58 protein-coding genes (1 of these 58 only partly in view) are annotated in these 54,796 nt (G+C 63.2%); 24 read left to right on the top strand and 34 right to left on the bottom strand.

Features of this window, described 5'->3' with window-relative positions; translation table 11 throughout:
* From AC0L2X_RS08620 to AC0L2X_RS08600, 5 genes are all read right to left on the bottom strand, one after another.
* A protein-coding gene (locus AC0L2X_RS08620; protein WP_473599586.1) for a fimbria/pilus outer membrane usher protein crosses the window boundary here: on the bottom strand, positions 1-379 show its 5' portion. 2,042 nt of this gene lie to the left of the window's left edge; the window shows 379 of its 2,421 coding nt (coding positions 1-379); it begins with the start codon at positions 377-379; the stop codon falls past the left edge of the window.
* Entirely contained in the window at positions 351-1,070 is a 720-nt protein-coding gene (locus AC0L2X_RS08615; protein WP_473599569.1) for a fimbrial biogenesis chaperone, read from the bottom strand. Before AC0L2X_RS08615 ends, AC0L2X_RS08620 begins: the two co-directional genes overlap by 29 nt.
* A 26-nt stretch (positions 1,071-1,096) precedes the next feature.
* A complete protein-coding gene (locus tag AC0L2X_RS08610; RefSeq protein ID WP_473599585.1) occupies positions 1,097-1,543 on the bottom strand; it encodes a Csu type fimbrial protein in 447 nt (148 codons plus the stop codon).
* A 597-nt stretch (positions 1,544-2,140) separates the two neighbouring features.
* A complete protein-coding gene (locus AC0L2X_RS08605) occupies positions 2,141-2,836 on the bottom strand; it encodes a hypothetical protein (RefSeq protein WP_473599568.1) in 696 nt (231 codons plus the stop codon).
* A gap of 846 nt (positions 2,837-3,682) precedes the next feature.
* Complete coding sequence (locus AC0L2X_RS08600; RefSeq protein WP_473556546.1) at positions 3,683-3,964, bottom strand: hypothetical protein; 282 nt, start codon at positions 3,962-3,964, stop codon at positions 3,683-3,685.
* 453 nt (positions 3,965-4,417) lie between these two features.
* On the opposite strand from AC0L2X_RS08600, the gene AC0L2X_RS08595 reads away from it, so the two are divergent.
* Together AC0L2X_RS08595 and AC0L2X_RS08590 are read left to right on the top strand one after the other, a co-directional pair.
* Positions 4,418-4,975 carry an OsmC family protein gene (locus tag AC0L2X_RS08595; RefSeq protein ID WP_292664767.1) on the top strand — a complete coding sequence of 186 codons (558 nt, stop codon included), beginning with the start codon at positions 4,418-4,420 and terminating at the stop codon, positions 4,973-4,975.
* 59 nt (positions 4,976-5,034) lie between these two features.
* The gene (locus AC0L2X_RS08590) at positions 5,035-6,267 is read left to right on the top strand and encodes an NAD(P)-binding domain-containing protein (RefSeq protein ID WP_352490611.1); all 1,233 of its coding nucleotides are present in this window, start codon (positions 5,035-5,037) and stop codon (positions 6,265-6,267) included.
* A 155-nt stretch (positions 6,268-6,422) separates the two neighbouring features.
* Here the strand turns inward: AC0L2X_RS08590 and AC0L2X_RS08585 are convergent, their stop codons facing one another.
* From AC0L2X_RS08585 to AC0L2X_RS08545, 9 genes are all read right to left on the bottom strand, one after another.
* The gene (locus AC0L2X_RS08585; RefSeq protein WP_352490755.1) at positions 6,423-6,872 is read right to left on the bottom strand and encodes a CoA-binding protein; all 450 of its coding nucleotides are present in this window, start codon (positions 6,870-6,872) and stop codon (positions 6,423-6,425) included.
* 5 nt (positions 6,873-6,877) lie between these two features.
* The gene (locus AC0L2X_RS08580; protein ID WP_292406710.1) at positions 6,878-7,249 is read right to left on the bottom strand and encodes a 2Fe-2S iron-sulfur cluster-binding protein; all 372 of its coding nucleotides are present in this window, start codon (positions 7,247-7,249) and stop codon (positions 6,878-6,880) included.
* The gene (locus AC0L2X_RS08575; protein WP_473556551.1) at positions 7,246-8,601 is read right to left on the bottom strand and encodes a selenium-binding family protein; all 1,356 of its coding nucleotides are present in this window, start codon (positions 8,599-8,601) and stop codon (positions 7,246-7,248) included. Before AC0L2X_RS08575 ends, AC0L2X_RS08580 begins: the two co-directional genes overlap by 4 nt.
* 283 nt (positions 8,602-8,884) lie before the next feature.
* Positions 8,885-9,430 carry a hypothetical protein gene (locus AC0L2X_RS08570; RefSeq protein WP_473556554.1) on the bottom strand — a complete coding sequence of 182 codons (546 nt, stop codon included), beginning with the start codon at positions 9,428-9,430 and terminating at the stop codon, positions 8,885-8,887.
* 511 nt (positions 9,431-9,941) lie between these two features.
* Positions 9,942-10,187 (bottom strand): DUF982 domain-containing protein, encoded by a 246-nt coding sequence (locus AC0L2X_RS08565; protein WP_473556555.1) that lies wholly within the window; start codon positions 10,185-10,187, stop codon positions 9,942-9,944.
* A gap of 153 nt (positions 10,188-10,340) precedes the next feature.
* Positions 10,341-10,583: a DUF982 domain-containing protein gene (locus tag AC0L2X_RS08560; RefSeq protein WP_352468750.1), complete on the bottom strand. Its 243-nt coding sequence runs from the start codon at positions 10,581-10,583 to the stop codon at positions 10,341-10,343.
* 4 nt (positions 10,584-10,587) lie between these two features.
* Entirely contained in the window at positions 10,588-10,764 is a 177-nt protein-coding gene (locus AC0L2X_RS08555) for a hypothetical protein (protein WP_352490623.1), read from the bottom strand.
* Positions 10,765-11,029: 265 nt separating this feature from the next.
* On the bottom strand, positions 11,030-11,386 hold the full coding sequence (locus AC0L2X_RS08550; RefSeq protein WP_473556558.1) for a hypothetical protein: 357 nt from the start codon (positions 11,384-11,386) through the stop codon (positions 11,030-11,032).
* A gap of 355 nt (positions 11,387-11,741) precedes the next feature.
* The gene (locus tag AC0L2X_RS08545) at positions 11,742-12,305 is read right to left on the bottom strand and encodes a TetR/AcrR family transcriptional regulator (protein WP_473556560.1); all 564 of its coding nucleotides are present in this window, start codon (positions 12,303-12,305) and stop codon (positions 11,742-11,744) included.
* 110 nt (positions 12,306-12,415) lie between these two features.
* On the opposite strand from AC0L2X_RS08545, the gene AC0L2X_RS08540 reads away from it, so the two are divergent.
* Together AC0L2X_RS08540 and AC0L2X_RS08535 are read left to right on the top strand one after the other, a co-directional pair.
* A complete protein-coding gene (locus tag AC0L2X_RS08540; protein WP_473556561.1) occupies positions 12,416-13,204 on the top strand; it encodes an SDR family NAD(P)-dependent oxidoreductase in 789 nt (262 codons plus the stop codon).
* Positions 13,205-13,264: 60 nt separating this feature from the next.
* Positions 13,265-14,359: an alkene reductase gene (locus AC0L2X_RS08535; RefSeq protein WP_473556564.1), complete on the top strand. Its 1,095-nt coding sequence runs from the start codon at positions 13,265-13,267 to the stop codon at positions 14,357-14,359.
* Positions 14,360-14,775: 416 nt separating this feature from the next.
* On the opposite strand, the gene AC0L2X_RS08530 is transcribed toward AC0L2X_RS08535, so the two are convergent.
* On the bottom strand, positions 14,776-15,249 hold the full coding sequence (locus AC0L2X_RS08530) for an SRPBCC family protein (RefSeq protein WP_473556566.1): 474 nt from the start codon (positions 15,247-15,249) through the stop codon (positions 14,776-14,778).
* A 35-nt stretch (positions 15,250-15,284) separates the two neighbouring features.
* On the bottom strand, positions 15,285-16,148 hold the full coding sequence (locus tag AC0L2X_RS08525) for an SDR family oxidoreductase (RefSeq protein WP_473556569.1): 864 nt from the start codon (positions 16,146-16,148) through the stop codon (positions 15,285-15,287).
* 104 nt (positions 16,149-16,252) lie between these two features.
* Between AC0L2X_RS08525 and AC0L2X_RS08520 the strand changes: the two genes are divergently transcribed.
* From AC0L2X_RS08520 to AC0L2X_RS08505, 4 genes are all read left to right on the top strand, one after another.
* Positions 16,253-17,143: a LysR family transcriptional regulator gene (locus AC0L2X_RS08520; protein ID WP_473556571.1), complete on the top strand. Its 891-nt coding sequence runs from the start codon at positions 16,253-16,255 to the stop codon at positions 17,141-17,143.
* 233 nt (positions 17,144-17,376) lie between these two features.
* Entirely contained in the window at positions 17,377-17,862 is a 486-nt protein-coding gene (locus AC0L2X_RS08515) for a (2Fe-2S)-binding protein (protein WP_473556574.1), read from the top strand.
* The gene (locus AC0L2X_RS08510) at positions 17,859-18,848 is read left to right on the top strand and encodes an FAD binding domain-containing protein (protein ID WP_473556577.1); all 990 of its coding nucleotides are present in this window, start codon (positions 17,859-17,861) and stop codon (positions 18,846-18,848) included. Before AC0L2X_RS08515 ends, AC0L2X_RS08510 begins: the two co-directional genes overlap by 4 nt.
* A complete protein-coding gene (locus AC0L2X_RS08505; RefSeq protein ID WP_473556579.1) occupies positions 18,845-21,067 on the top strand; it encodes a xanthine dehydrogenase family protein molybdopterin-binding subunit in 2,223 nt (740 codons plus the stop codon). The genes AC0L2X_RS08510 and AC0L2X_RS08505 overlap by 4 nt, the downstream gene beginning before the upstream one ends.
* Here the strand turns inward: AC0L2X_RS08505 and AC0L2X_RS08500 are convergent.
* On the bottom strand, positions 21,045-22,244 hold the full coding sequence (locus AC0L2X_RS08500) for an amidohydrolase (protein WP_473556581.1): 1,200 nt from the start codon (positions 22,242-22,244) through the stop codon (positions 21,045-21,047). The two genes, AC0L2X_RS08505 and AC0L2X_RS08500, sit on opposite strands and share 23 nt — an antisense overlap.
* A gap of 90 nt (positions 22,245-22,334) precedes the next feature.
* Here AC0L2X_RS08500 and AC0L2X_RS08495 point away from each other — a divergent pair, with 90 nt between their 5' ends.
* Together AC0L2X_RS08495 and AC0L2X_RS08490 are read left to right on the top strand one after the other, a co-directional pair.
* Complete coding sequence (locus tag AC0L2X_RS08495) at positions 22,335-23,165, top strand: AraC family transcriptional regulator (protein ID WP_473556583.1); 831 nt, start codon at positions 22,335-22,337, stop codon at positions 23,163-23,165.
* A 71-nt stretch (positions 23,166-23,236) separates the two neighbouring features.
* On the top strand, positions 23,237-23,668 hold the full coding sequence (locus AC0L2X_RS08490; RefSeq protein ID WP_352454539.1) for a cupin domain-containing protein: 432 nt from the start codon (positions 23,237-23,239) through the stop codon (positions 23,666-23,668).
* A gap of 55 nt (positions 23,669-23,723) precedes the next feature.
* Here AC0L2X_RS08490 and AC0L2X_RS08485 read toward each other — a convergent pair whose 3' ends face one another.
* From AC0L2X_RS08485 to AC0L2X_RS08470, 4 genes are all read right to left on the bottom strand, one after another.
* On the bottom strand, positions 23,724-24,170 hold the full coding sequence (locus tag AC0L2X_RS08485) for a nuclear transport factor 2 family protein (RefSeq protein ID WP_473556585.1): 447 nt from the start codon (positions 24,168-24,170) through the stop codon (positions 23,724-23,726).
* 130 nt (positions 24,171-24,300) lie between these two features.
* Positions 24,301-24,855, bottom strand: coding sequence for a nuclear transport factor 2 family protein (locus tag AC0L2X_RS08480; protein WP_473556587.1), 555 nt, complete (start codon positions 24,853-24,855; stop codon positions 24,301-24,303).
* The gene (locus AC0L2X_RS08475) at positions 24,852-25,835 is read right to left on the bottom strand and encodes an alpha/beta hydrolase (RefSeq protein ID WP_473556589.1); all 984 of its coding nucleotides are present in this window, start codon (positions 25,833-25,835) and stop codon (positions 24,852-24,854) included. The genes AC0L2X_RS08480 and AC0L2X_RS08475 overlap by 4 nt, the downstream gene beginning before the upstream one ends.
* Before the next feature lie 59 nt (positions 25,836-25,894).
* Positions 25,895-26,398: a nuclear transport factor 2 family protein gene (locus AC0L2X_RS08470; protein ID WP_473556591.1), complete on the bottom strand. Its 504-nt coding sequence runs from the start codon at positions 26,396-26,398 to the stop codon at positions 25,895-25,897.
* A gap of 128 nt (positions 26,399-26,526) precedes the next feature.
* Between AC0L2X_RS08470 and AC0L2X_RS08465 the strand changes: the two genes are divergently transcribed.
* Positions 26,527-27,435: a LysR family transcriptional regulator gene (locus AC0L2X_RS08465; RefSeq protein ID WP_473556593.1), complete on the top strand. Its 909-nt coding sequence runs from the start codon at positions 26,527-26,529 to the stop codon at positions 27,433-27,435.
* A gap of 26 nt (positions 27,436-27,461) precedes the next feature.
* On the opposite strand, the gene AC0L2X_RS08460 is transcribed toward AC0L2X_RS08465, so the two are convergent.
* The gene (locus tag AC0L2X_RS08460) at positions 27,462-27,917 is read right to left on the bottom strand and encodes a carboxymuconolactone decarboxylase family protein (protein ID WP_352490641.1); all 456 of its coding nucleotides are present in this window, start codon (positions 27,915-27,917) and stop codon (positions 27,462-27,464) included.
* A gap of 242 nt (positions 27,918-28,159) precedes the next feature.
* Here AC0L2X_RS08460 and AC0L2X_RS08455 point away from each other — a divergent pair, with 242 nt between their 5' ends.
* Both AC0L2X_RS08455 and AC0L2X_RS08450 read left to right on the top strand, forming a co-directional pair.
* Positions 28,160-28,924 (top strand): copper homeostasis protein CutC, encoded by a 765-nt coding sequence (locus AC0L2X_RS08455; RefSeq protein WP_473556596.1) that lies wholly within the window; start codon positions 28,160-28,162, stop codon positions 28,922-28,924.
* 23 nt (positions 28,925-28,947) lie between these two features.
* The gene (locus tag AC0L2X_RS08450; protein ID WP_473556597.1) at positions 28,948-29,445 is read left to right on the top strand and encodes a GNAT family N-acetyltransferase; all 498 of its coding nucleotides are present in this window, start codon (positions 28,948-28,950) and stop codon (positions 29,443-29,445) included.
* A 19-nt stretch (positions 29,446-29,464) separates the two neighbouring features.
* Here the strand turns inward: AC0L2X_RS08450 and AC0L2X_RS08445 are convergent, their stop codons facing one another.
* Positions 29,465-30,487, bottom strand: coding sequence for an acyltransferase family protein (locus tag AC0L2X_RS08445; protein WP_473556599.1), 1,023 nt, complete (start codon positions 30,485-30,487; stop codon positions 29,465-29,467).
* Positions 30,488-30,857: 370 nt separating this feature from the next.
* On the opposite strand from AC0L2X_RS08445, the gene AC0L2X_RS08440 reads away from it, so the two are divergent.
* Genes AC0L2X_RS08440 through AC0L2X_RS08425 form a run of 4 tightly spaced genes read left to right on the top strand, consistent with a single transcriptional unit; the run spans position 30,858 to position 33,782 of the window.
* On the top strand, positions 30,858-31,568 hold the full coding sequence (locus AC0L2X_RS08440; protein WP_473556601.1) for a fumarylacetoacetate hydrolase family protein: 711 nt from the start codon (positions 30,858-30,860) through the stop codon (positions 31,566-31,568).
* Complete coding sequence (maiA, locus tag AC0L2X_RS08435; protein ID WP_473556604.1) at positions 31,565-32,215, top strand: maleylacetoacetate isomerase; 651 nt, start codon at positions 31,565-31,567, stop codon at positions 32,213-32,215. Before AC0L2X_RS08440 ends, maiA begins: the two co-directional genes overlap by 4 nt.
* Positions 32,205-32,681, top strand: a complete 477-nt coding sequence (locus AC0L2X_RS08430; protein ID WP_352505803.1) for a DUF4262 domain-containing protein — start codon at positions 32,205-32,207, stop codon at positions 32,679-32,681. Before maiA ends, AC0L2X_RS08430 begins: the two co-directional genes overlap by 11 nt.
* Positions 32,682-32,741: 60 nt before the next feature.
* On the top strand, positions 32,742-33,782 hold the full coding sequence (locus AC0L2X_RS08425) for a zinc-dependent alcohol dehydrogenase family protein (RefSeq protein WP_473556606.1): 1,041 nt from the start codon (positions 32,742-32,744) through the stop codon (positions 33,780-33,782).
* Positions 33,783-33,801: 19 nt separating this feature from the next.
* On the opposite strand, the gene AC0L2X_RS08420 is transcribed toward AC0L2X_RS08425, so the two are convergent.
* The gene (locus AC0L2X_RS08420; protein ID WP_473556809.1) at positions 33,802-34,695 is read right to left on the bottom strand and encodes a LysR family transcriptional regulator; all 894 of its coding nucleotides are present in this window, start codon (positions 34,693-34,695) and stop codon (positions 33,802-33,804) included.
* 140 nt (positions 34,696-34,835) lie between these two features.
* Between AC0L2X_RS08420 and AC0L2X_RS08415 the strand changes: the two genes are divergently transcribed.
* Positions 34,836-36,296: an MFS transporter gene (locus AC0L2X_RS08415; RefSeq protein ID WP_473556608.1), complete on the top strand. Its 1,461-nt coding sequence runs from the start codon at positions 34,836-34,838 to the stop codon at positions 36,294-36,296.
* A gap of 42 nt (positions 36,297-36,338) precedes the next feature.
* Here AC0L2X_RS08415 and AC0L2X_RS08410 read toward each other — a convergent pair whose 3' ends face one another.
* Positions 36,339-37,232, bottom strand: a complete 894-nt coding sequence (locus tag AC0L2X_RS08410) for a DMT family transporter (RefSeq protein WP_473556610.1) — start codon at positions 37,230-37,232, stop codon at positions 36,339-36,341.
* Between the two features lie 105 nt (positions 37,233-37,337).
* Between AC0L2X_RS08410 and AC0L2X_RS08405 the strand changes: the two genes are divergently transcribed.
* Positions 37,338-38,741, top strand: a complete 1,404-nt coding sequence (locus AC0L2X_RS08405; RefSeq protein ID WP_473556612.1) for an aminotransferase-like domain-containing protein — start codon at positions 37,338-37,340, stop codon at positions 38,739-38,741.
* Positions 38,742-38,771: 30 nt separating this feature from the next.
* On the opposite strand, the gene AC0L2X_RS08400 is transcribed toward AC0L2X_RS08405, so the two are convergent.
* From AC0L2X_RS08400 to AC0L2X_RS08390, 3 genes are all read right to left on the bottom strand, one after another.
* Positions 38,772-39,269 (bottom strand): MaoC family dehydratase, encoded by a 498-nt coding sequence (locus tag AC0L2X_RS08400; protein ID WP_292664992.1) that lies wholly within the window; start codon positions 39,267-39,269, stop codon positions 38,772-38,774.
* A gap of 138 nt (positions 39,270-39,407) precedes the next feature.
* Positions 39,408-39,836: a phasin family protein gene (locus AC0L2X_RS08395; protein WP_473556615.1), complete on the bottom strand. Its 429-nt coding sequence runs from the start codon at positions 39,834-39,836 to the stop codon at positions 39,408-39,410.
* Between the two features lie 83 nt (positions 39,837-39,919).
* Entirely contained in the window at positions 39,920-41,224 is a 1,305-nt protein-coding gene (locus tag AC0L2X_RS08390; protein WP_473556616.1) for a DUF445 domain-containing protein, read from the bottom strand.
* 191 nt (positions 41,225-41,415) lie between these two features.
* Between AC0L2X_RS08390 and rirA the strand changes: the two genes are divergently transcribed.
* Positions 41,416-41,877 carry an iron-responsive transcriptional regulator RirA gene (rirA, locus tag AC0L2X_RS08385; protein WP_023676431.1) on the top strand — a complete coding sequence of 154 codons (462 nt, stop codon included), beginning with the start codon at positions 41,416-41,418 and terminating at the stop codon, positions 41,875-41,877.
* Positions 41,878-41,890: 13 nt separating this feature from the next.
* Here the strand turns inward: rirA and AC0L2X_RS08380 are convergent, their stop codons facing one another.
* The 5 genes from AC0L2X_RS08380 to hemP all read right to left on the bottom strand — a co-directional run bounded on the left by AC0L2X_RS08380 (position 41,891) and on the right by hemP (position 46,098).
* Positions 41,891-42,679, bottom strand: a complete 789-nt coding sequence (locus AC0L2X_RS08380) for a heme ABC transporter ATP-binding protein (RefSeq protein ID WP_473556619.1) — start codon at positions 42,677-42,679, stop codon at positions 41,891-41,893.
* A gap of 112 nt (positions 42,680-42,791) precedes the next feature.
* The gene (locus tag AC0L2X_RS08375; protein ID WP_473599567.1) at positions 42,792-43,895 is read right to left on the bottom strand and encodes a FecCD family ABC transporter permease; all 1,104 of its coding nucleotides are present in this window, start codon (positions 43,893-43,895) and stop codon (positions 42,792-42,794) included.
* Positions 43,896-43,900: 5 nt separating this feature from the next.
* Positions 43,901-44,809: a heme/hemin ABC transporter substrate-binding protein gene (locus tag AC0L2X_RS08370; RefSeq protein ID WP_473556623.1), complete on the bottom strand. Its 909-nt coding sequence runs from the start codon at positions 44,807-44,809 to the stop codon at positions 43,901-43,903.
* Positions 44,810-44,820: 11 nt separating this feature from the next.
* Entirely contained in the window at positions 44,821-45,882 is a 1,062-nt protein-coding gene (locus tag AC0L2X_RS08365; protein ID WP_473599566.1) for a hemin-degrading factor, read from the bottom strand.
* Between the two features lie 9 nt (positions 45,883-45,891).
* Positions 45,892-46,098: a hemin uptake protein HemP gene (hemP, locus tag AC0L2X_RS08360; RefSeq protein WP_473556626.1), complete on the bottom strand. Its 207-nt coding sequence runs from the start codon at positions 46,096-46,098 to the stop codon at positions 45,892-45,894.
* Between the two features lie 201 nt (positions 46,099-46,299).
* Between hemP and AC0L2X_RS08355 the strand changes: the two genes are divergently transcribed.
* Genes AC0L2X_RS08355 through AC0L2X_RS08345 form a run of 3 tightly spaced genes read left to right on the top strand, consistent with a single transcriptional unit; the run spans position 46,300 to position 50,258 of the window.
* Positions 46,300-48,507, top strand: coding sequence for a TonB-dependent hemoglobin/transferrin/lactoferrin family receptor (locus AC0L2X_RS08355; protein ID WP_473556628.1), 2,208 nt, complete (start codon positions 46,300-46,302; stop codon positions 48,505-48,507).
* A gap of 5 nt (positions 48,508-48,512) precedes the next feature.
* The gene (locus AC0L2X_RS08350; protein ID WP_352490658.1) at positions 48,513-48,944 is read left to right on the top strand and encodes a hypothetical protein; all 432 of its coding nucleotides are present in this window, start codon (positions 48,513-48,515) and stop codon (positions 48,942-48,944) included.
* 36 nt (positions 48,945-48,980) lie between these two features.
* Positions 48,981-50,258, top strand: coding sequence for an energy transducer TonB family protein (locus AC0L2X_RS08345; RefSeq protein ID WP_473556631.1), 1,278 nt, complete (start codon positions 48,981-48,983; stop codon positions 50,256-50,258).
* A 67-nt stretch (positions 50,259-50,325) separates the two neighbouring features.
* On the opposite strand, the gene putA is transcribed toward AC0L2X_RS08345, so the two are convergent.
* Positions 50,326-53,937, bottom strand: coding sequence for a bifunctional proline dehydrogenase/L-glutamate gamma-semialdehyde dehydrogenase PutA (putA, locus tag AC0L2X_RS08340; protein ID WP_473599565.1), 3,612 nt, complete (start codon positions 53,935-53,937; stop codon positions 50,326-50,328).
* 161 nt (positions 53,938-54,098) lie between these two features.
* Between putA and AC0L2X_RS08335 the strand changes: the two genes are divergently transcribed.
* Positions 54,099-54,551, top strand: coding sequence for an Lrp/AsnC family transcriptional regulator (locus AC0L2X_RS08335; protein ID WP_473556634.1), 453 nt, complete (start codon positions 54,099-54,101; stop codon positions 54,549-54,551).
* Positions 54,552-54,796: the final 245 nt, after the last annotated feature.

Below are 54,796 nucleotides of genomic sequence, written 5' to 3'. Positions count from 1 at the left end.
GACCATCGTTGGTGGTCGTGACGTAAAGGCGCTGGGTTGCTTCGTCGATGCGAAAGGCGACGTCCGGCAGTTGATCGAGCCTGACCAGACCGTCGGCATCGATCGCGCTATCCACGGGCTTCAGACCAAGTTGGGTGAGTTCGTCCGGTGTTGTCGTCAGGCTGCCGTCGGGAAATTCCGTGAACGTTCCGATCAGCTCCGTCGAAACGTCGTTGATGAACACCTCAAGATACAAATCGCGGCATTCCGCTCGGGGAGAAGCGGACTCCGTAATCTGCGGTTCGGATTGTAAGTCCTGTGCGTTCGCCGCCAGGAGAGGGAGGGTGATGCCCGCAACGACGACCGCAGCCCTAGCGCCCTTTGATCGCAACTGGGGCATCGAACGGTCCAAGATCGCTTTGCCCTTTGAGCGTAACAGGGCTTGCGGCCAGCGACTTGGCGTTGCCGAGCGGCCATTGCATTGTAGCGCCACCCAAAACATAGCCGACCAGCCCGCTGCGGGCTCCGAGCTTCTTGCTGCCTTGGACCAGATTGAGATTAGAGAGTCTCAGGCGGCTCTCACCATTGTTGCGCGCTGTCAGGACGAGCCTGCCTCCTGCCCGCGATAGGCTGAACGACACGTCGGAGGGTTTCGCATCGGGATTACGAAAGAAGACAGGTACGGAATAGCGAAGCACCAAGGCTACGGTTCCGGCTTTTTTCCGCGACGGATCAGGCAATTCGTCCACAAGAAGGCGATAGCTTTCTTCGGTGCCAACCGGTGCCTTGCTGATACGAACGACGCGAACCACGTAGTCTGCATTTGGTCCGATCTTAGTCGATGGCGGGCTGGCGACGACATCCGAGGTCGGCTCCAGTTGCTCCACTCCGCCTTCCTGTCGCCACCTGAACACGCGAATCTGTACGTTTATCGGCCGCTTGGCGTCGTTGTGCAGGTTCAATACCGCCGCGCTGTCGGGCGCGATCAATTCCAGGCTGGTCGGGGCGACCCTCAGTGAGGCTGCCTCAACGAGACTTGCGCTCAGCATGAAGATCGCAGCGGCACTGATGCGTGTCAGCAGGCGTCGCATACCTTTCCCTCGCGTTTGGGAGGAGGTCAATATTCTATTGTGATCGCGACGGTGTCAGTGTAGTCGCCTGCTGCCGGCGTCGACTGCACGGGCACCCGCCCATAGACCGTCAAGTCTTGCAAACTGCCTGTACCGGTTCCCGGGACCGTGTCCGTATTAATAGTCGTGCCCCACACCGAGGTCCGCCCGGAATCACTGTAGAGGGTGTAGTTTACTGTCGCCGCCGCTGGCGAGGTCATTTTGCGAACCGCGACTGTCGCTCCGCTGCCATTGCCTTTGCCTAGACCGACGTTGTAAGTCTGGCCGGCGGTGCATTGCACGCCAATAGTGCTGGTCTGCTCGAGAGCGGTATCGATGACGCCATGCGAACCAAAATTCAGGTCTCCGGCAGTCTGCACCTTGCATTCGGTGGTGATTGTCAGGCGAACCGTCATGCTGCCGTTCGCGGTGACGGCGAAGGCAGAATCGGTCATCAGGGCTGCGGTCGAAAGAAAGGCAAGGACGGCTGCCAGCTTGGCGCGCATGCGAGTACTCCATTGTCTTCCGGCTACTCGCCCGTCGCGAGAACCATCAACAAAGCCTCTGCCATGCCTCCCCTTAAGATTCAACTAATGGTGAGGCCAAGCTCATCCGCGCGCCCCTCTGCAAATTTCGGCTGAGGGGACGTCCCAAGAGGTCGAGAGGTGCATTTCGCGGCCTGATTTGGTCCTGTAATGTCGATCGCTCCCCCAACCTCGTCATTTTGCGTGCCGATTTGGTGAAAGTTCGGCAGATTTGGTGAAAGTTCGGCACCCGCGGCTTTGCACACTGATTGCAAATTTCTGTGGACAACATGGCAGGTGGTGATGAGACGGGACAAGATCCACCTGATGAACACGAAATAGGCCAGTCTCAAGCTGCCAAGTGGATTGCGGATGCCGCCTGGTCAGTGCTGACTCGACAGCGGCTCAGCGCGGGGGCTCGGGCGCAATGAAGCCCGCCACCTTGCGAGTGACGGGCTCCCGGGCCGCGAAGCCAGGAGAGTGCTGTCTGAGCCTCACGGCCCGATCCGACACTCCCAAACAGTCTCCTTAGCGTCGCGCAATGAGCATGCAAAGCTGACGCAGATCGCTGTCATACGTGCCTTCGCTGCTGAGTACGTCGGCACAGCGCTTCTTCATTCGGATCAATTGGCTGCTCGACAGCTGGGCCACCACCGTGGGCACGCTGGGTGTGCCAGGCCTTCCAGGTGTCCCCGGTGTTCCGGGAGTGCCAGGGGTGCCGGGAACGGTCCCGCCACCAACGCCGACACCTACGCCGACACCGCCCGTACCGCCGACGTTGACACCTGCCCCAGCTGTGACGCCGCCGGTCCCGCCGATGTTTGCGCCTGCGCCAGCGGTAACACCACTCCTGCCGCCAATGTTAGCGCCTGCGCCGGCAGTGACGCCACTCGTGCCACCTATGTTTGCGCCAGCACCAGCGGTAATACCACTTCTGCCGCCGATGTTCGCACCGACTCCGGCCGTAATGCCCCTGCTGCCGCCTATGTTAGCGCCGGCACCGGCATTCACGCCGCTGCGGCCACCGATCGAGGCGCCGGCTCCCGCATTGATGCCGCCACTGCCGCCTATCGAGGCACCGAGACCGGCCTTGATGCCGCCTGGGCCGCCTATCGAGGCACCAGTACCGACGCCAACGCCGGCCGCGCTGGCGGGAAAAGACAGAGATAAAATAAGCGCACCACCGGCTAAAGCTGTGGCGAAATTCTTGACGACATTTGCCATGACACTCTCCTTTGGTTCTTACCTCAGCGCAGCAGTTTCAGTGACTGCTACTTTAGCGATAACGAACTCAGAGAGTTTTTAGTTTACGAACACCGAGCTATGTTCGCCATCGTAACTTACGGGGAGCAAACTATTCTGAATCAATTTTAAAGAAATTGAAAGGCAAGGCAGGCGTGCAGCCTCCCTAATCTCACCCGCGTCCATAGCGCTCGCCGTTCCCTCCGTGCATGAGCATTGCGAGCCTGTGGCTCCATGAGTCGACAGGGCGACCGCGCCACTACCCTCAGTGCGGACAATCGACAGCCACTTTCGCTGAAGAAGAGTTGATGTGCTCAGTCTTTGGCGACCTTTCTCCAGCGAAGTGCCTCGATCTCCGGAGTGGCACGCACAGGCCTCTGACTGCTGCGACGATCCGCAGAGGCTTGACCTATAGATACACCGATGCTACCCCTCGAGATACACCAAGGTGGTAGATGCTTTGTGGAAGCGATCGCACCAAGCGATTGGATTTAAAGATTTTTCTGGCTTTTTCGTACCCGGTTCGATTTGTCAAATTTGTCCGGCCCGGGGAGCCAGCGCCTTTTCCACGCCGGGGCGCTATATTACGGGCCTGCGTGCTTTTTTCCTACGCCTTGATCGCGTTAGTCCTGCTTCCAGAGTGGCAGAGCGTCGAGGACCGACGAATCCACGCGTAGAATATCGGCCTCGCCCGCACATGCCTATTCCTCGCAAGCCGCAATCTCAAGATCGGCGGCAGCCGTGCGGAAATTACCGACGATCGGCGGCTTCGCCGATCATCGGCTTCGCTCCGCGAAGCTGACCCTGCCAAGACCGCTCTGGTCGTGATCAATGCGCCACACCGTCGGATGCGTGCAGGAGTCTCCAGGTCAAGCCGACGCGGCCGTCGAACTGGGATGCGAAATGTTCGGCGGCGACGCATTCCAGGCCATCATCGACAAGAGCCTCGATGCTTCGTCGCATCAGGGCGTGCTGCATCTCGCGGGCGTGGACCAGGTCTGTCTCTGTCATGATTTCCATGACGTGGTAGGCGACAACGGGCTGGCCGAGGCAAGACATGAGCGTGCTCGCTTCTGACGTCACAGCTGTAACTGCGTCTTCGATCTTCATTCAGGCGCTCCTCATCAAACATGATGCTGGCGCCTCCCCATGAGACGACGGTGTTCCGTCGTTTCTTTTTACAATTTCGACTGTCGCGCACGAGTGAAGGGACAATGCGCAAACAGGAGAACTACCCTTTTTGTTCCAGTCTGCTTGAGCAGCCTCGCTACCCAAATCAGTATGCCGCAAAATTGAATTAAAGGCGACCGGATAGTTAATCGATGGTTAATGGCGGCGCTCGCATCCCAGGCGTTCGCGCATGAAACATTGGGCAGGTCCGCCTTGCGCCATATGTCGGCTATAGAGGCGCAACTCGGTACACGAGGGCGACTATATCTCTACGGAAACAACTTGAAGAAACGCTTCGCTACCCATAGCATGCTACCCCCTGGTGAAAATCTGATCAGGAGGTCAGTGGGATCGGTCGGGTTTTTAAGCCAGTGCAAAGTAGGGAGGATAATTATGGCTTCCGAAGTACAGGCAAACAATGGCGTTAACGTCGAGGCGCTGCTCGGCGCACGCGAAGCGCTTACCAACGCCCCAGAGGCCGCGCAGTTCAAGTGGCGCGCGGCCTGCGAATGGAAGGATGGCACCCACAGCCACTCGACGGTCGAGAGCTTCTACGGTCTCGGCCAGGACCAGCATCGCAAGACCACCTTCGCATTCGATGCCGACCATCCGGAGGTCTTCGCATCCCTGGATCAGGGCGCCACGCCTGTCGAATACGTGCTGGTCGGGCTGGCGAGCTGCCTGACAGCCGGCATCGCCGCTGTTGCCCAGAACCGGAACATTCAGTTGAAGTCGGTGAAGGCGACCATTGAAGGCGACATGGATATCGCGGGCATACTCGGCATCGACAGCGACGTCCGCAACGGCTTCAGTGGTATCACGGTGAAGTACAACATCGACGCCGACGCCAAGCGCGAGGACATCGAGGCTCTCGTCGCTCAGTCGCAGAAGCGGTCGGCTGTCTATGACATTGTTACCAATCCGACGAACGTCACGGTCGTGGTGAATTGAAAGGCGCTTCGAGCCGTAGACTCTCCTGATGAGAGGGCGCGATTAGTTCCGTCACCACAGTGATCGTCGGCGCAGGGCACGCGGGGCTCGCGATGAGCCGCTGCCTCGCGGAGCGCTCTATCGACCATGTGCTGCTGGAGCGCGGCGAGATCGCTCATACGTGGCGCACCGAGCGATGGGATTCGCTGCGGCTGCTCACCCCGAACTGGCAGAGCCGGCTGCCGGGCTTCCGCTACGATGGCGACGACCCCGACGGCTACCGGACGATGCCTGAAGTGATCGACTTCCTCGGGAACTATGCCAGGGCGATCTCGGCTCCAGTCAGAACACATACGACCGTTACCTCGGTTCGCAGCGACGGTGCGGGATATCTCGTGCGCACGGACCGCGGCGAGTGGCGCTGCCGAACTGTCGTGCTGGCGTCGGGCGCGTGCAACATCGCACGCCTGCCCGATTTGGCCGTCCGCGTGCCGCCGTCGGTCGCCATGCTGACTGCACAGTCCTACCGCAATCCGGCTCAGGTCGCCGACGGCGGCGTGATGGTGGTGGGCGCCTCGTCGAGCGGCACCCAGATCGCAAAGGAGCTGCAACGTTCGGGGCGTCAAGTGACCCTGTCGGTGGGCGAGCATATCCGGGCGCCCCGCGTCTATCGCGGCAAGGACCTGGAATGGTGGATGGACGCCGCAGGCGTGCTCGACGAGCGTTACGACGAGGTAGACGACATCAGACGGGCGCGACGGGTTCCTTCGCTTCAGCTTGCCGGCACACCCGACCGCACGACTCTCGACCTCAATGCGTTGGTCGACCTCGGTGTCAGGCTCATCGGCCGCCTCGCCGGTATCACCGAAGACGGCAAGGCCCAGTTTGCGGGGTCGTTGCGCAACATGTGCGCGCTTTCCGATCTCAAGATGGCCCGACTGCTCGACCTCATCGACGAGTGGGCGCGCGCCAACGGCCTTGACGCTACGGTCGGGCCGCCGGATCGCCTGCCGCCGACCCGTGTCGAGGACAACCCGCCGCTCGGCCTCGACCTTACCGGAGGCGCGATCAGGACGATCATCTGGGCCACCGGCTACCGGCCGGACTACTCCTGGCTGGAGTTGCCGGTCCTCGATCGCAAAGGCCACGTCCGTCACGACGGCGGCGTTGCAGAACATCCGGGAATGTACCTGATGGGAATGCAGTTTCTGCGCCGCCGCAAGTCTGCTCTGATCGACGGCGCCGGCGATGACGCGCGTGATCTCAGCGACCATCTGGCATCGTACCTCAGGCAAAATTCAATCACCGTCTAGAGCATGATCCCGAAAAGTGGAATCCGGTTTTCGGAAAAGATCATGCTCAAACAAAGACATAGAGCCCCATCCCGATTCAATCGGGATGGAACAGGCTCTAAGGCCAAGGGAACAGGTCGGCTACCGCTACAACGCCGAATTCCGTGACCCTGCAATCATATTCCCAAGTGCAACTTCGGCTTCCAGAAGGGGCGGAACAACTCAATCTTGGGACAGCGGTTCATCACAACTTTCAAGCCCGCTTCCTCCGCCAACAGGGCGGCGGTGTCATCGCGGACCCCAATCTGACTCCACAGAACCCTGGCACCAATTGCGATGGCTTCCTGTGCAACTTCCAACAGGTCTTCGGAGCGGCGAAAAACCTCAACCATATCCACAGGCCGGTCGATGGCCGCCAGTGACGGGTACACCTTGAGCCCTCGAATTTCATCCAGACCGGGAGTGGGATTGACCGGGATCATGTCATAGCCGGTTTCGTGCAGAACCCTGAGAACACCATAGGAAAACTTGGTCTTGTCGGGGCTGGCCCCCACCATCGCGATGGTTTTGACCGACTTGAGAATGTCTTGCAGATAAGCCTCCGAATAGGGCTCATCGTGATTCATATGGGTCATTTCTTTGCTTCCAACGGGGTCGCAATATCGGCTTTCAATTCATGTGCGGCCAAGGGATCCAAGAAGGGGTTGCGATAGAGCTTGTCGTGGCTTTCAACGCCGACCTCCAGCGTGCAGTCGCTCATAGGGCGGGCAACGCAGAGGATTATATAGCCATTGTTGATCTGGCGGTTGTTCAGCGCCCGCTGGGCCTTTTGACTGACTTTGCCGCTGATTATCTTGGCCGCGCAGGTTATGCAGCCGCCATACTTGCACCCGTAGGGCAGGTCCACGCCCTGCTCGCGCAAGCTTTGCAAGAGGGGCTTGCGGTGATCGACGTCAAAGGCCGCACCGCCTTGGTTAGCGAGGGTGATGGTGAAGCTGGTCATACCCAGATGTCACTCGTGCAATCACCGCCGGGATAACGGGTTTCGTGGCAGCGGCTTGGTCCATTAGGTTCCTTGCCAAAATCGACGACAAATCGCGGATCAATTTCCATGCCGCCGTTTTCCGTATCGCAATTGACCATCAGCATGCATCCGCCATTGGTGCGGATTTCCGGATAGAACTGATTGTCCCAGGTCGAGAAGAGCGAGGTCGTCACATAAAGGCGCTTGCCGTCGAGGCTGAGCTGTATCATCTGAGGCCCGCCAGTCACTTTCACGCCATTGACCTCAGGCGCACGGCCGAGAAGTCCGCCCATCCACACTTGTCCGGTGAGCTTGGCGTTGTGCGGGTCCGAGATGTCATATTGGCGGATGTCGCCATGCAACCAGTTGCAGAGATAGAGGTATCTATCGTCCATACTGAGCAGAATGACCGAGATCACGCCCGGTATCGGGATCGGCCATTCGGGATGCGGCTCATTGCCAACATCGACAATTTTTTCCCATTGCCAGTCACCCGCCGCATCCTTCCACCAATGGATGATGTTTGCAGAAAGGGCCGCGCCAACAAAGCCGTGACTGCTGTCTGGATTGTGATGGAATCGCACTTCGAGTGGGAGCAAGCCATCCTCACCGAGATAGAATGTTTGCTTTGGCTTCTTCTTCTCAAAATCCCAGAAATGGATCTCTCGGCCATATTTCAGATGGCCAACCTCCTCCAGGTCAAAACCAGGCATGAAGGTATTGGGCGCCGCCCACTCCGAGCTGACCATCACGTTATGTCGCGGCTGGTACCAGAAATCATAACCAAACTTGATGCTGCCCATGGAGTTTTCCCAACGGCCGACAATCTCGAACTCCTTGTTGAGTTGCAAATAGCCGCCTGGGGCATTGCCTTGAGCGTCGCCAAGCATGGAAACGACGATGTCCGAGCCGAGGCAATGCACTGTGTGCGGCGCCGACAAGTTGGTCCTGGTTTTGATTTCAGCGCCGTCTATGACCTTGAACAGTGTCGGATTGCGGGGATCGGTTGCGCAATCGACAATATGCAGATTGGTCGAGCGCACACCCGGCACAATCAGATACTTGCGCTCCATGCTCGCATCGCCATGGCAAGACGAACAGGCATTCCAGCCCATGTGATGAAGCTCATCGCCAATACCCGGCATTTGCAAACGTGAAATCACTTGGCTGTAGGTCGAACTCTCCGGGTCGACATCAATGGTACACAAATAGTCCGGCTTCTGAATGCCCGTGCCAGTGTAGATGGCAATCGTATAGAGCAGCTTTTCGCGAGGTGCCCTCATCGCCTCTGCTGGAGAAGCATAGCCCGGTCCACAGCAATGATTGGTCATGGGTACTTCCCCAATTTGAACAGATCACTGGCCAGCCCCAACGGGGTCAAGCTGGAATGTTAGTGCATGCTTGGCATTAGCGCTATGGCCGGGGTGGCTGGTCAAGCGCGCGCACTGTGACGTACAACTGGGCGACAGAGCGTCCACGGGACCGTCCAACGCGAGCTGCTTATCCCGACGGAACATTGGTGGGCGATAGAAGGCACGAGAGCGGCCGTAACCCGCGCCCAATCGACGCCCTCCGCGAACGCCAGTGCGCGATGGCGGCCAGCTGGTCTGAGCGTTATCTCTTCACGCACTGCCCGGAGCCGCCGGGATCGCAGACTTCTCCTACACCGCAATCGAAATCGCGTGTGCAGGCGGGCGGCGACAAGGGCGGGGCGAGGACGATATAAGGCGTATGGACCTTGTCGCCGGGCGGCACGAAAGCCGGCGCTCGCTCGCCTGCGTCACCGAGCGTGCGGATATAGAGATAGAGCGACTTCTTGTCCTCATCGCTCATCGCCCGTACATTATACCCTGGCATCGGTGGATAGGTCCCAAGGCCTCGAAGATATGAAACGAAGCCGTCGGCTGTGAGGTCGACCGCCGTCAGCCGTAGGTTTGCCGCATAGCTGGTACCCCACGGTCCCTGAAAGCCGAGTGCATTTCCCTTGAGAGCCTTGGCCGGATCGATCTTGCCGCCACTTTCGCTATATCCTTCGGTGTGGCAATCGTGGCAGCCGCCGATGATGGAGATGTAGAGTCCTCGCTCGACCGAAGGTTCCCCTGCCGCCGGCGCGGCATTGAGAGCAAGCGCGGCAATGCACATCAACCAATATGCACGCATCGCATTCCCCTTCCTTGGTGCCGAACGGCGTCTGCAAGGGACCTATGCCCAGCTTTGTCGCGCTTTGTCATGTCGGCCGAGCTTCCCCGCCTGTCGCGCAACTCGGAGATCAGGGAATGGTTGCAGTAGGGATCAGGAATGTTTGGGAACTGGGCTCGGGTACTGGCACATTCGGCCCTAATCAGACGAGCGTAGCACCAATCCCTCTTCCTTGGCAGCCGCCAAGAATGACTTGCGGCACTCCCCGGCGCGTCGCCAAATCCTGGGCCAGGATCAAGACCTGCCTGTCGGACCAGCTCGAGCCTGAGGATGGTAAGCTGTGGGTCTACGATATCGATGGAATCGCAACCCCTGCCTTTAGCGACTTCGGCATCGAGGCCCTTCGCGAAATTATTCGAGACCAGGCGACAGCTAGTTGTCCCTTCAAATCCGGCACGCCGCGGTCCCTACCGGATGCTTACGGTCTTGACGTTGACCGGAGGGGAGAACCAATGGGTCGCCATGACACCTACTACTCAGGAGAGAGATACATTTTGGCCTCCTTAGCGGCAGCCTCAAAGGCCTTTCGTATCAGATGAGGGTCAATCGGATCGCCCTCCAAAGCTGACAGGCAGAGGGTCACCGCCTTGTGCCAGCGAGGTCCTCTCCGGGTCCACGTCTTTAGCTGCTCAAGGGCTGCCCTCGCATTGTTGCAGCTATGCCTATCACCGGACGCAGTCCTTACGAACACAGGAGGAACGAACCAATGGGTTGCCATCAGGGGAATCTAGAGCGGGACGAGCCTGCCGACCAACCCAGTTGTAGTCCGCAATAATGGAACAACGCAGGCGCTCTGTAGTTTAGAAATCGCAGCGGTCGATTCTTCGTGGATGCAGCCGCCTGCCGTCGCCACGAGCGGCGGGCCTCCACCTTATGGAGGGACTAACGTCCCCTGCTCCTTAGCGGCAGCCAGGAATGCCTTGCGGGCCTCCTCGGGTTCCATCTGGTCGGAAATCACGGCGATGCAAACGCGCACCGCGAGGTCCCACTGAAGGCCATGGTTGGTCCACTTCAGGAGTTCCTCGGCGGCTGCTTCAGCGTTGCTAACCTTCCGCGTCGAACCGCTACCCTCGGTCCTGACAGGGACCGGCGGGGAGAACCAATGGAGCGCCATGCAGTCACTCTTTGTCGGCCCGATCAAGTTCCTGCAGCAAATGCTTTTGCTCGGCCGGCAGCTCCCGTTCTACAGGCAGATTTAGCAGGTTGCGAAGGTAATTGCGGATTACCTCTGAAGTGATCCACCGCCGCACAACTTCGGCAATAACCTTCCGTTTGGCTGCGTCAATTTCGACCACGTTCGGGCCTACATGCTTGATAGGACCGAACCCCACCGCGAGCGGATTTGTTCCTTAGAAGGGGCCGGGAATGTTCGGTAGAAAAATCCGAGCCGGTGATCGGATAACTGGCTCGCGCGAAGACCCCCCGTACCCCCTCCGTTTCCCTTACGGCGCCGGTGGGCACAGCCTTGCTATGTACCCTTGGCAGCGTCTTCGATCAGTTCGGCTATTAAGGTGCGGACCCGTAGGTCGGACCTATCCCCTATGTTTCCCACATCTTTGGTCACCATCCCCGGCGAAGTACGGACACCGCCCCGCTCACCTTAACGTTGACCATAAAGGTTCTTCTAAGCGCCTTCTCCAATTCCCGCTTCCTGTAGATCTGGAAACGAATCGACGGGGTTAAAGCTTTGACCTGCCGGCGTGGCGCGGCGTCTATGTCGACAGCCACCTCGCCTGCCACGTCAGCCTTGGCCGCCTCCAGCGATGCAATCACGACGTCGTTTAGCCAAGCCTTTGCTTGCTCGCTGAAGTCCGCCATGGGGGCATCTCGCTTCCCCATCTCCGCGCCGCCGACGGGCTCCTCCTGCTGACGGCGAGCTTCCTTCCCGCGCTCAAGGGCTTCTTTAAACTTTGCCATCCCTGTTGCTCCGATTTGTCATCAGGCCACCCCCGTCAGATCGGCTATGGCGCCCTCCCATTCACTAGAACGCGCGTAGTCGGGGTACGTTGCGTTGGGGAGCCTTTGGGTTCCCCGCTATTCAGCGTTTACGTTAGACAAGGCTTCGGCTACCACCTTGTCAGGCACAACGCCAAAGCCGTGAAGCAGTACGTCATCTACACCCGCGTTTCGACCGACGAGCATGGCAAGCGCGGTCTCGGGTTAGAGGCAGAACCCGCCGCGGAGCGCTCGGACTGCAATGCTGGCCGGGGAACGAGCGACATCGTCGGGAACAAGTCCCGTTTCATAAATCAGCACAACAGGTCGGCCGGGGCTAACTAGCTGACACTTGGTTGATCCCGGCATCAACCCAGGAACGTGTCTGTTCCAGCACCTCATCGGAAAACGCTGGGTCGTCAATCGCCCGGGCGAGGATCACTGCCCCCACCATCGCCGCAAAGCTTCCGATCGCCGCGCGGCGCCTGTCTGCCGCATCCAGCTCCGGGAGCGCCTTGCCAATACGGTCGATCTGCGATCGAAGACCTTCGGTCATGGCCGAGCGCGCTGCCGGGGTCTGATGGCGGATCGCCGCGGCAAGGCCCGCCGTCGGGCAACCACCGGCGCAGTTGTCGCGATGCCGGGGTGAAAGATAGTCATTCACATAAGCGCGAAAATCGCCGCCTCCGCCTGAGTCCGCGGCGAGGACATGGGCAAGGGTCTGCGCGATCAGGTCGTCCTTCGAGTTGAAGTGACCATAGAAACCGCCATGGGTCAGCCCGGCGGCCTTCATCACCTCCGCCACGCTGACCGCATCGAATCCCTTGTCGCGAAACAGCCGGCTGGCCGCGTCCAGGATCCGGCGACGATTCTCCGCCATCTGCTCTCGACTGACCTTCATTTCAAAATTCTCCGCTGGCCCCGTTGACATTTACATGATGGTCATCATATTTATCTGCAATCATGATGACCGTCATGAATATAAGTTCCTACAGAGAAAAGAGCAATCCCATGACCGCCATTCCGTCAGTCCTCATCACCGGCGCCTCCACCGGCATCGGAGCTTCCTATGCCGATCGCTTTGCGCGCCGCGGCCACGACCTCGTGCTGGTTGCCCGCGACACGGCACGAATGGCGGCGCTGTCGGCGCGCCTGCGTCAGGAGACTGGCGTGGCGATCGACATCGTCCAGGCTGATCTCACGCAGCCCACCGATCTTGCAACGGTGGAGACGAGGCTGCGCGACGATGCCCGCATCGGGATCCTCGTCAACAATGCCGGAACGGCCATCGGCGGAAGCTTCATCGAGCAGAGCACGGATGACGTTACACGGCTAGTAGCGCTCAACACGACCGCACTTCTGCGGCTTGCCAGTGCCATCGCCCCGCGGCTTGCGGCGGCAGGCGAAGGCGCGATCGTCAACATCGGCTCCGTGGTCGGCCTGGCGCCGGAGTTCGGCATGACGGTCTACGGCGCAACCAAGGCCTTCGTGCTGTTTCTGTCGCAGGGACTCAGCCTCGAGCTCGCGCCGAAGGGTGTCTACGTCCAGGCCGTGCTTCCCGCCACGACGCGAACGGAGATCTGGGAACACGTCGGCGCCGACGTCAATACGCTGTCCAACGTGATGGAGGTGGACGATCTGGTTGACGCGGCACTGGTCGGCTTCGACCGCCGCGAACCGGTGACCATCCCGCCGCTTCCCGATGCCGGGCAGTGGGACGCGCTTCAGGCCGCGCGCCAGGCCATGCTTCCAAACTATCGGAACGAACATCCCGCCGAGCGGTACCGCAAGGTCGCCTGAGCACCAACGAAGCCATTTCGATAACGACCCCGCCGCAGCGGGGACAAACAAAGGTGACCTATGACGAGCAAAACGCTGTTTGAGCCCTATACTCTCGGCTCGCTAACCCTCTCCAATCGTATTGTGATGGCGCCCCTGACGCGCAATCGCGCTGGCCCGGGCTTCGTTCCAGGCGATCTCGCCGCGGAGTATTACGGCCAGCGCGCGTCGGCCGGCCTGCTGATTTCCGAGGCCACGCAGATCTCGCAGCAGGGACAAGGTTACCAGGACACGCCAGGCATCTACTCCCAGGCTCAGATCGACGGCTGGCGCAAGGTCACGACCGCCGTGCACGCCAAGGGCGGGCGGATCTTCCTGCAGCTCTGGCATGTCGGCCGCGTCTCGCACGTCGACCTACAGGAGAACGGGGCGGCGCCGGTTGCGCCGTCGGCGATCCGGGCCCAGACCAAGACGTTCGTCAACAATGGCTTCGTCGACGTCTCGGAGCCCCGCGCGCTGGAGTTCGAAGAGGTTTCTGGGATCGTGAACGACTTCCGGCAAGCGGCAGCTAACGCCATTGAGGCCGGTTTCGATGGCGTCGAGATTCACGGTGCCAACGGCTACCTGCTGGACCAGTTCGCCAAAGACAGCGCCAATGTCCGCACCGATGCTTATGGCGGCTCGGTCGAGAACCGCGCCCGTCTGATGCTGGAAGTTGCGACGGCGGTGGTCGAGGAGATCGGCGCCGCGCGCACCGGAATCCGGATCTCGCCCGTATCGCCCGCCAATGGCGTTTCGAGCAGTGATGCTCAGGCACAGTTCAACTATATCGTCGATCAAATCGATGCCTTGGGCATCGTCTACATTCATGTCGTCGAGGGCGCCACGGCCGGGCCGCGCGATGTCGTACCGTTCGACTTCGGATCGCTCCGCCGGCGCTTCAACAACACCTATATCGCCAACAACGGCTATGATCTCGACCTCGCGACGTCGCGGCTGGCCGAGGACAAGGCCGACCTGTTCGCCTTCGGCCGCCCCTTCATCGCCAATCCCGACCTTGTGGAGAGGCTTGAGACCCGCGCACCGCTGGCGGCCGTCGACCCGGCTACGATCTATGGCGGGGGCGCCGCGGGCTATACGGATTATCCCGCCATCGCAGCCGCGAGCGGCCGCTGATCCCTTCGGCGCCGCACTTTGGTGCGGCCCCGACCCTTATGTGCTGTCTGCGATAGTGGCTCTCCAACTCGGGCGTTGGCAAGTACGGCATCTGCTTCAACGTACCCCCGATGAACTTCCATGATCGGCACCTATTGAGGTTGCGGGTGAACGGAGAGGATCACAGGCTTTACGATCTCGATCCCCGCGTCACCCTGCTCGACCTGTGACGCGAGCGGCTTGATCTGATCGGAACGAAAAAGGGCTGCAATTTCAGCACGTGCGGCGCCTGGAATGTGCATCTCGACGGCATGATGTTTGCAGTGTCCGCCGAGGGAGTTGCGGATGTTGTCGGTTTCGGAATTTGCATAGTAGCTACGTCGGAAGGCGGGCCGCCTCCTATTAGGCGGCCCCCAGGTTGATAGTCATGGTGATGGTCAGAGCCGGCCGTCCGCGATCAACTCGCGGGTGCGCTTCAGCGTGGAGAGAAGAGCGGCCTTGTAGCCCATGCTGCTGTCGAACTGCGCCTGCTCGGCCTGCTCCTCCGGCCCGTTCGGCTCCTTGCCGCGCAGGCCGAGATAACAGTAGAACTTGAGCTGAAGTTCGCCCGCCTCGTCCTCGAACAGCTCGTTGATGATCGCGCCTTCGCGCGGACCGGTCGCCTGGAAGAAGGTGACCTTGCTTTCCGGCTCGAGCGTGACGATCTCGCGCAGATCAGCACCGGCGATCGTAGCTTCGCGCACGAAGTGGGTCGCGCTCTCCTCCACGACGTCGCAACGGGTGCAGAGCCCTGCGGGCAGGAACAGGCGGGCATCGCGCGCCTTGAGTTCCAGGCCCTGCCATATCTGCGCACGGGTCAGCCTGGTCTCGTCTCCGGGATTTACCGGAACGGTAGCGGTCGAGTAGATCATGATGTGTCTCCTGGACAAAAGGTCGGTGATCGGGCTCAGCCGGCAATTGCGGTCGCATAGTCGCGATAGGAGCGCAACGGCCGGCCCAGCAGCGCGGTCAGCCGATCGACATCGCCGGCATCGGGGACCATGCCGTCCGTGAGGAAGCGCTCCGCCATCAGGCGCATGTCGAGCGCCATCCAGCTCGGCATGAACTGCCGCAGGTTCTGCTCGAACCCGGCGGTGTCGTCGCCCGGATACGCGATCTTGCGTCCCAGGACGTCCGTCCAGATGGCCGCGACATCCGCGCCGGTCAGCGTGTCGGGGCCGACCAGGTTGATGCGGTCGAACGGCAGCGGCGCGGCGGCCTGCTCGCGGCGGATGAGTTCGATCGCAGCGATCTCGCCGATGTCCCGCGCGTCGATCATGGCGACGCCCTTGGCTCCGATCGGCATCGGATAGATGCCGTAGCCGGTCACCACGTCCTTGATCGTGATGTCGTTGTTCATGAAATACGCGGGCCGCAGGATAGTGGCGTTGAGCCCCATCTGCTCGATCATCCGCTCGACGCCGAACTTGCCCGCAAAATGCGGCACGTTGACATAGAGGTCGCTGTGGATCACCGACAGGTAGACGATCCGCTCGATGCCGGCCTCGCGGGCAGCGGCCAGCGCTACCAGCGCCTGGGTAAATTCGTCGGCCACCACCGCGTTCAGCAGGAAAAGGGTGGAGACGCCCGAGAAGGCCTTGCGCAGGGAATCGACGTCGAGCAGGTCGCCCTGCACGACATCTACGTCAGTGGGGAAATTGGCCTTCGAGGGATCGCGAACCAAAGCGCGCACATTGGCGCCACGCTTCACAAGCTGTTCAACTACGTTGCGGCCGACATTGCCGGTCGCGCCGGTAACGAGAATGGTCATGGGATTACTCCTGAGTTGAGCCGGATGGCATCCCAGAAAATTAGTGATCCACATTTGTGTCGGTAGGCGTTATATCTGGACACGCCGTCTCATTGGTGGAACACATGGATCTACTTGCCCTTGCTGATTTCAATCTGGTCGCTCGCCATGGGGGCTTCGGTAAGGCCGCGCGCGCTGCCGGGCGCCCGAAGGCCACCTTGTCCCGACGCGTGGCGGAGCTGGAGGCGAGTCTCGACTTACGGCTGTTTGAGCGCGGCGCGCGCGCGTTGAAGCTGACGGAAGAAGGACGTGCGCTTTTCGAGCGCGCGGGCCGGCTGCTGTCCGAGCTCGAAGAGACCGCGGCGGCGATCGCCTCGGGCGGCGAAAGGCCGCGAGGCAGGTTGCGGATCAGCGCCCCAGTGCTGTTCTCACAGACCGCGATGGGGAAGATCGCTGCCGGCTTCGCCCTGAAATACCCGGAGGTAAGGCTCGAGGTCACGACGGAAGACCGCGCCGTCGACATGATCGAAGAGGGATTTGATCTGGTGATCCGGGTAAATCCGGATCCGGATGAGAGCCTCGTCGGGCGAGCCTTTCTGCGTGACCGACTGGTGGTCGTGGCAAGTCCTCACCTCGCACGGCCGGCGGAGGGTCTGGCGACCCCGGCCGTCATGCGGTCGACAGCCGATCGAAAGGCTTGGGCGGTGAAGACGCCCGCTGGCCGGTCAACAATCGCGATCGAGCCCGTCCTTGTGCTGTCGTCACTCATCATGGTCCGGGATGCGGTGCGAGCGGGCGTCGGCGCGGCACGCCTGCCGGTGTCGCTGGTGAGCCATGATCTGGCGGACGGAACGCTGGTACATTGGGGGGATCTCGATCGACCCGACATCGCCTTGTGGACACTCTATCCCTCTCGGCGGCTGCTGAGCGCGCGCGTCTCCGCATTCATCGACCATCTGAAGCAGGCCTTTCCGATGGGAACGCCTGACGAGCTGGCCGCCTATATCGGCAAATGACGCCGGGAAGCTGGTTAACCCAGCTGAGGCCTCACTCCAGGGTTGGGGGATCGAGCGGTCATTGGTCGTGCAAGCCTTTGCCACCGCAAATCTCAAACGCGCGTTTTTTGCTTTCGGCGCATGCCAGCGCCTTTTCCTTAAAATCGATCGCCCTATTTCGCCTCGACAGGTGGGCGGCTGCTTGCTGGACGAGTCCTTGGGGCGAGTACGGCACGTGCTTCGAGGTACCCCACATGAACTTCCACGATCGGCACCTACTGCGATTGCGGGTGAACGGAGAGGATCACAGCCTTTCCGATCTCGATCCCCGCGTCACGCTGCTCGACCTGCTGCGCGAGCGGCTTCATCTGACCGGAACGAAAAAGGGATGTAATTTCGGCGAGTGCGGCGCCTGCACGGTGCATCTCGACGGGCGGCGTGTGAATGCCTGCATGATACTTGCCGTCTCCGCCGACGGACGCGAGGTCACGACGATCGAAGGCCTGGCAAACGGCGATGCGCTTCATCCCGTGCAGCAGGCGTTCATCGATCATGATGGTTTCCAGTGCGGATTCTGCACGCCCGGCCAGGTAATGTCGGCGGCGGCGCTGATCGAGGAGGGACATACCGGCTCCGATGCCGAGATCCGCGAATGGATGAGCGGCAATCTGTGCCGCTGCTCGGCCTATCCGCAGATCGTCGAGGCAGTGCGCGCAGCGGCCGGGAGGGCAAGCCAATGACCCCATTCGTCTATGCGCGCGCCGATAGCCTGGGCGACACGATCGCGGCCGGTGCCGCGCCCGACAGCGTCTTTCTCGCCGGCGGCACCGAATTGCTCAACTGGCTGCGCCTTGGAATTGCCGAGCCGACGCGGATCATCGATATCTCCCGCCTCGACGGGCTGGACCGGATCGAGGCACTGCCCGGCGGCGGCTTGACGATCGGCGCGCTGACGCATCTCAACGATGTCGCGCAGCATGCGCTGGTCGTGCGCGATTATCCGGTGCTGAACCAGGCGATCCTCAACGCGGCGTCGCCGCAACTGAGAAACCTCGCAACGATAGGCGGCAATCTGCTGCAGAAGACGCGCTGTGCCTATTTCCGCGCCGAAGAGCAGTTGCCGTGCAACAAACGTCGGCTCGGCTCCGGTTGCTCGGCATTGCATGGCATCAACGACAACCACGCGATATTCGGCTGGACCGAGGATTGCGTCGCCACCCAGCCATCCGACCCGGCGGTGGCGCTGGCTGCACTTGATGCGGTCGTCGTCACCGCGCACCGCAGCGGTGGCCGGCGCATTCCGGCAGCCGAATTCCACCTGCTTCCCGACACGCGGCCCGAGGCGGATAATGTGTTGCAGCAAGGCGAACTGATCACGGCAATCGAGCTGCCGGCACCGGCGCCGCGATCGGCTTACCTCAAGGTGCGCGAGCGCGAATCCTACGAATACGCCATCGTCTCCGCCGCCGCGATGCTGGAGATGGACGGGCAAACCATCGGTCGGGCTGCCGTGGCGCTAGGGTCGGTCGCGCAGCGGCCGTGGCGGCTGAGCGCCGCCGAGGAGCGGCTCGCCGGTGCCGAAATCGGCGATCGCGAGGCGTTGAGTGCCGCCATCGAGCAATCCTTCGCCGAAGCGCATCCCTTGTCGCAGAACGCCTACAAGATCGAACTGGCCAAGACCGCCGCTTTGCGGGCGATCGAAAGAGCAGCGAGGATGCCGTCATGATGATCAGCCAGCCTGTTGCCCGCCCTGACGGCAGCGTCAAGGTTACCGGCCGCGCCCGCTATGCGGCCGACTATTTTGCCGCCGATCTGCTCCATGCAGTGCTGGTGACCGCGCCCGTTCCCGCCGGCCGCGTGACGTCGATCGTCGTCGACGATGCGCTCGCCGAGGAAGGCGTCGTGCGTGTGCTCACGCATGAAGACATGCCCAAATTCGGCCGGTTCGCATCGCCGAGGGCCGAGCCCGATACGCAGATGCAGCAGGCCGAAGGCCCGCCGGCGGGGCAGAGCTTCATGCCAATGCAGGGCAACGAGATACGTCACGAGGGCCAGCCGCTTGCCATTGTGCTGGGCGAGACGCTGGAGGCGGCGGAAGCCGGCGCCCGCCGCGTCGCATTGCGCTACGAGTTCGCCGAACCGGAATTGCCGGCACCGCCGGAGTGGACGGCCATCGACAAGGCTGCGGTCGTGCCGAGGGAGAGCGGCTTCCGGTTCCTGGAGCCGACGTTTACGAAGGGCAACGTCGATCGCGGGCTTAGCAACGCAGCCGCCATGGTCGAAGCCGTCTACCTGCAGCCGTCGCGCCACCACAACGCCATGGAGCCCTCGGCGACGCTCGCCGAGTGGAACGACGGAGAGCTGACGCTGCACGACGCCACGCAGCACGTCTATGGTGTCCGCCAGGTGCTTGCCGCTCGCATGAATGTCCCGGCCGAGAAGGTCCGCGTGATTGCCCGCCATACCGGCGGCGGCTTCGGCGGCAAGGGGTGGATCTGGCCGCATCAGGTGCTGGCCGCCGCCGCGGCGCTCATCATGCAGCGCCCGGTCAGGCTGGCGCTTAGCCGCGCCAACGCCTATTCCTGCCTCGGCTACCAGCCGCGCATGGCACAGAAGATCGTGCTGGCGGCGGACAGGTCGGGCAAGCTGACCGCCGTGCAACAGGACGTGGTCAACCTGACCACCGTGAGCGACGATTTCGTCGAGTTCGCCACCGAAGCCTCGAAGGGTCTCTACGCCACGCCGGCCATGCGTCTCAGCCAGCGCGTCGAGCGCGCAAACGTCGCCATGCCGACGGCGCTGCGCGCGCCGGTCGAGGGTCCCGGCACCTGGGCGCTCGAAAGCGCGATGGACGAGCTCGCCCACCGCCTCGGCATCGATCCGCTCGACCTGCGTCTGATCAACCATGCGGACACGGATCCAGCCACCGGCCAGCCCTGGTCGTCGAAGAAGCTGCGCGAGGCCTATCAGGAAGGGGCCCGCCTGTTCGGCTGGCGCGAGCGCCCGCGCAAGCCGCAACGCGACGGCGATTGGCTGATCGGCTACGGCATGGCGACCTGTACCATGGGCTGTTTCCGCCACCCGACGCCCGCGGCCGAGGTCAGGCTGCACAGGGACGGCACGGTGCTCATCCGCACCGGCACCCAGGACATCGGAACCGGAACACTCACCGTCTTTCCGCAGATCGCGGCCGACGTGCTGGGCCTGCCGATGGAGAAGATCGAGTTGGAAATGGGCGATACAGAACTGCCGGAGGCGGGACCGACCTATGGCTCGTCATCGACCATGGGGGTGGGCGCGGCGGTGCTTGCCGCCGCCGAAGATGCGCGTTCGCAGCTTGCCCGTCTTGCCAATCTGCTGCCCGACGAGGTCGAGATGCAAGACGGCCATATTCGCCGCAGAGGCGCTGCCGGCGGTCAGACGATCGCCGATGTTATGAGCCATACCGACATCGGCGAGATTATCGGCTACGGCTCGTTCGATCCGGCGCTGCATGGCAAAGGCTTCGCCATGCGCACTTTCGGCGCGATCTTCATGGAGGTCGGTGTCGATCCGGGGCTCGGCCTGCTCAGGCTTCGTCGCGCCGTCGGCAGCTACAGCGCCGGCCGCATCGTCAATCCCCGCACCGCCCGCAGCCAGATGACGGGCGGCATCATCTGGGGCTGGGGCATGGCGGCGATGGAGCAGAGCAGGCACGAACCGGTGCTTGGGCGGTTCCTGTCGAAGAACCTTTCCGGGGTCGCCATTCCGGTCAACGCCGATATTCCCGGCAATATCATAATCCACTTCGTCGACGAGGTGGACGAGCATGCCAGCCCGATCGGCGGCAAAGGCATCGGCGAGCTCGGCGCCACCGGCGTTGCCGCTGCGGTTGCCAACGCCGTCTTCGACGCCACAGGCAAGCGGATCCGGGAGTTGCCGATCACGCCGGAAAAACTGCTGTAGAAGAACCGGCCCGCGGAAGCGTCTGCTCGACGAGGTTGACGTAATAGCGCATCACCGTCGGCACGATCTCGTCGTTGAAGACGTAGCGGTCGCCGTGCAGGCCTTCGCCCGGGCCGACCTCGCCGGCACCGATCCACACATAGCAGCCGCTCGCCTCACGGATCATGAAAGCGAAATCCTCGCAGCCGAGACTGGGGCTGAACTCGGTCAAGACATTCTCCCGGCCGACGACGGAGGCGGCGGCCTCGACGGCGCGGGCCGTCGCGTCCGGGGTGTTGATCAGCGGCGGGTAGCCCTTCCGGTAGTCGAGCCTGGCGTTGAGCGAATGCGCGGCGGCAATGCCTTGTGCGATCTCACCGATCAGCCGCTCGCAGTGATCGGAAAGCCGGGGCTCGAAGAAGCGGCAGGTGCCTTGCAGCCAGACCTTGCCCGGAACGATGTTGCCGACATTGCCGCCATGGATCTGCGTGATGCTGACGACAAGCGCGCTTTGCGGGTCGACCGAGCGGCTGACGATCCGTTGGACGGCTTGCACGAAGGCGCCGGCGGCCAGGATCGGATCGTCGCCGAGCTGCGGCATCGCGGCATGCGCGCCAAGCCCCTCGAAGGTCAGCTCGAAATTATCGACCGCCGCCATTTGCGCGCCAGCACGGGCCGCGATCGTCCCCCGCCTGACGCCCGGCCAGTTGTGGACCGCATAGACCGCCTCGACCGGAAAGCGCTTGAACAGGCCGTCCTCGATCATGCGCATGCTGCCACCCTCGTTCTCCTCGGCCGGCTGGAAGATGAAGGTGACGGTGCCGTCGAAGGTGCGCGACTCGCTGAGCAGTTTGGCGGCGCCGAGCAGCATGGCGGCGTGGCCGTCATGGCCGCAGGCGTGCATCACGCCCTCTCGCCTCGAAGCATAGGCCAGGCCGGTTTTCTCCAGCACCGGAAGCGCGTCGAGCTCGGCACGCAGGCCGATGGCGCGTGCGCCGCCACCGCTGCGCAGGACACCGACGATCCCGGTGCCGCCGATCCCTTCATGCACCTCGTCGACGCCGAAGGAGCGCAGTTTCTCTGCAACGAAACGCGCCGTTTCGTATTCATTGAATCCGAGCTCCGGATTGGCATGGATATGGTGCCGCCAGCCTATGACCTCTGGTGTGAGCGCGGCGATGGGGTCATTATGCAGCATGATGCCTCCTTTCACGCCGGCAAAGGCGGCGCGGTTTGATCCTGCCAGCCATAGAAGGCCGGACGAGAAGCGTCTTGAACCGGATTGACCATGGCAAGGACAAACGAAGCGGCAGAGACCGGGAAATACTGGCGCCATCCGTGCTTCCCCGACCTTGGCCTGTTTAAGGCGCGCTTCACCCGGCACCGCTACGAACTGCACACGCACCCGACCTATGTGATCGCCCTGATCACCTCCGGCTGCGAGCGCATTCGCATCGGCCGCCAAAGCGTTCTCGCTCCGGCAGGCGCCATTGCCGTCGTTAATCCAGAGGAGTGGCATGACGGCGAACGCGGCGCGGACGAAGGCTGGGCCTACCGGACGTTTTATCCTTCGGTGCCGCTGATGACCGCCCTTGCCCGCGAACTCGGCCGCGACGGCGCTCCGGTGTTTTCGCGCGCGACGGTCGAAGACAGCAGTCTCGCCGCGGCATTGATGGCAGCACACCAGGGCTCGACATCCCCGGACACAATGACGGCCGAGACGTCCCTGCTCGTGGCGCTGCGACGGCTGATCATTCGGCATGGCGATTGGAACGGGCGCCCCGAGGAGCTCGAAAGCTCCGGATCGCAGCGGAGGTTTTCGCTCTATCGCGACCTCGTCGAAAGCGAGCTTGGCTCGCAGCTCGACCTCGAGCGGCTTGCCGGTGCGGCTGGCGTGACCCGGTTCCAGGTCATCCGCGACTTCAACAAGGCGATCGGCCTGACGCCGGCGGCCTATATCCGGGACCGGCGATTGCGCCGGGCGAGCGCGCTGATCGAACGGGGATCTGGCCTCGCCGACGCCGCTATCGCGGCAGGTTTCGCCGACCAGAGCCATCTTTCCCGTACGTTCCGGGCCATGCATGGCATGACGCCAGGTATGTTCAGAAGAGCGGGATAAGGCGTTCCTGAACAGACAAGCTTGCGCGCCAATGCTTGCTGCGCAATGCTGACGTAGTTCGGGGGGGAATCATGCGAAAAATCTTGGCATCGACGCTGCTGCTCGCGGCAGTTCTATCCGCAACGGCTGCCCAGGCGCTGGATGCCAGCGGGACGCCGGTTGTCGTGACCCCGCTTGCCTCTCGCACCGAGACCGCGTCCGGCCAGCCGATTACGCTGCCCCAGAAGAACGTGCAGGTCCTGGTCTCGGCCTATCAGATCGCGCCGGGCGCAACCTTGCCGGTCCACAAGCATCCGTTTCCGCGCTATGCCTATGTCGAGGCCGGCACGCTTCAGGTCACCAACGTCGAGACCGGCAAGAGCAACACCTATCAAACAGGTGATTTCATCATCGAGATGATCGGACAATGGCATCAGGCGACCAATGTCGGCGCCGATCCGGTCAAGCTGCTGGTCATCGACCAGGTCGAAGAAGGCACCAAGAACACGGTGTTGCGCCAGTAGCTGCCACGTCTGAAATCGGCGTCCGTGGCGGATCCAGCACAGCGCGTAACAGACGTCAGAACGCGAACCCCTCCGGCAAATTGTGATTCCAATAGCCTTCCTCGACAAGTTCACTTATGCGCCAGCCCTCGGACGTGCGTACGACGCGGTCGCGATACCAGAGCCCCTGGAAGAAGACCTGCCTTTTGCCTTCGCCGAGGTCGACCACCATCGGGCATGAACAATGGACGCGCGCGCTGGCCTCATCCGCTCGGAGATCCAGAAGGATTGTCGAAATGGCGTGCTGCGAGATCAATATCTTCGAAAGGGCGCCTTTCATGTAAGCAACATGCTCATCCACACTGCTCCTGATTCCACCTGTTACAGTGTCGTCAAGCACGGCATCGGGCGTGAATATTTTCCGATAGGCTTCCCAGTCGCGATCGTCCACAGCGTAGCAATAGCGAACAAGCAGCTGTTCGATCTCGAGCCGATCCGAAACCTCCTGCAATGAAAGGGTCATGTCCTGTCTCCGCGGTTGGCGGCACTAATGCCGCATGCGCCAAGCCTGCCCGACATTTCGATCAAATATTCACGTTGCCGATGCTCCGGGCAACCTCGCCGCGCGACTGGGCAGGCGCAAACCCGAATACTCATTTGGCCTCCGCCTTTACCCGGTCGGCAGCGGCGGCCAGCACGGCACGATCCCCCTCTTCGTACAAGCGGCGGATGGAGATTACCTTGACGCGCCAGCCTTCCGGCGTCCGCACCAGCCGGTGGAGATAGCTGCCGCCGACCGTCCAGAACCGGCCGTCGATCCAGTGGGCGGCGCGGACATGGCTGCGTGCAACCGCGTCATTGGCCGCGCCTTCGACGGTGGTGTTGGTGATGAGGTGCTGGGTGGCGTCGAAGCCCGGCAGCAGTCCTTGCCACTGCGCGATCAGCGCGTCGCGGCCGCTGGTCGCGGCTTCGCCGCCGAAGAGGCTGGTATAGTCGGTCGTGACACGGGCCGCGAGATAGGATCTGACCCGGTTCCACTCACGCAGATCGGCATAGAGGCCGATCCCGCCCACTGCCTCGGCGATCGCGATCCTGTCTTCGACCGTCAGCGCATCTCCCGATGCGCTCGACGTGGGCGCCGAGACGGCGGAAACCGTCGCAGCGGAAACCGCTGAGACCAGGATATGCCGGCGAGTGACGAAGCTCATTGTCCCGCCTCCCCCGCACTGCCCAGTGTCGCGCGGAAGTGCGCGGCGACGGCGTCGCTTGCGGCCTTCACCGGAGCGGCACGATCGTAGAAATCGAACTGGGTGACGTTGTCGAGCCACAACTCCTGTTTGGGACTGGTCAGCCGCGCGTAAAACTTGTGCGCACCCTGCGGAATGGCGGCAGCCTCGCTATGCACCATCAGAAAGGGTTGACGCAGCCGCGGGGCAGCCTGGATGGCGTCGAACCTCAGCCAGCCGCGCCAAAAGGCCGGATCGGCCTCGTTGCGCCAGGCCGGGATCATGCCGCGATCGAGTTCGGTGTAATAAGGCACCTTGAACATGATTGCGCGCTCATCGGTCAGGCTGGCGGCCGGCAGGAACGCCTGTCTGCCGGTGCGGCGATACGCGGCCTCGGCCGCGTCGCCTGTGGCCTCAAGCCTGGCGACGCCGTCCACGCCGCCATAGGTCTGCTCGACCACTTCGGCATCCTGCAACCAGGGCGCAACGAGGGCGACCGACTTGATCGCGGTATCTTCGGCGGCGGCAGTGACCATGTAGCCGGAGCTGGCGCAAATGCCGAGCCCGCCGATGTGCTCCTTGTCGGCCTCGGGCCGGCTCGCGAGACAGGCGACCGCCGCTTCGATGTCGGCGGTCTTGGCATTAGGATCCTCGTACTGGCGGCGTATGCCGCCGCTTTCGCCCCACCCACGAAAGTCGAAGGTCACGGCGACGAAGCCACGATCGGCCATCTCGCGGGCGTAGCGGGCCGGCATCTGTTCCTTCACCGTCATCCAGGCGCCTGTGACAACCAGCGCGGGTCGAGGTTTCGCCGCGTCCAGATCCTCCGGCAGATAGAGCTCGCCGACGAGCTGCTCACCATGCGAGGAGAATGTGACGCGCTCGACGCGCGGCGCGGCGACGGCATTGGAGGCGGCGAGCGCGGCGGTGGTTGCTACGGCAAGGGTCAGGGTTTTAAGCATCGCAAGTCTCCTTTGGCTTGGAGTGAGAAGCGCGGCGCGTTGCGAGAAAGACCGCCGTCTCAGCGCTCGCCAGCCAGTCGGCCGGGCAGTGGCTTCAGCGGGTAATGTGCCCAGTAGAAGGCGTCCGACTGGTACATGTCGGTCAAAAAATTCTGTGCCTCGGCGATCTTGCCGTCCTTGATGCGGAACATCAGCGCGTAGAACTGGTCAATCTCGGGACCTGAGCCGACATTCGACCAGCCGCGATGGACGTCGACGACGAGGTTGCCCTGCGCCTGGAAGAAGATCGGTTCGGCCTTGAATTTGCCCTCGGCCAGGCCGCGGAAAAAGGCGACCACCTCGTCCGGCCCGCGCTTGTCGCCGGCGAGCGGATGATGGCCGGGAATGCGCCACACGATGTCGGGCGCGAGGAAGGACCGCACGGCCTCGGGATTGCCGGTCGCGTAAGCTGCGTAATAGTCCTTGATGAGCTGGATATTGCTGTCCTCCAGCGGCCCGGCGTCCGCCGGGGCGGCAGACACCGCCAGAAGAGCGCCGGTGGCGAGTAAAGCGAGCCTGGTCATCGGTCCTGTCTCCTTGCCCCGTTCGGGTCCTCGCAATAGCGAGATCCGTTCGTCGGACCCAACATGACGCCTTTTGTTCACCGGAAAAACCAGTAGAGTTCGACAGGGCTATTTGGAAAAACCTTACAATGCGCCTCGACCAGTTCAGCGGCATCGTCGCCTTCGTCAAAGTTGCGGAGGCCAAAAGCTTCACCCGCGCCGCGGCCGAGCTCGGCGTCGCTCCGGCCTCGTTGAGCGAGGCGGTCAAGGGGCTCGAGGAGCGTCTGGGGGTGCGGCTGCTCAACCGCACGACCCGCAGCGTTGGCTTGACCGAAGCCGGTGCCCAATACCTCGATCATGTGCGCCCGGCAGCCGAGGATATCCGGGCGGCTGGTGCGGCACTGCGCGAAGCTCGCGACCGTCCCGCCGGCACGCTGCGCCTCAGCCTGCCCTGGATCGCCGCCCCGCTGCTGATCGAACCACTGATGCGGCCGTTCATGGATGCTTATCCCGAAGTGCGGCTTAGTCTGATTTTCGACGACAGCTTCGTCGACATCGCCGCCGAGGGCTTCGACGCCGGCCTGCGCATCGGCGAGCTTCTCGAGAAAGATATGATTGCCGTGCGCCTGGGCGGGCCACTGCAGATGGTCGTGGTGGGCAGCCCCGACTATCTGGCGCGCAACGGCACACCGAAGCGGCCGGCCGACCTCGCCGCACATCGCTGCATCGCATTCGCCCTCACCCGGACCCGCACGATTTCGCCCTGGGAGTTCACCGTGGATGGACGCGAAGTCGCATTCACGCCGGACGCATGTCTGGTCGTGAACACGCTTCCACTGTGCATCACCGCCGCCGCGCAGGGGCTTGGCCTCGCCTTCGTGGTCGAGGGCCTCGCCGCGCCGCTTCTCGCGTCAGGCGCGCTGGTCAAGGTGCTGGAGCCTTTCTGTCCAGCTTACGAACCGCTTCATCTCTACTATCCCAGCCGCCGCCTGGTACCGCCGAAGCTGCGGACCTTCATCGACTTCGTGCGCGCGAATTCGCACAAGCTGCGGATCTGATGTGGCTTTCGAGAACCCAGCCCCGTTCAGCCCCAGGCACCGACCATCTGCCTGGTGGTTGCGTTGACCCGGTTGAATGCGTTGATCAGGGCAATCTGGACGACCAGGGCGGCAAGCGCCTTTTCATCGTAGTGCCGGGCTGCCTCGTCCCAGACCGCGTCCGGCACCGGATCCGGGCGGTCGGCCAACCGGGTTGCCGCCTCGGTCAGCGCCAGCGCGGCGCGCTCGGCATCCGTGAAGTAAGGTGTTTCCCGCCAGGCGGACACGGTGAAGACGCGCTCGTCCTTTTCGCCGGCCTTCTTCAATTCGCGCGCATGCATATCGACGCAGAGGCTGCATCCGTTGATCTGGCTGGCGCGCAAATGGACGAGCTTGCGCGTCACATAAGACAGGTCAGCCGTTTCCGTCGACTTGTCCAGCGCCAGCAGCGCCTGCAGGGCACCGGGAATGAGCATCACCGGGTTTTTCAATCGAGCTTGCATGATGGTCTCCTTAGGCGTGTTTTTGCAGGCCGCACATTTCAGCTGTCGGTCGGCGGCGCTGTTAATCAATCAATAACTCGCCAGTTATGAGTCGTCATATAGCTGAATGGTTATGGATGTGTCAAGCGGCAAAATCGGAGGGCCGCCGGCGGCCCTGTCGCGTGTTGAGCCAACAGTTCCGGCTTTCATCGCACCATGCCCGATGCTACCGCTGGCCAGCTGAAATCATCGACGGATCGCCCATGACCGAGACCGAACGCCCTCGCCTGCCACTGATCGAGATCTGCGTCGAAGGCATAGACGGCCTGCTGGCCGCGCAAGCCGCCGGTGCCGACCGTGTCGAGCTCTGTGCCAGCCTGATCGAAGGCGGCATCACACCGAGCTTCGGCACGGTGCGCACGGCACTCGAGCTGGCGACGATCCCGTTCCACGTGATTGTGCGACCGCGCGGCGGCGATTTTCTCTATAGCGAAGCCGAATATCGTTCGATGCTCGCCGATGTCGGCGCACTTGCCGAGCTCGGCGTCGCCGGTGTCGTTATCGGCTGCCTCGCTGCCGACGGCACGATCGACGAACAGCGCATGAGCGAATTGGTTAAGGCTGCGGGAAGCTTGAACGTCGCCTGCCACCGCGCCTTCGACATGACCCGCGACCCGACAGAGGCGCTGGAGACGCTGATCCGCTGCAAGGTCGGCCGCGTGCTGACCAGCGGCCAGCGCGACACGGCACTGGAAGGCGCGGACCTGCTCGCCGATCTTGTCAGGCAGGCCGGCGACCGCATCATCATCCTCGGCTGCGGCGGGCTTGATCCTGAGAACATCGGCAAGGTGCGGAGGAAAACCGGGTTGAGCGAAATGCACTTCGCCGCGCTCAAGGACGTGCCGAGCGCCATGCGTTACCGCAACCCGAAAGTCGGCATGGGCGGCACCGACCTCGACCGCGAATACCGCAACTCCGTGACCGACGAGGCGATGGTGGCGGCGACCATCGCCGCTGCCCGGACATGATGCTGGAAGATCGAACAAAAAGAATGATCGAAACGCATTTGCCGATCGAACGGGTCTCGCCGCAGGATGAGCCCGCCATCCTTGCGCTCAACAACGAGCATGCGGCGGAATTGTCGTGGCTCGAACCAGAGCGCCTGTCCTTCCTGCTCGGCGAAGCGTTTTACACGCGCCGCATCGGTGCGCTCGAAGCCTTCATCCTGACCTTCGACCAGGATGCGAGCTACGACAGCCCGAACTTTCTGTGGTTTCGCGAGCGCTACCCGCGGTTCGTCTATGTCGATCGCGTCGTGGTCGCCGCCGCAGCGCGCGGGCGCGGCCATGCCCGCCGGCTCTACGAGGATTTGTTCGACCAGGCGTCACGCGCGGGCCAGGCGATCGTCACCTGCGAGGTCAATGCCGAGCCACCCAATCCGGCTTCAGACGCCTTCCATGCCGCACTCGGCTTTGTGGAAGTGGGCGACGCGGTAATCCACGGCGGCAAGAAGGCGGTACGGTATTATGCAAGGCGGATCGCCGGCTAAACTGCGGGCGCTGTTCGCCCTACCAATTGCGGTTCAGCCAGGAGCGGGCCGGCTTTTCGATGATGTAGTAGCTGCACAGCGCGCAAGCGAACACCGCCGCCAGCATCAGCCACGGCGAACTGCCTTTTATGTCGACGAATTGATAAAAGGGCTGCTGCCAAAGATAGAGCGAATACGACCACAGCCCCAGCATCGTAATCGGCCAGGAGGATAGAAACCCGGTCAGGTACCGGCTGCTGAAGTCGAGCGAGTTGACGGCGAACGCCAGCAGCGGCACCGCGACCAGATAGTGGATGGGGGTTGGCACGGCAGCCATGAAAAGGAGCACAGCCACGACCGAGGCCGCCAGGGCGACATGCGGCCCCTTGAGCAGCGCCGGCAGCCTGTCGTCGGCCTTGAGCAGGCATATCACCGCCGACAGCAGGATCGAGGCGATGTGCACGTCGGTGCGCCAATAGGTGCCCTCGTAGCCTATTGCGAGCGCCCAGTAGGAGATGGCGCCGTTTGCCATGGCCAGCACCGACAATGCGCCCAGCAACACGATGACCCGGGACCGCCCCGAGACGACGACGCTGATCAGCGCCAGGATGATATAGGCATGCTCTTCGACGCAGAGCGACCAGATATGGTCGAGCGCGCCGGCGCGGGTGACGAGAATTCCGGCATAGTTGTAGGTGAACGTCAACGCCGTCAGCGCCGCCTTCCACTTGAAGGCGATGAACGTGCCGGACAGGGCAACCATCGCGGCAACGACAAAAACCAGCAGTGCCGGATAGATGCGGGAGAACCGGCGCTTGAAGAACTTCTTCAGCGGATAGTGTTCGACAAACAGGATCTCGGCCATCAGCCGGCCGCTGAGCACGAAGAAGAATTCGACGCCCAGGACGCCGAGATTGATGCCGGGAACGGGGAAGAAATGGCCGATCAGCACCAGCGCGATCGATAGGCCGCGCCAGCCGTCGAGATAGGCAAGCCTGGTTCTTGCCGAGCTGTCGGCGACAGGCCTGGACACGACAAGACGCGTCGCGGAAATATCCGTCATGCCGGTCCCTTCATTGAACCTGCGAAAGGCGGGCTGGAGGCCGCATTCCTCCAGCTATATTGCAGTGCACCAGAACTTTGTGCAAGTGCGAGATAACGACACGTCCGAAGTACGGGGACGGACAGAAGCGTCGTCGAGCCCCTTCCCAAAACCAACGGTCGGTAGTCTCAGGCGTTGGCGGCAGGCGCTGCGCGCCATGGCCAGCTGATTGCCAAATAGTACATTGCCATCCTGGCTGGCTAACGCAGAATGTACTCACGATTTCCGCGGCGCCGCGCGGCAGGCCTGCTCTTCCGCCATCCAATGCCTTGCCCGTTTGTCCAAATCGGCCGAATGTGCCGCGGACAGATCCACTGAACAGAGACAGTGCATGACCGGCTTCGTCCTCCCCCTGCCCGCAACCCCGTCGGTGGCCGTGGCCGGCTCGCCGGAGCGTTTTGCGGTGCGCCGGATTTTCTGCGTCGGCCGCAACTACGCCGCCCATGCCCGCGAGCTCGGCAATGACGAGCGCGACCCTCCCTTCTTCTTCACCAAACCGGGCGACGCAGTGGTCGATGCGGCAGTCGGTTCGGGCACGACGATCCCCTACCCGCCGCTGACCCAAAACCTGCATCACGAAATCGAGCTGGTCGTCGCGATCGGCAGAGCCGGCTTTCGCATCCCGCGCGAGCGCGCGCTGGACCATGTCTGGGGCTACGGCGTCGGCGTCGACCTGACCCGCCGCGACCTTCAGGACGAGGCGAAAACGGCGGCAAGGCCGTGGGACTGGTCGAAAGCCTTCGACCGTTCCGCGCCCTGCGGCCTGCTGGTCCCGGCGCAAAAATCCGGTCATCCCGACAAGGGCCGCATCTGGCTCGCGGTCAACGGCGAAATCAGGCAGGACGGCGATCTCGCCGAACTGATCTGGCCGGTTCCCGACATCGTCTCGATTTGCAGCGAGGCGGTAGAACTCCGGCCGGGCGACCTGATCTTCACCGGAACACCGGCTGGCGTCGGCGCCGTTGGGCCGGGCGAAAAGATCACCGGTGGCGTCGACGGCATCGGCGAAATCGAACTGACCATCGGCCAACCGATCCGATGAGCGACATCGTCCTCCATAACTACTACCGCTCCTCGACCTCTTACCGGGTGCGGATCGCGCTGGAGATGAAGGGCCTGGCCTACGAGTACGTGCCGCATCATTTGCGCCATGGCGAACATCGGGAGCCCGCCTACCTCGCGGTCAATCCGCAAGGGCTGGTGCCGGCGCTGGTCTTCAGCGATGGCACGCTGCTGACGCAATCGCTGGCGATCATCGAATATCTCGACGAGACCACGCCCGAGCCGCCGCTGCTGCCCAAGGATGCGCCTGGCCGCGCCCGCGTCAGAATGCTGGCGCAGATGATCGCCTGCGACATCCATCCGGTGAACAATCTGCGCGTGCTAACCTCGCTTCGTACACTGTTCGGCGCCAGCGATCAGGATGTCGTCAACTGGTTCCGGCACTGGGTCAACGAAGGCTTCCAGCCGCTTGAAAAGATTCTGGCTTCCTCGCCCGAGACCAAGACATTCTGCCATGGCGACACGCCTGGGCTGGCCGACATCTGCCTGATCGCACAGGTCACCAGCAATGCCCGCTTCGGCGTCGACATGACGCCCTACCCGACGATCTCGCGCATCAATGCCGCCTGCATGGCGCTGCCGGCGTTCCAGAAGGCCGCGCCGGAGAACCAGATCGATGCCGAATAGAGAAGCCAAAGATCCAGATGAAGCGAAAACGCTCGCCGACATCGAAGAATATGGCTGCCACATTCTGTATGTGCTGGAAGAAGGCGAGCATCCGCCTTTCAGCTACTCGGTGGGGATAGAGCACAATTTCAATGCTCCTGAACTGGTCGTTGTCGGGCTGAAGCCAGAGCTTTCCCAGTCTGTCATCAACCAATACTGCAGACGGGTGTGCAACGGCGAGATTTTCCGCATCGGGCAGCGATCGTCTGGTTTCATAGGCGGCTTCGACTGTCAGTTCGGCTCGGTCCATGTGGAGCACTACCCTGAACATTTCGGTTGGGATATCTGGTTCTACGACGGCCTGGGCTTCCGGGTTATGCAGCTTATCTATCCTACGACCGAAGGCATCTGGCCGTGGGATACTGAAGCGAGCGAGTGGTTTCGAAAGCGGCAACCGCTTCTCGACACGCCGCCGGCATCAAGCTAACTCCGAACAGCCGCCTGACGAATGCGCCGTTATTGAATTGAAACTTGTGAAAGCCTTGTCATGAAAGCCGTCGTTTTCGAAAAATTCGGCGAAACGCCGACGATCCAGACCGTGCCGGATCCGACGCCTTCACCGGAAGGCGTCGTCATCAAGGTCGAGGCGAGTGGCCTCTGCCGCAGCGACTGGCATGGCTGGATGGGCCACGACGACGGTATCCGCCTGCCGCATGTGCCGGGCCACGAACTGGCCGGCGTCGTGGTATCCGCAGGCAGCCGGGTGACCCGCTGGAAGGGCGGCGAGCGCGTTACCGTGCCGTTTGCCGTCGGCTGCGGCCGCTGCTTCGAATGCACGTCGGGCAACCACCAGGTCTGCGAACATCAGTTCCAGCCCGGCTTCAGCGCTTGGGGCTCGTTCGCCGAATATGTCGCCATCGACCATGCCGACACCAATCTCGTGCGCTTGCCCGACGAGATGGAATTCGCCACCGCCGCCAGCCTCGGCTGCCGCTTCGTCACCTCGTTCCGCGCCATCGTCGATCAAGGCCGGGTGACCCCCGGCGAATGGGTTGCCGTGCATGGCTGCGGCGGCGTCGGCCTGTCGGCGATCATGATCGCCAGCGCCATGGGCGCCAATGTCGTCGCCATCGACCTCACCGACGAGAAGCTGGACTTCGCCAAAAAGATCGGCGCGGTGGCGACGATCAATGCGGCAAAGACGCCGAACGTGGTCAAGGCGGTCAAGCAGATCACCAATGGCGGCGCGCATATGTCGATGGACGCGCTCGGCCACCCCAGTACCTCGTTCAACTCGATCGCAAACCTGCGCCGGCGCGGCCGCCACGTGCAGGTCGGCCTGATGCTCGGCGACCATGCCAGGCCGCAGATTCCGATGGACAAGGTGATCGCCTTCGAGCTCGAAATCCGCGGCAGCCACGGCATGCAGGCGTTTCGTTACCAGGCTATGATGGAGATGATCCGCACCGGCAAGCTCAAACCCGAACTCCTGGTCGGCAAGAAGATCAGCCTCGAGGAAGCGCCGGCCGCATTGATGGCGATGGGCGGCTTCGAAGGCATCGGCATCGGCGTGGTGACCAGATTCTAGATCACGCCCCGAGTCTGGATCAGCAAAACGACGCACAGACCTCCCGCACGCAGGCTCGCAGCCAGCGCTGTGCCGGATCGGCATCAAGCCGCGGATGCCACAGCATCGAAATGGTGACCTCCTCGATATCGACTGGCAACGGGAAGCTGTACATGCCTGCGCGCGCGCCCAGCGTGTGCCGTTCGGGGACGCTGGCGATCAGATCGGAGGCGCGCGCCATGGCGAGCGTGGCCGAGAAGCTGGAAACCATGCATACAATCGTCCGCTGGAGACCCAGCAGTTTCAAAGCCTCGTCGATCGGGCCCTTTTCGCGGCCACGCCGCGAAACGCTGATGTGGCGGCCGGCCGCATAGCGTTCCGGCGTCACAAGGCCCTCGCTCAGTCTATGGCCCGTTCGCACCGCACCGATGAAGCGGTCGCGAAACAGCGCCTGAATGCGCATTTCAGGGCTCGTTTCACTGGCAACCCCGATTTCGAGATCAACCGCCGCGTCACGCAACGACATGTCGTTCTTGTCGGATTTCGGCGCAAAACGCAGCCGCACGCCGGGCGCGTCCGCTTCGATGCGGGCGACAAGACGCGGTGCGAACTCCTCGACGAAACTTTCGTTGGCGCGCAGCGTGAAGACCTTGTCGAGAGCAGAGAGGTCGAGAAGCCTGGCAGGACGCAGCAGCGCCTCCGCGTCCTGAACGACGCGGCCTACCTGTTGCTGCAATTCCAGTGCGCGGGGTGTCGCAACCAGGCCACGGCCGGCCCGGACCAGCAATGGGTCGCCTGTCGCCTGGCGCAACCGCGCCAGCGTCCGGCTCATCGCCGAGGGACTGAGGCGCAGCCGCCCGGCCGCGCGCGCCACACTGCCCTCGCTCAGCAGCACATCGAGGGCGACAAGCAGATTGAGATCGGGCGACGACATGGAAGAACCGTAGCACAGCTCGGCCGCGATGTGGCGTTTCATGCACGAATAAGATGCAAACGCTGCGCCTTCCGCCACATCATGCGAGGGAATAGCGTCCGGCAGCTCCGATTTGGGGCTTGCCGGCAAAGGAGTTCACCGTGGCATCGACCGCTGAAAAGACCTGGGACGAAGTTGCCCCGGTGAGCGCCCGCTCGACCCGATGGGCATTGGCAAGCCTGTCGCTTTCAACGCTGCTGTCGTCGCTCGCCACCAGCATCGCCAGCGTTGGGCTGCCATCGCTGATGCAGGCGTTCGGCTCATCGTTCCAGCTCGTCCAATGGGTCGTCCTGGCCTATCTGCTCGCCATCACCACCTTGATTGTCAGCGCCGGGCGGCTCGCCGATATATTCGGCCGCCGCCCGCTGTTGCTCGGCGGCATTGCCGTGTTCACCTTTGCATCCGTGCTTTGCGGGCTCGCGCCGACGCTCTGGCTGCTGATCGCCGCACGGGCGGCACAGGGGCTCGGCGCGGCCGTCATGATGGCTCTGACGCTGGCCTTTGTCGCGGACACGGTTCCCCGGGGAAAAACCGGCAGCGCCATGGGCCTGCTCGGCGCCATGTCGGCGATCGGCACTACGCTTGGTCCCTCGCTTGGCGGACTGCTGATCGCCGGCCTCGGCTGGCGAGCGATCTTCCTCATCAATCTGCCGTTGGGAGCGCTGGCCTTCGCGCTCGCCTGGCGCGTCCTGCCGGCCGGAAAAAAGACATCGGAACCGGATCGGCGCGGTTTCGACGGGATCGGCACGGCTTTGCTCGCGCTGACGCTCGCCGCCTATGCGCTCGCCATGACCCTTGGGCGCGGCAGTTTTGGTTCTCTCAATGTCGGCTTGCTGATTGCCGCCGCCGTGGGTGGCCTGCTGTTCGTCATTGCGCAGACGAGGGCTGAGAACCCTTTGATCCAACCTGCGAGGTTCCGCGACCAGGCGTTAAACGCAGGCCTCGTCATGAGCCTGATCGTCGCCACCGTGATGATGGCGACGCTGGTGGTCGCGCCATTCTATCTGTCGCGCGCGCTTGGGCTGGACGCAGCCATGGTCGGGCTGGTTCTGTCGACCGGCCCTCTGGTTACCGCACTGGCGGCGCTGCCGGCCGGACGGCTGGTCGATCGTTTCGGGGCGCACCGGATGATGATCATTGGCCTGCTCGATCTCGCCATTGGTACTATTGCTCTGTCGCGGGCGGAATTCGGCATTGCCGGTTATGTCGTACCAATCATCGTCGTCTGCACCGGCTACAGCCTGTTTCAGACCTCCAACAATTCGGCCGTGATGACCGGTGTGGCATCCGACCAGCGCGGCGTCGTCTCCGGCCTGCTCAATCTGTCGCGCAATCTCGGCCTGATCACCGGTGCGTCGGTGATGGGCGCGGTGTTTGCGTTCGCATCGGCTGGCGGAAGCGAAGGCACCGGTCAGCAGATATTGGCATCTGCGGCAGCCGCACGCGGGATGCAGGTCACTTTCCAGGTCGCGACGGCCCTGGTCGTGGCGGCGCTGATCCTTGCGATATTTTCAGCCCGCACCACTGCCGGGCGAACAGATATCGTTGCCAAGCATCCTTGAGGATTCCACCCGGTTCGCATGCAACTCCGGCAGCTGGCGCACCTATCTCGCATATCTCTTGGCACCGACGACGCAAAGCACGACAGCGGCGGTGACGGCGACCATGGCGGGACTGACCTGCTCATGCAGCAGCGCTGCCGCCAGCCCCAGGCCGAAGAAGGGCTGCAGTAATTGCAACTGCCCGACCGCGGCGATGCCGCCTTGCGCCAGGCCGCGATACCAGAACACGAAACCGATCAGCATGCTGAACAGCGAAACATAGGCCAGGCCAATCCAGGCGCCCGTGCCGGCACTTTCGAGCGACGGCGGCATGGTGATGAACGTCAGCGCCAGCATGACCGGCAGCGACAGCACCAGCGCCCACGAGATCACCTGCCAACCGCCGAGCTTGCGCGACAGCGCCGCTCCTTCGGCATAGCCCAATCCGCACACGATAATGGCGGCCAGCATCAAGATGTCGCCGAGCGGCGAGACCGACAGGCCTTGCGTGACCGCAAAACCGGCGACAAGGGCGCTGCCGAGGCACGAGAACAGCCAGAACGCCGGCTTCGGGCGATCACCGCCTCGAACCACGCCGAAGATCGCGGTCGCCAACGGCAACAGGCCGACGAAAATGATCGAGTGAGCCGAATTGATGTGTTTGAGCGCCAGCGCCGTCAGCAGGGGAAAGCCGACCACGACGCCAAGCGCCACGATCGCCAGCGGGAACAGATCTCGCCGCTCCGGGCGCTTCTGGCGAAAGAGAAGCAGCAGCGCCAGGCCGAGGATGCCCGCCGAAGCCGCACGGGCGACCGTTACGAACACCGGATCGAAATCCATCACCGCCACGCGCGTCGCCGGAAGCGAACCGCTGAAGATCAGCACGCCTATGAACCCGTTGACCCAGCCACTCGCCGCCCAGCCACTCGCCGCCCGGCCACTTGCCGCCTTGTCCATCGATGCCCCGCTCGTTTTCGCCCTCTATCGGGCCGGGCGTATGGCTCCGCCAGAGACAATCGGTTACAGTTTGACAAAACCGTCATGGTAGGGCGAGCAGTACGGATGGACGAGCAGACGACAACAGATGAGGGCAGCCGGACGCTTGTCGAAAGCGTCATGGCGACGATCAGGCACAGGATCGCCGCGCGCAGCCTGACACCGGGAATGCGGCTGCCTTCGATCCGGGCTTTCGCCAAGGCCATGCAGGTTTCCAAATCCACCGTGGTCGAAGCCTATGAGCGTCTAGCGGCGGAAGGCATGATCCGCTCGCGGCCGGGCTCTGGTTTCTATGCCGCCGGACCGTTGGCTCCGCTGTCGCTGGCCGAGATCGGCCCCAGGCTTGACCGTGCTGTCGACCCACTCTGGGTCTCGCGCCAATCGCTGGAAGCCGGCGATGGCGTCCTGAAACCGGGTTGCGGCTGGTTGCCGGCGTCATGGATGCCCGAGGCTGGATTGCGCCGGGCATTGCGGACGGTGGCCCGCGCCGACGATGCCGCGCTGACCGATTACGGCACGCCGCTCGGCTTGCCGGCGCTACGCCACCTGCTGGCACGGCACATGGCCGAGCACGGCATCGAAGCCTCTCCGGACCAGATCATGCTGACGGAGTCGGGAACCCAGGCGATCGACCTGCTGTGCCGGTTCCTGCTCGAACCGGGTGACACGGTATTGGTCGACGATCCCTGCTATTTCAACTTCCATGCCCTGTTGCGCGCCCATCGGGCCAAGGTGATCAGCGTCCCCTACACGCGCTCGGGTCCGGACATCGAGTTGTTCGCGCAGGCACTGAACGAACATCGGCCGCGCCTCTACATCACCAATTCGGCGCTCCACAATCCGACCGGCGCCATATTGTCCCCGGTCGTTGCCCATCGGGTGCTGAAGCTCGCCGACCAGTCGGGGCTGACGATCATCGAGGACGATATCTTCGCCGATTTCGAACACACGCCGGCGCCCAGGCTGGCTGCCTTCGACGGCCTCAGCCGGGTCATCCATATCGGAAGCTTTTCCAAGACGCTGTCGGCATCGGTGCGCTGCGGCTTCATCGCAGCTCCTCGCGACTGGATAGAAGGATTGACCGATCTCAAGATCGCCACGTCGTTTGGCAGCGGTCGGCTTACATCCGAACTGGTGCTGACGCTGCTGAAGGACGGCCTCTATCGCAAGCACGTCGATCTGCTGCGCGCGCGGCTCTCGCGCGCCATGGAAGAAACCAGCACCCGCCTCAGGGCAATCGGCATCGTGCCATGGATAGATCAGCCGGCCGGCATGTTCTTATGGTGCAGGCTGCCGGAGGGGATAGATGCCGCGGATGTCGCCCGCCATGCCCTGTCGGCCAATGTCGTGCTTGCACCCGGCAATGCGTTCAGCCTGTCCCGGTCAGCCAGTCGTTACATGCGCTTCAACGTCGCCCAATCAGGAGACGACCGGATTTTCAGGGCGCTTGAAGACGCAATGTCGCATTGATTGCGCCGCCGCGCACCCGAGGCTGAACTCTCAGGTGCCGGCTCGCTTGCGGCGCGCATAAAGCATGACGAGCGTCTCGGCGGTCAGCGCCGGCCTCTGCTCGCCTTCGATCTCGACCGTATTGGCGGCCTTCATCAGATACTGCCCCGGACCTTTGTCTTCCATCGACAACAGCGTGGTGCGCAGCCTGATTCGCGAGCCGACCCTGACCGGCGCCACGAAACGCACTTTGTCGAAACCGTAGTTGAAGGCGGCCTGCGTGTTTTCGGGCACGATCCCCATCTCGAGCGCCAGCGCGCCGATGATCGACAGGGTCAGATAGCCATGCGCGATCGTGGTGCGGAACGGGCTTTGCCGCTTCGCCCGCTCGGGATCGACATGGATCCATTGATGATCGCCAGTGCATTCGGCAAACTGGTCGATGCGGTGCTGATCGACCAGCGTCCAGTCCGAGACGCCCAACTCCTGCCCGGCCATCGCCCTGAGTTGCTCGAAGGTCGGCGGCGTCCTCGGCCGTATCTGCGTCATTCCTGCTTTCCCGATCGCTTGCCTGTTCCGGACCACGACGGGCCGCCCCTGTCAATTCGCCAGTGCGATTCCAGCGCATATTCTTCGGCCGCGAACCGCCGGTCTTCGCCGCCGGCAAGCGTGCTGCTGGGGAACAGCTTATTTCTTGTCGTGGCCGGCGCGGATCTCCTCCATCGCCTCCTTGATGCGGCTGCGCAGGATTTCGATCGATTCGGTGCCGGACGCCCTCGCCAGTTCGGCAATCTCGACGGCATTCTTCAGCGCGGTCTCGAAGGATTTCCTGGCGAACGCCGCCTGCTTCTGCATCATTTCCTGCGGATTGCCGGGCGCCCTGTAGTTTTGTGCCATGTCGGTGATTTCGCGCAGCGTGTCCTGCAGCATCTCGCGTTGCCTGGACAACAGCGCCGACGCTCCGGCGGCACTCGCCCGGGCCGACTTCTCCAGCGCTTCCAAGTTTTTGCGGTTGTGAGCGAGGATCGCCTCGACGTCGACATTCGGCAGCTTCAGGTCGCGGCCGAACTTGCCGAACATGTCGATGAAGGAGTCGGACTCCGGTCGTTTTGCCATGCTGGTTCTCTCCCCCTGTTGCCGTGAACGCCGTCACTGCACGGAAGATAGTGCAGCGAAGCTCAGCGGTCCATTCGGACGAGTCAGCCGACGAGAAACAGCCGTTCGGCGGTGTAGAGCACGAGCCCGGCAAGGCCACCGATGATCATGCCGTTGAAGCGAATATATTGCAGGTCCTTGCCGATGTTCATTTCGATCAGCCTTGTCAGTTGCGCGAGGTCCCAGCGCTTGACCTGATCGGCGATGAACTTGGACACGCCGCTCTTCTGGCTTTCGACGAAGGACGCCAGCGCCACGATGAACCCCTGGTTCATGTCGGCCCTGATCTGCGCGTCGTCGGCAAGATGGCGGCCGACCTCGACGAACATGGTGGCGAGATGGTCGCGGATCATCGAATTCGGCGCCTTGGCGTCCTGCTCGATGAACAGCCGCAGGCTGTCCCACATATCGCCGGCCAGCGCGCTGAGCTCCGGCCGGGCAAGGAAATCGCGTTTCAGCTTTTCGGCGCGCCTGGCATATTGTTTGGATGTCCTCAACCGCTCGACGAAGGTTTCGACGAAAAGATCGAATTCGGCGCGCATCGGGTGGTGCGGATCGGCCCGCACTTCATCGAGCAGCGAGCCGGCCGACGCAACGATCTTCTTCAACAGATAGGCGTCGGCGCGAAACAGGTTGAACAGCGACGGCAGTTCCTCGCGGATCTTCTCGCGCATCGTCGCCAGCGCCTGCTCGTCGCTCAAAAAGCGGCCGACCACCTTGGTGAACTCGTCGAATAATTTCTGGTGGCGGCGATCGTCGGTGAGCGTCGACAGCAGCTCGGCTGCAAGCGGCGCCAGCGGCACTTTTTCGATCTGCTCCAGCATACGGCTGGTGACGAAGCCGCGCAGTCCGGATTGCTCGACCGCCGCCAGCGTCTGCGGCACCAGCCGGCCGACGAAGCGCGACAAATCGGCGGCGCGGTTCGGGTCGGCCAGCCAGTCCGCGACCAGCGCGGAAAAGTCGACCTCGGCGAGCTTTTCGCGCACCGGTTCCGGCGCCAGGAAATTCACCTCGATGAAGCGGCCGAGATTGTCCGCGATGCGATTCTGGTTTTCCGGGATGATCGCCGTATGCGGGATCGGCAGGCCAAGCGGCCGCCGAAACAGCGCCACCACCGCATACCAGTCGGCCAGCCCGCCGATCGTCGCCGCCTCGGCGAAAGCGGCGACGAAGCCCAGCCACGCATGCCGGCTCTCGAGCGATTTCGCCACCGCAAAGACCAGCACGCAAAACGCAAGTGCTGCGGCGGCGGCGAACTTGGTGCGCCTGAGCGCCGAAAGCTTGGCGTCGGCATCGGCGTCGAACCGGACGGACGCGACGGATGCAAATGCCGGGGCTGGTCGTGACATGATGGGCCGCTCCTGATCGTGTATGCGAACTTATCTAGTGTCGCCTGCCCCAGAAAGCGCGCCGCTGGTTCCGGCGCGCGCAATCGTGCACGCAAACTTGACGCCGGAATTCACCTATTATGCAGCGCCAGTCTGGAATTGTTCCAAACTATAGGCCATATTGACGCCAACCACTGTTATGTGAGGACACAATGCGGCTTACCCGTCAGACCAACTACGCCATGCGCATTCTGATGTATTGCGCCGCCAACACCGAGCGGTTGAGCCGCATCCCCGAGATCGCCGCCGCCTATTCGGTATCTGAACTTTTCCTGTTCAAGATCCTGCAGCCGCTGGTCGAAAACGGCCTGATCGAAACGGTGCGCGGCAGGAATGGCGGCGTCAGGCTCGGCCGCGCGGCCGAATCAATCAGCCTGTTCGACGTCGTGCGCGTGACGGAGGAAAGCTTTGCCATGGCCGAGTGCTTCGAGAACGACGCCGCCGAATGCCCGCTGGTCGACAGCTGCGCGTTGAATTCGGCATTGCGCGAAGCGCTCAACGCCTTCTTCGCCGTGCTGTCTCGCTACACGATCGCCGATCTGGTGGCGGCGCGCCCGAACGTGAGGCACCTGCTCGGCATCGACATGCTGGTGCAAAGGGCGCCGGCCGCCTGATTTCTCTGATTGCCTACGCTGCCGATTGCGGCAATACGAATGGCATGTTTGCGGCCGGCAACACGCTAACCTTCAGCCGGCAATCGAAGACCTTTTCGATCAGCTCGTCGCTGAGCACCTGTTGCGGCGAGCCTGTAGCGGCGAGCTTGCCGCGATGCATGACGAAAATCCGGTCGGCATACATCGCCGTCAAATTGAGGTCGTGCAGGATGGCGACCACACCGCCGCCGCGTCCGGCGAAATCACGCGCGATGTCCATGATGATCAATTGGTGTTTGATGTCGAGGCTGGACACCGGCTCGTCGAGGAACAGATAGCGCGGCTTGCCGTCGAGCACCGGCGCCCACACCTGGCACAAAACACGGGCAAGCTGCACGCGCTGCTGTTCGCCGCCGGACAGCTCCTGGTAGAAGCGGCCGGCAAAACCGTCGAGGTCAACGCGAGCCAGCGCCCGTTCGGGCAGGCGCTGATCCTCGCCGGGCAGCACGCCGGAGCGCCCGCCGACCAGGCCAAGCCTGACGATCTCGCGCACCGTGAATGGAAACGACAGCGTCGTCGCCTGCGGCAGCACGGCGCGCACCGTCGCCGCCTCGACCGGCTTCATCGCGGACAGATTGCGGCCGTTGACGGTGACCTCTCCCGAATAGCCAAGATCGCCGGACAGTGCTCTGAGGAAGGTCGTCTTGCCCGAACCGTTGGGGCCGACGATGGCCGCGATTTCGCCAGGCCGCGCCTCGAAATCCACATTGGCGACAATGCGCTTACCGCCGATCGCCACCGAAACATCCCGTGCTTCGATCATCACGCCCTCCTAGAGCATGATCCCGAAAAGTTGCAGACTTTTCGGATAAGATCATGCACAAAAAACAAAGACTTAGAGCAGGATGATTGAACCAACTTCAATTCATCCTGCTCTAAAGGTCGACGACGCCGCGCTTGCGCAGCAGGATCCAGAGGAAGAACGGCGCGCCGGCGATCGCGGTGACGATGCCGATCGGCAGCTCGGCCGGCGCCACGATGGTGCGCGCGACGGCATCGGCCAAAAGCAGCAGGCAAGCGCCGAGCAGTGCTGACGCCGGCAGCAGGTAGCGATTGTCCGGACCGATCGCCAGGCGCAGCAAATGCGGCACGACGATGCCGACAAAGCCGATGCCGCCGCTGACCGCGACCGACGCCCCGACCGCCGCCGAAACGGCGACGATTGCGGTGTATTTCAGCCGCTGCACCGGAATGCCGAGATGGCCGGCCGTGGCCTCGCCGAGCGCCAGCGCATTGAGGCCGCGCGCCAGGAACGGCATTGCCGTCAGCGCCAGCACGATGACCGGCCCGACCGAGCCGATCTTCTGCCAGGTTGCGCCGCCCAGCGAGCCGAACTGCCAAAAGGTCAGGTCGCGCAATTGCCGGTCGTCGGCCATGAAGATCAGGATGCCGGTCAGCGCCATGGCAAGCGCCGCCAGCGCGATGCCTGCGAGCAGCATGGTCGCGACCGAGGTCCGGCCATGCCTGGTAGCGACCTGATAGAGCACCAAGGTCGTTGCCAACCCGCCGCAAAATGCCGCCAGCGGCAAAGCAAGCGTGCCCAGCGCCGAAGTGAACGGCGAGAGCACCGTGGCGCCGAGCACGATGACGGCGACCGCGCCAAGGCTCGATCCCGCGGAAACGCCGATCAGGCCGGGGTCGGCCAGCGGATTGCGGAACAGCCCCTGCATGACCGCACCGGAGACGGCAAGCGCGGCGCCGATCAGCACGCCAAGGATGACGCGCGGCAGACGGATGTCATAGACGATCAGGCGGTCGCGGGCATTCAGCGCCTCATTGCCGGGCGCCGCACCCAACAGCCAGTCGCTGATAACGCTGACGGCCGATGCATCGGATGCGCCCGATGTCAGCGACAACAGCACGACAAGGACAAGCGCCAGGCACAGGAACAGGATGACGATGCGGGCGCGCCGCGAACGGTCACCCTCGGCGGCCGTCGCCATGATGCCCGCCGCACCGCCGATCGAATGATCGGCCATCGCGCTCAATCCGTGACCTGGCTGCCATAGAGCGAGACGGCGAGATCGTGGATGGCGTCGGCCGTGCGCGGACCGAAGCCGAGCAGATAGCCGCCGTCCATGCGGATCAGCTTGCGGGCGGCACCCGCCGGCGTCGAAGCCACGGCAGGGTTCGAAAACAATTCGTCATCCGCGGTGGCCGGTCCGGCATTGTTCATCATCAGGATCACGTCGGGCCTGGCGGTGATGACTGCCTCGTCCGACAATTGCTTGTAGCCGGCAAAGCCGTCGATGGCGTTGATGCCGCCCGCAAGCTTGATGATGCCGTCGGCGGCGGTGTCGCTGCCGGCGGCAAGCAGCTTGCCGCCCTGCATCGACAGCACGAACAGGATGCGCTTGCGCGCCTTGATCGACGCGGTCTGCTTTTCGGCTGCCTTCAGCTTGGCGTCTATCTGGGCCGCCAGCGCATCGGCCTTGGCCTCGGTGCCGAGCGCCTTGCCGACGATGTGGATCTTTTCGAGAATGCCCTGATTATCATAGCGCTCGGGCACCTCGATGAATGGGATGCTTGATTTCTTCAAGACGTCGACGGCTTCCTTCGGTCCGCTGCCGTGCAGGGCCAATATGCCCGACGGATTGACCGACAGCACACCCTCCGGCGACAGCTGGCGCATGTAGCCGACATCCGGCAGTTCCACCGCCGCTTGCGGATAGCGGCTGGTCGAATCGCGCGCGACAAGACGATCCTGTTCACCGAGCGCGTAGACGATCTCGGTGATCGAGCCGCCGATGGCCACGATCCGCGAGCGGTCGGCGAAAGTCGCGATGCCCTCGGCGGCTTGAGCCGGCATCAGCGCGGCGAACGCCAGGAAAACAGCGGCCGCAGGACCAGGCGCCGACCTGGAGACCGATGCCAACCTGGAGAAAAGAACCATCGTCGTTTTCCTTAGGCTGCGGTCGGGCTTGGAATACGCGGCAGGTTTTCGGCCAGAAAGCGCCAGTCTTCGCGCTCGCTTTCGCCTTCATGCCGCTTACCGAAGAACTGGATGATCATCTTGCCGTCGGCGCCATAGACTTCGAGCGACGTAACATGGCCGTCCTTGGTCGGCTTGCGCACGGCCCAGACCTCATCGATGTGGTCGGTCCGCAGGTGCAGGTGGAAGGTCTCGTCGAGCACGTTGAGCCATGGTCCCATCGGCTTGATCGAGGCGACGGGGCCGGAATGGATCTGGATGCAGCCGCGATTGCCGACAAAGCACATGATCGGCATGGCGCCAGCAGCGGCGTGGTTGAACATGGCGTTCACCGCATTCTTGTCGACCAGCCAGGCGTAGTCCTGGCCGACCAAACGTACCGCCTGGCGGCGGCTGAGCTTCAATGTCTTCAGCATGCCGAAGAACTGGTGGACGTCGGTCAGCTGGCTCCAGCGGTCGCGCAGATCGTCGATGCTCGCCAAATTGTCCGCAGGCTCGGTCTCGTCGTCAGCCGCGCCCGCTGAAATCGCCACCGTCGGCTCCTGGTTCGGCGATTCCAGCCCGGCCACCAGTTTCTGATAGGCGTAGAGGTTGGAGGCTGGCCTGAGATGCACCTTGTGTACCGCCTCGCCTGCGGTGTCGAAGAACTGCAGGCTGCGGCGGATGTCGGCGCCATCGCGCTTCTCCACGGCAAAGCCGTGCGCCCAGACTTTTGGAAAAATGCGCAGGTCGATGTTCTCACCGAGCACCATGGCATTGTGATTGCCGGTGACGACCCTTTCGTAGACGCCGATCTTCTCGTGCACCGCGCTTTCGTTGCGGGTCAGCGCCATCACCTCACCGACAGCTTCGAGGCCAGTCAGGAGGTCGTTGACACGCGGCTCGACGCGCACGACGCCGTCGCCGCAATGCGCGGCGACCAGTTCGGCCTCCGAAATCCCGAGCTTAGCGGCGAGGTCGCGCTCGCGCATTTTCGGATTGTCTGCCCGTGCCCGCCGGATCTCGTGCGGGGCGGGTTTTACGCGCTGGTCCATTTCTACCACCTACTTGTTGAGGATGAGCTTGCCCTGCCGGGTGATCTTCAGCCGGTACATCGCACCGTGATGTTCGATGCCGATCTCGTGCTCGCCCTGGAACAGCGTGTTGCTGGACAGCGTTCTCACGGCCGATTGGACTCGGTCGAAACGGACGGAATTTTCGTCTGAACGGCGGACGCGATAGCGAAAGTCGCTGGGATTGTGCGTGTTCATTGGTTCGATCCCTTTCCTGTGCCGGGCATCTGGCTCGGCGCCTGCGTGAAATGCCGATTCAAATCTTGACTCGAATGATCATGTTATCTAGCAGTGCAATACCGGAGTAAATGAGTCAACATTTAAGATGCCGGATGCGATGAAAAATGCCAGCGAGCCCCAAGCCAGCCAGCATCGAACATGGATTCTTGGAGTTGCAGCATGGGGTTGGCGAATTGGGGACGGCTGGCGGGCAGCGGCCTGACACATTGTTCTATGACAAGCAAAATGGCTGCGTTTTTGGCCGGCGCGGCGGCGATCCCGCTGCTCGCCACACCGGCCGGCGCCCAGCAGGCCGCCCAGCCGGCAGCCGACCAGCAGCAGACTGACCCGTCTCAACAGCCCGAACAGGCAAAGCCGGCGGGCACCACGCTGCTCGACAAGATCCTGATCCTCAGCCGTACCGGCGAGACGGCGATCGAGTCGCTTGCTTCGGCCAGCCATGTCGACGAGGAACAGCTCGAGCGCCGCATGGCGACGACGCCCAACGAGATGCTGTTCGGTGTGCCGGGTGTCGCCGTCCAAGCCGACGCAAGGCGTGTCAGCTCCAGCATCAACATCCGCGGCCTGCAGGATTTCGGCCGCGTCTCCGTCATTGTCGACGGCGCCCGCCAGAATTTTCAGCGCTCGGATCACGGTACGCAATCGACCTTCTACATCGATCCGGAACTGATCAAATCTGTCGATGTGATCCGCGGCCCGGTCGCCAACACCTATGGCTCCGGGGCGATCGGCGGCGTCGTTTTTTTCGACACCAAGGATGCGCAGGATTTCCTCAAGCCGGACGAGACCTGGGCGGCATCAGCGACCGGACGTTATGAAACCAACGGTGAAGGCTGGACCACCAGCGCCAGCGGCGCCTATCGCATCAACGAGAATTGGGACGTGCTCGGCAATATCGTCTACCGCGACTATGACGACTACAAGCATGGCGGCGGCGAGACTGTAGCGGGCACCGGCTTCGACGTCTTGAGCGGCCTCCTCAAGACGACCATCCGCCCCAGCGAAAACAGCGAGCTGAAGCTGGGCTGGATCGGCTCGAACGACGGATGGACCGAGACCAGCGGCAGCGCGCCGGTGAACGACGCCGACCTGAAGGCGAATACCTTCACGGCCCGCTACAACATCACCGATGAAGACAAGAGCTGGCTCGATCTCCACATCAACGCCTCCTACAATAAGACCAAGCTCGATCTGACGACCCTTGTCGCGCAAAACCGGTTTGATCCGGTCACCGGCCTGCCCGTGGTTTTGCCGGCGGGCTCGAAATCGACGTTCGACATCGGCACCTCCGGCATCGACATCTGGAACACGTCGAGATTCGAGACCGTCGGCATTGCGCATGAGCTGACCTATGGCGGCGACTGGGTTGGCGACGATGTCGAGACAGGCGGCACCGCGGGCGGCGACAGTTTCTACACGCCCTCGGGCAACAGGAACGTCTCCGGCGCTTACGTTCAGGACAAGCTCACCTGGGACTGGCTCGAGGTCATCGCCGGGCTGCGTTACGACAGCTACAAGCTCGACAGCGATGTCGGCGAAACCTCTGGCAACCGGCTGTCGCCACGCATCACCGTGGGCGTTTCGCCCTTCGAAACCGCCAGCCTTTCCGGGCTGCAATTTTACGGCACTTATGCGGAAGGCTACCGTTCTCCGTCGCTGTCGGAGACCCTGATCAGCGGCAACCATCCAGCCGGCGTCAGCTTCCCGTTCCTCCCCAACCCCAATCTCAAGCCCGAAACCGGCAAGACTGTGGAGTTTGGCGTCAACTACAGCACCAACGGCGTCATCGAGGCCGACGACGCGCTGCGGCTGAAGGCGGCCTATTTCAACAACAATGTCGACGATTACATCGACGGCGTAACTCTATCGGCGTTCGACCCGACCAGCGGCTGCCCGTTCGGTCCGGGCATACCGATCTGCTTCCAGTATCAGAATTTCGCCAAGGCCAAGATCCGCGGCTTCGAGATGGAGGGCGTCTATGACGCCGCCTGGGGCTTTGCCGGGCTTTCCGCCTCGGTCACCGACGGCCGCACGATTTCCTATGAAGGCGAACGGGCGGACCTTGTCACCGTTCCCTCCTCCCGGGTCACCGGGCAACTCGGCTTTCGCTTTCTCGAGGACCGGCTGACCATCGGCGGCGAGGTGCAATACAACGGCAAGCCGCAGGGCAATCCGGTGGCCAGGGACTACACGCTGGTCAATGCATTCGCCAGCTACCAGGCGACCGACAATTTCAAGGTCGATTTCCGCGCCGACAATCTGTTCGACGTCAAATATGCCAACCCGCTGAACGCGTCGACGACGAGCGTCGTCTACGAGCCCGGCGTCACGCTGAAGCTGGCGGCGACCATGAGGTTTGGAGGCTGACGACAATGACAGGCATGACGGCATCCCTTCGTCTGTTCGCCGCGGCGCTGGCAATGTCGCTTGCGGCGGCTCCGGCATGGACACAACAGCAAGCGCCGGCGCTTCTCCTCGAGCTCAACGGCGCGCAGCCTTCCGACAAGGGCTGCCGCCTGACCTTCGTGGTCACCAACAATCTCGGCGCCGGTCTGTCCAAGGCGGCATTCGAGATCGCGCTGTTCAACGAGGTCGGTGTCGTCGATCGGCTGACCGTGCTCGATTTCAAGGAGCTGCCGGCAGGCAAGACCAAGGTGACGCGTTTCGACCTTGCCGGCACCGATTGCGGCAAGGTCAGCCGCGTGTTGATCAACAGCGCTACGGAATGCGCCGGCGCCGAGCCGAATGCCTGCATGCGCGGACTGAAGACGCAGACCAGGACCGGCATCGCCTTTGGGGTCTGAATTTTGGGACTGGAACCCGCCTTCGCACGAAACGCCGTGGCGTGGCCGCTAGCCGGCATCCTGCCGCCGGAGCCGGACGATCCGGATTTCGCCATCCCGCGCGGGGCGCTGCGTGTTTCGCCGCGCGACAGGCCGGAAGACAGTTACATCGCCGATGCCGATAGCGACTTGCCTACGGTCCCTGTGGAGCCGTTGTGGCAGGCACGACAGACGCAGCGGCGCCGCAACTGGACGGTGGCGATCGCCTGCTCTTGCGCATTCCACGTAGCCTTGGCGCTGGCCTTTCTCACGCTGCCGGACGACCGGCCAACGATCGAAGGTGCCGACCAGCAAGGCGAAATGCTGCTCGGCGCCGATCCGCAGCAGGCGGCCGGCAATGCCGCAGACGACCGGGAAGTGGCCAACGTAACGATGGTGACCATGCTCGACGCCAAGCCCGTCGAAACGGTCGAGGCACAGGCGACCGCGGCCGAGGAGACGCTCCAGCCGGTCACTGACGCGGCCGAAGCATCGGGAGTGGTCGAGCCGGTCAGCCAGGCCGCAACGGAAACTGCTGCCCTTGCCGATCGCACCGAGCCCGCACCTGCGCAACCGGTCCAGCCGGCGCGCCAGGACCCCTCGCCCGACATCCTTGCGACCGACAGGCTGGTGCCTGCCGACGACAATGCCGTGCCGCCGCCGGTGAGCGCCACCGAAACGGCCGAGCCTGCCGAGACAAGGGCACCGGCGCCAGCCGAAACAGTCCAGACGACCGAGACAGTCAGCGCGGCGGAAGAACCGAAGCTGGACAGGCCGGAGCCCAGGCAGTCGAAGAAGGCAACTGCAAAGAGCAAGCCGGCCAGGAAGGCCGAAGCAAACGAACCTGAAAAGCCGGCCCTGCGCAAGAAGTCGGGCAAGGCACTTGCCAAAGCCGATTCCAAGAAGAGAAAGACCGGCTCCGGCGGCCGTGACGAAACGGATGTCGCGCGCGGCACGGCCGACGGCAAGAAGGACGGCAAGATCCTGACCGCCAGCAGGGGCGGCAAATCAGGCGTCGGCAATGCCGCCGTCACCAACTATCCCGGCAAGATCAGGTCAAAACTGGTGCGGGCCTTCAATTCGACACGCACGCGCGCCACCGGCACGGCTACGGTTGCCTTCACAGTCGCTTCGAATGGCGGGGTCCGGTCCGCCAGGCTGACGGGCAGTTCGGGTGTTGCCGCGCTGGACAAGGCCGCTCTCGACGCGGTCCGCCGGGCTTCTCCGTTTCCCCCGATTCCAGACGGAGCTGGTCGCTCGGCCTGGCAGTTCGAAGTGCCGCTCGGTATCAGGTAGCGACCGTCCCCATGCCGGCACCAAAGTTGGCGCCGCCCTGCCCGCGATACGCGAGCCCTGGCGAAACCTAGGCCGCAGCCAGCAGGCTGGCATTGCCGCCCGCCGCCGTGGTGTCGACGCAGACGGCGCGCTCGTGGGCATAGGCGGCCGGATAATAGACTTCGCTGACCAGCGGCACGATCGGGCCGGCGCGCTCGGCGATGACCTTACGCACGATGCGCGCGGCCTCGGGCGTGCCGGAAAAGGCGACGACATCGACCCGCAGCGAGCGCGCTTCGACCGGGTCCGGACGGCCGTCGATCGCCGCCAGCGGCAGGCCCTTGCCGGTCAGCGCCGACAGTGCCGCCGGCGCGCCGGGTGCGACGGCGAGCACGGCATTGCCGGCGGCCAGCGCCTGGATCGTCTGAGCAAGCAGCGTATCGGCGTCCGGACCGAGGCACAGCACGCGGCCGCGCGGCGACAGCGACAGCGTGTTGGCCTCGCCGGTCGGCCCGGGCAGGTCGACCTGGCCGAAATCGATCGCGGCTGCAGTGCCGATGGCCGCGGCACCCTTGCCGCGCAGATGTTTCCTCAGGATGGCGACGCGATCCGGACGCGTCGACCAGCCGCCAAACGCCGGATCCGGCAGATTGTCGGCGAGCTCGGTCGCCGTCACCTTGCGGCCTTCGGCAAGATGGGTGCCGGCCTCCGGCCCCTTGCGGAAGCGCCGGAGATAATGCGGGCCGCCGGCCTTCGGCCCGGTGCCGGAAAGCCCCTCGCCGCCGAACGGCTGCGCGCCGACGACGGCGCCGATCTGGTTGCGGTTGACGTAGATGTTGCCGGCATGGATGCCGTCGACGAAATGCTGGGCGCGGCCTTCGATGCGGGTGTGCAGACCGAAGGTCAGGCCATAGCCCTTGCGGTTGATCGCGGCGATCACCGCATCGATCTCGTCGGCATCGAAGGTGGCGACATGCAGCACCGGGCCGAACACCTCGCGCTCCAACTCCTCGATGCCCTTGACCCGAAAGACGTGCGGCGCGACGAAGCGGCCGTCCTTCGGTGCTTCGAGCTTGGCGAACAGCCGGCCCTGCAGGCCCATTTTCGTGCAATAGTCGCGGATCGACGCCTGCGCCTCGTCGTCGATGACCGGGCCCACATCGGTCGAGATCCGCCAGGGGTCGCCGAGGCTGAGCGCTTCCATCGCGCCCTTCAGCATCTCCAGCATCTTCTTCTCGACGTCCTTCTGCACATAGAGCATGCGCAATGCCGAGCAGCGCTGGCCGGCACTCTGGAAGGCGGAGGCCAGGATGTCGCGCACCGCCTGTTCGGGTAGCGCGGTGGAATCGACGATCATGGCGTTCAGGCCGCCGGTCTCGGCGATCAGCATGGCGTCGGGCGCGGCGGTCTCGGCGAGCTGCTTTTCGATCAGCTTGGCGACCTCGGTCGAGCCGGTGAAGCAGACGCCGGCAATGCGCGGATCGGCGGTCAGCGGGCCGCCGACCGTGGGGCCGTCGCCGGGCAGAAGCTGGATGATGTCTTCCGGTACGCCGGCCTCGCGCAGCAGCTGGACAGCGCGGAAGGCGATCAGCGGCGTCTGTTCGGCAGGCTTGGCGATGACGGAATTGCCGGTGACGAGCGCTGCTGCGATCTGGCCGGTGAAGATGGCGAGCGGAAAATTCCACGGCGAGATGCAGGCGATGGCGCCGCGCGCCTCCGTTCCAGCTTCGGCATTGGCGGCCTCAGCCGCATAGTAGCGCAGGAAATCGACCGCCTCGCGCACCTCGGCGACGCCATCGGCCAATGACTTGCCGGCCTCGCGGGCGGCGAGCGCAAAGAACTCGACGGCGTTCGCCTCGTAGAGATCGGCCGCCCGGTTGAGGATGGCAGCGCGCTCGGCGACCGGGCGTCTTGCCCATGCCGGTTGTGCCTCGACGGCGATGCGCACGGCGGTCTCGACCTGCTTGGCGCCGGCCTCGCTGACCGTGCCGACCACTTCCGAAGGTTTTGCCGGATTGACGACCGGACGCTGCTTGCCATAGCCGGCGGCGCGGCTGACCGGCTTGGCGTGCCAGCGGTCCGGCCCGGCGAACTCGGCCCTAGCCTTGTCGATCGCCGCGAGCGTCAGCGTGTCGGTGATGTCGAAACCCTTGGAATTGCGTCGGCCGGGGCCAAAGATCGCCGACGGCGGCACGATCGCCGGATTGGCGGCGGGGCCTTGTTTCTCCACCGTCTCGAGCGGGTCGCGGGCGATGTCCTCAGGCTCGACCTCCTCGTCGGTGAGCTGGTGGACAAAGGAGGAGTTGGCGCCGTTCTCCAGCAGCCGGCGGACCAGATAGGCGAGCAGGTCGGAATGCGCGCCGACCGGCGCATAGATGCGGCAGCGCGTGTCTTCGGCCTTGCGCACCGTCTCGTGCAGTGCTTCGCCCATGCCATGCAGCCGCTGGAACTCGAATGTGTCGCGGTCCGTCGTCATCGACAGGATGGCGGCGACGGTGTGGGCGTTATGTGTGGCGAATTGCGGATAGATGCGATCGGTCATCGCTAACAGCTTCTTAGCGCAGGCCAGATAGGAGACGTCGGTGTTGGCCTTGCGGGTAAAGACCGGATAGCCGTCGAGCCCGAGCGTCTGCGCTCGCTTGATCTCGGTGTCCCAATAGGCACCCTTGACCAGCCGCACCATGATGCTGCGGTCGTATTTCCTCGCCAGTTCGTAGAGCCAGTCGATGACGAAAGCGGCGCGCAGGCCATAGGCCTGCACGACGACGCCAAAACCGTTCCAGCCGGCCAGCTCCGGCTCGGCCAGCACCCGTTCGATGACGTCGAGCGACAAATCGAGGCGATCGGCCTCCTCGGCATCGATATTGAGCCCCATGCGCGAATGGCGCGCCGCCAGCGCCAGCGACAGCAGCCGCTCGGCCATGACGGGCAGCATCTTTTCCTTCTGCGTCACTTCATAGCGCGGATGCAACGCCGACAGTTTTACCGAAATGCCGTGGTTCTGGCGGATGTCGGGGCCGTTGGCCCCGGCATCGAGCGAAGAGATGGCGTCGGCATATGCCTTGAGATAGCGCAATGCGTCGGCCTCGGTGCGGGCCGCTTCGCCCAGCATGTCGAAGGAATAGAGATAGCCCTTCTGCGTCATCGGCCTGCCGCGCCTGACCGCCTCGGCAATCGTGCGGCCGAGCACGAACTGCTCGCCCATCTCGCGCATCGCCGCCGCCACCGCCTTGCGGATGACCGGCTCGCCCAGCCGGCGCACCATGGCGCGCAGCGTGCCTTCGATGCCGCCCTCGCCTTCGTCGAGCACGCGGCCGGTCAGCATCAGCGCCCACGTCGACGCATTGATGAAGATCGAGCTCGAGCCGCCCGAATGCGCCGACCAGTCGTGCGGCGCAATCTTGTCGGCGATGAGGTCGTCCATCGTCTCGGTGTCGGGCACGCGCAGCAGCGCCTCGGCCAGGCACATCAGCGCCACGCCCTCCTTGGTCGAGAGGCCATAGGCGGACAGGAAGACCTCCATCAGCCGCGGATCGGACGAGCCGCGCACCGCGCGCACCAGATCGGCGGCACGGGCCGAAATCGCCTTGCGGTCTTGCGCGGACAGCCCGGCCGCCTCGGCCAGCCGCTTCACCGCCTGATCTTCGTCGGGCAAATAATTGGCACGGATCTGCTGGCGGATGGTGTCGAGCGCTGGCATGGCGGTCCTGTAGAGCGAGCATAGGGGAGCGGGCCGGCGTCACCGGACCGAACGGCGCAAGCTAACATAAGTGCGGATTGCAGTCGGTCCAAAGAAGTCGACAGAACAGATCGATCGATCTATCATTAGGACTGATCACCTCCAATTCGACCAGGAATCCAGTGACAGAAGACCAATTGGACCGGATCGACAGGAACATCCTGTCGGCTCTGGGCAGCAACGGCCGGCTTTCCATGTCGGAACTGGCGGCGAAAGTCGGCCTGTCGAAGACGCCGGTGCAGTCACGAGTCAAACGGCTGGAGAAGGACGGCTTCATCAGGGGCTACCAGGCGATCATCGACCGTGAGCGCATGGGCGAAGGCCATGTCGCCTTCGTCCAGGTGAAACTGTCCGACACCCGCTCGGCCGCGCTCGACGCCTTCAACCGCGCCGTGCAGGCGGTGCCAGAGATCGAGCAGTGCCACATGATGGCGTCGAGCTTCGACTATCTGCTGAAGGTCCGCACCACCGACATCGCCGCCTACCGCCGCGTGCTCGGCGAGCGTATCTCTGCCCTGCCGCACGTAGCCCAGACCTCGACGTTTGTCGCGATGGAGACGGTGAAGGATCGATAGGAGTTGCGGTGACGCTGGCGGGACAGCGCCCCCCTCTGTCCTGCCGGACATCTCCCCCACTTGGGGGGAGATCGGCAGCCTCAGTGACAGCGCCCTTTTTTCTCTAACCTAGAAAATTGGCGAAAGCGGAGATGACAGCCAATCTCCCCACTCGTGGGGGAGATGTCCGGCAGGACAGAGGGGGGCGCGAAGGATCGCTACAGAGCGGGCTGAGCCACTTTCACTCCGCCAGCGTCTTCAGAAAC

The organism is Mesorhizobium sp. WSM4828, assembly GCF_055811175.1.
This window is presented reverse-complemented; position numbering and strand designations above follow the sequence as displayed.

Excerpts from the sequence above, each read along its gene's own strand:
- AC0L2X_RS08615 (WP_473599569.1), bottom strand. The coding sequence starts at position 1,070 with ATGCGACGCCTGCTGACACGCATCAGTGCCGCTGCGATCTTCATGCTG.
- AC0L2X_RS08610 (WP_473599585.1), bottom strand. The coding sequence starts at position 1,543 with ATGACCGATTCTGCCTTCGCCGTCACCGCGAACGGCAGCATGACGGTT.
- AC0L2X_RS08605 (WP_473599568.1), bottom strand. The coding sequence starts at position 2,836 with ATGGCAAATGTCGTCAAGAATTTCGCCACAGCTTTAGCCGGTGGTGCG.
- AC0L2X_RS08600 (WP_473556546.1), bottom strand. The coding sequence starts at position 3,964 with ATGAAGATCGAAGACGCAGTTACAGCTGTGACGTCAGAAGCGAGCACG.
- AC0L2X_RS08595 (WP_292664767.1), top strand. The coding sequence starts at position 4,418 with ATGGCTTCCGAAGTACAGGCAAACAATGGCGTTAACGTCGAGGCGCTG.
- AC0L2X_RS08585 (WP_352490755.1), bottom strand. The coding sequence starts at position 6,872 with ATGAATCACGATGAGCCCTATTCGGAGGCTTATCTGCAAGACATTCTC.
- AC0L2X_RS08580 (WP_292406710.1), bottom strand. The coding sequence starts at position 7,249 with ATGACCAGCTTCACCATCACCCTCGCTAACCAAGGCGGTGCGGCCTTT.
- AC0L2X_RS08575 (WP_473556551.1), bottom strand. The coding sequence starts at position 8,601 with ATGACCAATCATTGCTGTGGACCGGGCTATGCTTCTCCAGCAGAGGCG.
- AC0L2X_RS08570 (WP_473556554.1), bottom strand. The coding sequence starts at position 9,430 with ATGCGTGCATATTGGTTGATGTGCATTGCCGCGCTTGCTCTCAATGCC.
- AC0L2X_RS08565 (WP_473556555.1), bottom strand. The coding sequence starts at position 10,187 with ATGGCAACCCATTGGTTCGTTCCTCCTGTGTTCGTAAGGACTGCGTCC.
- AC0L2X_RS08560 (WP_352468750.1), bottom strand. The coding sequence starts at position 10,583 with ATGGCGCTCCATTGGTTCTCCCCGCCGGTCCCTGTCAGGACCGAGGGT.
- AC0L2X_RS08550 (WP_473556558.1), bottom strand. The coding sequence starts at position 11,386 with ATGGCAAAGTTTAAAGAAGCCCTTGAGCGCGGGAAGGAAGCTCGCCGT.
- AC0L2X_RS08545 (WP_473556560.1), bottom strand. The coding sequence starts at position 12,305 with ATGAAGGTCAGTCGAGAGCAGATGGCGGAGAATCGTCGCCGGATCCTG.
- AC0L2X_RS08540 (WP_473556561.1), top strand. The coding sequence starts at position 12,416 with ATGACCGCCATTCCGTCAGTCCTCATCACCGGCGCCTCCACCGGCATC.
- AC0L2X_RS08535 (WP_473556564.1), top strand. The coding sequence starts at position 13,265 with ATGACGAGCAAAACGCTGTTTGAGCCCTATACTCTCGGCTCGCTAACC.
- AC0L2X_RS08530 (WP_473556566.1), bottom strand. The coding sequence starts at position 15,249 with ATGATCTACTCGACCGCTACCGTTCCGGTAAATCCCGGAGACGAGACC.
- AC0L2X_RS08525 (WP_473556569.1), bottom strand. The coding sequence starts at position 16,148 with ATGACCATTCTCGTTACCGGCGCGACCGGCAATGTCGGCCGCAACGTA.
- AC0L2X_RS08520 (WP_473556571.1), top strand. The coding sequence starts at position 16,253 with ATGGATCTACTTGCCCTTGCTGATTTCAATCTGGTCGCTCGCCATGGG.
- AC0L2X_RS08515 (WP_473556574.1), top strand. The coding sequence starts at position 17,377 with ATGAACTTCCACGATCGGCACCTACTGCGATTGCGGGTGAACGGAGAG.
- AC0L2X_RS08510 (WP_473556577.1), top strand. The coding sequence starts at position 17,859 with ATGACCCCATTCGTCTATGCGCGCGCCGATAGCCTGGGCGACACGATC.
- AC0L2X_RS08505 (WP_473556579.1), top strand. The coding sequence starts at position 18,845 with ATGATGATCAGCCAGCCTGTTGCCCGCCCTGACGGCAGCGTCAAGGTT.
- AC0L2X_RS08500 (WP_473556581.1), bottom strand. The coding sequence starts at position 22,244 with ATGCTGCATAATGACCCCATCGCCGCGCTCACACCAGAGGTCATAGGC.
- AC0L2X_RS08495 (WP_473556583.1), top strand. The coding sequence starts at position 22,335 with ATGGCAAGGACAAACGAAGCGGCAGAGACCGGGAAATACTGGCGCCAT.
- AC0L2X_RS08490 (WP_352454539.1), top strand. The coding sequence starts at position 23,237 with ATGCGAAAAATCTTGGCATCGACGCTGCTGCTCGCGGCAGTTCTATCC.
- AC0L2X_RS08485 (WP_473556585.1), bottom strand. The coding sequence starts at position 24,170 with ATGACCCTTTCATTGCAGGAGGTTTCGGATCGGCTCGAGATCGAACAG.
- AC0L2X_RS08480 (WP_473556587.1), bottom strand. The coding sequence starts at position 24,855 with ATGAGCTTCGTCACTCGCCGGCATATCCTGGTCTCAGCGGTTTCCGCT.
- AC0L2X_RS08475 (WP_473556589.1), bottom strand. The coding sequence starts at position 25,835 with ATGCTTAAAACCCTGACCCTTGCCGTAGCAACCACCGCCGCGCTCGCC.
- AC0L2X_RS08470 (WP_473556591.1), bottom strand. The coding sequence starts at position 26,398 with ATGACCAGGCTCGCTTTACTCGCCACCGGCGCTCTTCTGGCGGTGTCT.
- AC0L2X_RS08465 (WP_473556593.1), top strand. The coding sequence starts at position 26,527 with ATGCGCCTCGACCAGTTCAGCGGCATCGTCGCCTTCGTCAAAGTTGCG.
- AC0L2X_RS08460 (WP_352490641.1), bottom strand. The coding sequence starts at position 27,917 with ATGCAAGCTCGATTGAAAAACCCGGTGATGCTCATTCCCGGTGCCCTG.
- AC0L2X_RS08455 (WP_473556596.1), top strand. The coding sequence starts at position 28,160 with ATGACCGAGACCGAACGCCCTCGCCTGCCACTGATCGAGATCTGCGTC.
- AC0L2X_RS08450 (WP_473556597.1), top strand. The coding sequence starts at position 28,948 with ATGATCGAAACGCATTTGCCGATCGAACGGGTCTCGCCGCAGGATGAG.
- AC0L2X_RS08445 (WP_473556599.1), bottom strand. The coding sequence starts at position 30,487 with ATGACGGATATTTCCGCGACGCGTCTTGTCGTGTCCAGGCCTGTCGCC.
- AC0L2X_RS08440 (WP_473556601.1), top strand. The coding sequence starts at position 30,858 with ATGACCGGCTTCGTCCTCCCCCTGCCCGCAACCCCGTCGGTGGCCGTG.
- maiA (WP_473556604.1), top strand. The coding sequence starts at position 31,565 with ATGAGCGACATCGTCCTCCATAACTACTACCGCTCCTCGACCTCTTAC.
- AC0L2X_RS08430 (WP_352505803.1), top strand. The coding sequence starts at position 32,205 with ATGCCGAATAGAGAAGCCAAAGATCCAGATGAAGCGAAAACGCTCGCC.
- AC0L2X_RS08425 (WP_473556606.1), top strand. The coding sequence starts at position 32,742 with ATGAAAGCCGTCGTTTTCGAAAAATTCGGCGAAACGCCGACGATCCAG.
- AC0L2X_RS08420 (WP_473556809.1), bottom strand. The coding sequence starts at position 34,695 with ATGTCGTCGCCCGATCTCAATCTGCTTGTCGCCCTCGATGTGCTGCTG.
- AC0L2X_RS08410 (WP_473556610.1), bottom strand. The coding sequence starts at position 37,232 with ATGGACAAGGCGGCAAGTGGCCGGGCGGCGAGTGGCTGGGCGGCGAGT.
- AC0L2X_RS08405 (WP_473556612.1), top strand. The coding sequence starts at position 37,338 with ATGGACGAGCAGACGACAACAGATGAGGGCAGCCGGACGCTTGTCGAA.
- AC0L2X_RS08400 (WP_292664992.1), bottom strand. The coding sequence starts at position 39,269 with ATGACGCAGATACGGCCGAGGACGCCGCCGACCTTCGAGCAACTCAGG.
- AC0L2X_RS08395 (WP_473556615.1), bottom strand. The coding sequence starts at position 39,836 with ATGGCAAAACGACCGGAGTCCGACTCCTTCATCGACATGTTCGGCAAG.
- AC0L2X_RS08390 (WP_473556616.1), bottom strand. The coding sequence starts at position 41,224 with ATGTCACGACCAGCCCCGGCATTTGCATCCGTCGCGTCCGTCCGGTTC.
- rirA (WP_023676431.1), top strand. The coding sequence starts at position 41,416 with ATGCGGCTTACCCGTCAGACCAACTACGCCATGCGCATTCTGATGTAT.
- AC0L2X_RS08380 (WP_473556619.1), bottom strand. The coding sequence starts at position 42,679 with ATGATCGAAGCACGGGATGTTTCGGTGGCGATCGGCGGTAAGCGCATT.
- AC0L2X_RS08375 (WP_473599567.1), bottom strand. The coding sequence starts at position 43,895 with ATGGCCGATCATTCGATCGGCGGTGCGGCGGGCATCATGGCGACGGCC.
- AC0L2X_RS08370 (WP_473556623.1), bottom strand. The coding sequence starts at position 44,809 with ATGGTTCTTTTCTCCAGGTTGGCATCGGTCTCCAGGTCGGCGCCTGGT.
- AC0L2X_RS08365 (WP_473599566.1), bottom strand. The coding sequence starts at position 45,882 with ATGGACCAGCGCGTAAAACCCGCCCCGCACGAGATCCGGCGGGCACGG.
- hemP (WP_473556626.1), bottom strand. The coding sequence starts at position 46,098 with ATGAACACGCACAATCCCAGCGACTTTCGCTATCGCGTCCGCCGTTCA.
- AC0L2X_RS08355 (WP_473556628.1), top strand. The coding sequence starts at position 46,300 with ATGGGGTTGGCGAATTGGGGACGGCTGGCGGGCAGCGGCCTGACACAT.
- AC0L2X_RS08350 (WP_352490658.1), top strand. The coding sequence starts at position 48,513 with ATGACAGGCATGACGGCATCCCTTCGTCTGTTCGCCGCGGCGCTGGCA.
- putA (WP_473599565.1), bottom strand. The coding sequence starts at position 53,937 with ATGCCAGCGCTCGACACCATCCGCCAGCAGATCCGTGCCAATTATTTG.